Here is a 57,671-nt window from a genome sequence, read left to right on the forward strand (position 1 = left end):
GCGGGGGTTGGTCAAAATTTGTACAGATTGTATGGGGTTCTTCGCCGGCAAGGCCGGCTCCTACAGTTGATGCGTAGGAGCCGGCCTTGCCGGCGAATGGGACTACTGCGCCGCCACACCTTTGAGATACGGCGCCGGCGCCGCGCCCAGGTTGCTCAGCATCCGCTCGCTGTACCAGTCCACGAAATTCACCACGCCAAACTCGTAGGTTTTCGAATACGGCCCCGGCTGGTACGCCGTCGAGTTGATGCCGCGCTGGTTCTCTTCGGCCAGGCGCCGGTCCTGGTCGTTGGTCGCGTCCCACACCTGGCGCATGCGTGCCGGGTCGTAGTCCACGCCCTCAACCGCATCCTTGTGCACCAGCCACTTGGTGGTGACCATGCTCTCCTGGGCACTGATCGGCCATACCGTGAACACGATGATGTGATCACCCATGCAGTGGTTCCACGAATGCGGCAGGTGCAGGATGCGCATCGAGCCCAGGTCGGGGTTCTGGATGCGCCCCATCAGTTTCTGGCAGCCCAGCTTGCCGTCCAGGGTCATCGACAGCGTGCCCTTGAGCAGGGGCATGCGCACGATACGGTTGCGCAGGCCGAAGCTGGCATGCGCATAGGGGATCTTCTCCGCGTCCCACGCCGCAGCGCTGGCCGCCACGTGATCCTTGAACGCCTGGTCGGCGCGCGGGTCGGTGACGTCGTCCCATTCGAGCAGGGTCTTGAGCAGCTCCGGGTGCGAGGCGTTGCAGTGGTAGCACTCGCGATTGTTCTCCAGCACCAGCTTCCAGTTGGCCTTTTCCATCAGGGTGGTCTGCACCGCCACCTTGGTGTTCTCCATGTCGTAGGGCTCCATGTAATGGGCCAGGGTGGTGAGGAAGTCATCGATGGCCGGCGGGTTGTCGGCCAGGCTGACGAAGATGTAGCCACCGGCGGTCTTCACGTTCACCGGCTTGAGACCGTACTGCTGCATGTCGAAGTCGTCGCCCATCTCGGTGCCGGCGAACAGCAGCCGCCCGTCCAGCTCGTAGGTCCACTGGTGGTAGTGGCACACCAGCTTGGCCACCTTGCCCTTGTCGCTGGTACACAGGCGCGAGCCACGGTGGCGGCACACGTTGTGGAAGGCATGCACCTTGCCCTCGGCACCGCGGATCACGATGATCGGGTTCTTGCCGATCTGCAGGGTCAGGTAGTTGCCCTTGGCCGGGATCTCGCAGGTCATGCCTGCAATCAGCCATTCCTTGTGGAAAATCTCCTGCATGTCGATCTGGAACAGCCGCTCATCGGTGTAGAAGGGTTGCGGCAGCGAGAAGGTGCGCTCGCGGGTCTGCAGCATGTCGGCGGTGGCCTTGCGTGCAGCGTCCAGTGGGTCGCCCAGGCTCAAGGTTGCGGTGACGTCCATCGTTCAGGTCCTCATGGCCCGTGCGGGCCGCGAAAGTGGCTAATCGTTCGTGTGGCGACGCAGGGCTCAGACAGCAGGTTGATGTGCGATGGAGTGTGCGTTCGCCCGCGCCGGCAACCATGCCCATGGGCGACATGGCCAGATCCGTTCCCGACGCGCGAGCCCTTGTGGGCGGGGGCTGGTCGCGATAAGTACGCCGATGTCGCGAACAGGAATGTGCGCCGCCTGCACCTTGCGCATCATCGTCGCCATAACAGGCCCCGATCGGCCGCGGAGACGAGCATGTCGAACAACTTCCTCAACCCGGTGACCACTCAGACCTGGGCCAACGGCCGGCATACCGTGCGCTGCGTCAAGGTCATTCAGGAAACCTGGGATGTGCGCACCTTCTGCTTCATGGCCGACCAGCCGATCCTGTTCTTCTTCAAGCCCGGGCAGTTCGTGACCCTGGAGCTGGAAATCGACGGTCAGCCGATCATGCGCTCGTACACCATCTCCAGCTCGCCCTCGGTGCCCTACAGCTTTTCGGTGACCATCAAGCGCGTACCCGGCGGCAAGGTTTCCAACTGGCTGCACGACACCCTGCATGAAGGCCAGGAGCTGGCCGTGCACGGGCCGGTGGGGTTGTTCAACGCGATGGACTTCCCCAGCCCCAGGGTGCTGTACCTGAGCGGCGGGGTGGGCATCACCCCGGTGATGTCCATGGCGCGCTGGTTCTATGACACCAATGCCAATGTCGACATGGTGTTCGTGCACAGCGCGCGTTCGCCCAAGGACATCATCTACCACCGCGAGCTGGAGCACATGGCCTCGCGGATCGACAACTTCAGCCTGCACATCATCTGCGAGAAGCATGGCCTGGGCGAGGCATGGGCCGGTTATCGCGGCTACCTGAACCAGAAGCTGATGGAGCTGATCGCGCCCGATTACCTGGAGCGCGAGATCTTCTGCTGCGGGCCTACGCCCTACATGAACGCGGTCAAGCGCATGCTCGAAGCCAGCGGCTATGACATGCAGCGCTACCATGAGGAGTCGTTCGGCGCCACGCCGCCCGAGGCCAAGGCCGATGCGGTAGAGAACGCCGAGCAGGCCGCCGAGGCCGCCGAAGTGGACGTGGCCGACCAGCACCAGGTGGAGTTCACCGCCAGCGGCAAGAGCATCCGCGTGGCGCCGGGCGAGACGGTGCATGCGGCAGCCGCCAAGCTCGGGCTGATGATCCCCAAGGCCTGCGGCATGGGTATCTGCGGCACCTGCAAGGTGCTCAAGCTGGGTGGCGAGGTGGACATGGAGCACAACGGCGGCATCACCGAGGACGACGAGGCCGAAGGCTATATCCTGTCGTGCTGCAGCGTGCCGCGTGGTGACGTGCGCATCGAGTTCTAGTCGCGCAGCAGCTCGTGGTACAGCGCAGGGCGCCGGTCGGCCAGCACGTGGTTGTGGTCGCTGATCTGCTTGTCCAGTGCCTGGCCCAGCCTGATGTCGGCCAGCAGCAGCTGCTTCTTGCCGACACGCTTGCCGCCCTTGAGCACATAGCCGTCGGCATCGGTGAGGGTCGAACCGCCCACCCAGCCAACCCCGCGCTCCTCGCCACAGCGGTCGCAGGCAATGACGAACAGCCGGTTGACCGAGGCGCTGGCCTGAACCCGGATGACCTCGGCCGGGCGCTGGAAGCCGGGCCGGGAGGTGTCCGGCCAGTTCACCGGTGCGCACAGCAGCTGGGCACCGCGCAGCGCCGCCAGGCGCACCCATTCGGGAAACTCCAGGTCGTAGCAGATCATCATGCCGATGCGCCCCAGGTGGGTGTCCACCACCGGCGGCGGCTCGCTGCCGGGGGTGAAGATCTGCGTTTCGCGGTCCCACAGGTGGGCCTTGCGGTAGAAGGTGCGTCGGCCGTCGGGCTCGATCAGCACCGAGCTGTTGGCCACCTGGCCGTCGGGCAGGCGCTCGCAGAAGCCGCCCACCACGATGATCTGGTACTTGGCGGCCTGCCGGGCCCAGGCCTCGAGGGTCGGCCCGTCACGGGGCTCGGATAGCGCGTGGGCCTCTTCGCGGTCGTAGAACGCGTAGCCGCTCTGCGCCAGCTCGGGCAGTACCAGCAGTTGCGCGCCGCGCTCGGCGGCCTCGGCGATGGCCACCCGGGTACGGTCGAGGTTGTAGCTTGGATTGGCAATGGTCGGCGCCAGCTGGTAGCACCCGACACGCACGGTTTGCGGGGATGGGGTCATGGCTGCGGCGCCTTGCGCTCGGCGACCGGGGGCGGCGGGGTGCCGGGCAGGTGGCGCATCAGGAGCCAGTACAGCAGGGCCGAAACGATGAAGCCGGGAACGAAGGCCAGGTCGGCGCCGGACAACGCCACCGCCACCGGCCCTTGCACGCCGGCCAGCGACACGAAGGGCAGCATCGCCAGCAGCCCCCCCAGGTAGGCCAGGATGCCGGCCCAGGCCCACTGGCCGTATTCGCCCGCCGGGTCGAACATGGCCGGGATCACGTAGTTGCCTTTGCGCAACAGGTAGTAGTCGGTGAGGTTGATTGCGCTCCAGGGCACCAGTACATACAGCATCAGTTGCAGGAACAGGTTGAAGCTGTCGAGGTAGCTGTCGGGCAACGCGATGGCGGTGAGGTACACCACCGCGCCAATGCCGCCCAGGCCCAGGGCGCGCCCGGCCAGCCCCGGCGCCAGCGGGCGAAACGCGGTGATCGCGCTGATGCCGGTCAGCAGCGCGCCGTAGCAGTTGACGGCCATGATGCCCACCAGCGCCGGCACCGCCATCAGGATCGCGAAGGTGCCGAAGCCGGGCAGGAAGCGGTTGCCAAGGTGTTGCAGGCTGCTGATGGCTTCGGGCGCCACCACTGCCGAGGCTACCAGTGCGCCCAGCGACATCAGCCACACCGCAGAGCCTGCGGCGCCCAGATAGGTCCATAGCACCACCTTGCGCGCCGAGGTGCTGGGCGGCAGGTAGCGCGAGTAGTCCGAGACATACACCGAGTAGCTGATCTGGTAGCCGGCGGCGGCCGACAGCTGGATGAGAAAGCCCGACCACGAAAACTGCAGCTGGCGCTGAACAGTGTCGGCCTCCAGCAACAGCAGCGCTGCCAGGGTGAGCAGGCCGAACACGCCGATCAGCAGGTAGGTGAGCCAGCGCTGCACGGTGTGCAGCAGGTCGTGCCCGACCACGGCGATCACCACGGCCACCGCGATCAGCAGTGCGTACCAGAAGGCATCGCTACCCGGCAGCACAGTGGTCAGTGCATCGGTGGCCAGGATCACGTTGAACACGTTGAAGCCGATGTACACGCACACCACCGCCATGAACGGCAGCACGGCGCCTCGCAGGCCGAACTGGGCACGGGACTGGATCATCTGTGGCAGGCCAAGGCGCGGGCCCTGGTTGGCATGCAGGGCCATGCACAGGGTGCCCAGGGCCACCCCGAGCAGGATCGCCAGCACCGCCTGCCAGGCGGCCAGACCCAGGGCGGGCCCGACGAAGCCGGTGACCATGGTGGTGAGTACGAAGTTGCCGGTGAACCAGAAGGGGCCCAGGTGCCAGGCCTTGCCGTGACGCTCGTCGAGGGGCACCGGGTGGATGGTACGGGTTTCTATCTTCAGGCCTGACGTTTCAGGTGCAGGTGCCGCATTGTTCATGGCGTTCCCAGGCATTCGGGCGAAAGTTTCAATGCTGATGAGGTTAGATGAAGCTGCAACTAACGGAACAACGACACACTTTCAGCGAGCGCGCAGGTACTTGCCTTAAAGTGTCTGTAATGTCCGATGTAGAGCCATTCTGATTTGTAAACTGGTATTTATGCCAGTCTGCAATGCGGGGAGGTTATTGCGAAAAGTTATCGTGCGGCGTGAGGTTTTTGATGCCGAAGTTAAAGTGCAGTGAATATTCCTACTTAATATTAGGAATAGTTTGTGAGCAACTTTAGATAAGTCTGACGAGATAGTGTTTTCGACGGCGAGCGGGGGCCGATCGAAAAAAACCGGGCGCCCGGCGCGCACTGCGCCGGGGCCCGGTGGCGACCTACACGCTGAAGCGTGCGACCAGGCCGTTCAGGCCCACCGCCAGGCGAGACAGTTCGGCACTCGCGGCGCTGGTCTGGTGCGCCCCGGTGGCCGACTGCACCGACAGGTCGTTGATGTTCACCAGGTTGCGGTCCACTTCGCGGGCCACCTGGGCCTGCTCTTCGGCGGCGCTGGCGATCACCAGGTTGCGTTCGTTGATTTCGGCCACCGCGGTGGTGATGGTCTCCAGCGACAGGCCGGCGCCGCGGGCGATGCTCAGGGTCGACTCGGCGCGTTCGGTGCTGTGGCGCATCGAGTTCACCGCCTGTTCGGTACCGCCCTGGATGCTGCCGATCATGCGCTCGATTTCGCTGGTCGACTGCTGGGTCCGGTGGGCCAGAGCGCGCACTTCGTCGGCGACCACGGCGAAGCCGCGCCCGGCTTCACCGGCACGCGCCGCCTCGATGGCGGCGTTGAGGGCCAGCAGGTTGGTCTGGTCGGCCAGGCCGCGGATCACATCGAGCACCTTGCCGATGTCACGCGACTCGCCGGCCAGGTTGCCGATCAGCTCGGCAGTACCCTGCACGTCGGCACTCATGCGCTCGATGGCGCTGACGGTCTCCATGACCAGGTCGCGACCGTCGCCGGCCGAGCGGGTGGCCTGCTTGGACGCCTCGGATGTGCTCACCGCGTTGCGTGCCACTTCTTCCACCGCGCTGGTCATCTCGGTGACGGCAGTGGCGGCCTGCTGGATCTCGTTGTTCTGCTGCTGCAGGCCGCGTGCGCTTTCGTCGGTGACTGCATTCAGCTCTTCGGCCGCCGAGGCCAGCTGGGTGGCGGAGCCGGCAATCTGCTGCAGGGTGTCGCGCAGCTTGTGCTGCATCTTGCCCATGGCGTGCAGCAGGCGCGCCGCTTCGTCGGTACCGGTGGTGTTGATCGGTTTGGTCAGGTTGCCATCGGCGATCAGCTCGGCCGCCTGCAGCGCTTCGTCGATCGGCTTGACGATGCTGCGGGTTAGCAGCAGCGCGCACAGCAGGGTCAGTGCGGTGGCGGCCACCAGCAGCACGATCACCAGGGTGAAGGCCGTGTCGTATTGCGTGGCGGCGGTCTGGTTGGTCACACGGGTCTGATCGGTGTTGATCTTGACCAGGCGATCGGTGACTGCGCTGATCTGCTCGGAGTTGTCGAGCAGGTCGTGGTTGATCAGGCTGCGCAGTGCTTCCACATCACCGGCCTGCGACAGGCTTACCATGCGGTTTTCGAGCTGGCGGTACTGGTTGAGCAGCTGCACGTACTGGTTGTACGCGCCCCGTTCCTCGTCGCCTTCGATCAGTGGCTCGTAGGCCCGGCGCGCTTCGTCGATCTGGGCATTGCGCTTGGCCAGCAGTTGCACGGTGTCCTGCAGGGTGGCGGCTTCGCGGTTGAGCAGCAGGCGGTAGGACAACGTGCGCAGGCGCAGGGTGAGTTGGGTGAGCTGGTCGAGGTTGGTGATGCTGGGCACGCTGATCTGTTCGATGGCTTCGCCGGCCTTGCGTATCTGCCCCATCTGGTTGAGGGCAAAGATGCCCAATGCAAGCATCAGGGCGCCGATCAGCGAAAAGCCCAGAAGTGCGCGCGGGGCGATGTTCATGTTACGTAATGACATGGTTTTATCCGGCAGGGAATAGGAATGCGCGCGGTCCATGCGTCGTGGGGCAACTCTTATTGCCTATCGGTCAAAGCAGGGCAGACTTGAGGGGGCATGTAACTAAATGTGAACCACCGGTCATTTTTTTTACCCCGGCATCCGACCAAGCGCTGGAACCGGTTGCCGATCGACGGGTCAATCTGCACCCGGTCGAGGCTCTGGCCCCGATATCCCTGGCGAGTGCGGTGAGATTTCTTTATCGTGTGCGCCCCCTGAAAAACCGTGAGAACGCAATCATGCTGGAAACATCCCTGAGTCAACTGGAGCAACTGGTCAACGACCTGGTGCAGAAGAACCTCGACCTGGCCGAGCGCAACGCGCAGCTGAGCGACGAACTGGCCCAGGCCAAGGACGAGAACGAAAGCCTGCAACTGAGCCTGATGGAGCAGGAAGAGAAGCAAGGTGCAACCGCCGCGCGTATCCAGGCGCTGGTTGAACGTGCCGGTGGCGGCGCCGTTACCGCATGAAGACCACCGCGCAGTCGATCAATGTCGTGTCGATAATGGGCAATGACTATTCGATCAAGGCCCCTGAAGGTCAGGAGCAGACCCTGGCGCAGGCGGTGCAGATGCTCAAGGCCTCCCTGGCCGATACCAAGCGCAAGTACCCGTCGCTGATCGGCGACAAGTTGCTGGTGCTGGCCGCCCTGAACCTGTGCTCGCAGCAGATCGAACTGCAACAGGCACATCAGGAAGCCCTCGACCGTTATCAAGAGCAAGTCAGCGCCACGGTCGACGTCATTGCCCGGACAATCGGCAACAGCTGATTTCCCCCTCGCGTGCATTCCCTCTTTACTGTGCTGGCTCACTGACCCCTGGGGGCAGTGAGCGGCCCGAGTGTGGCTGACTGCTAGCATTGTATTTTCTGTTGTATACAATTGGCCTGGTGTTTGCGGTACACGGCTGGTTTAACTCAGGGGAAATTCATGCAGTTCTGGCGGCGCAGTATCCAGTGGCAATTGATCGCAAGCATGGGCGCGGCCCTGGTGGCGAGCATTCTGATCGTGGTTGGTATCTACACCGTGGCGGTCAATCGACTGACCGAGCGCTACCTGGTGGAGACGGCGCTGCCGGCGAGTATCGAGGCCATGCGCAACGATATCGAGCGTATGTTGGGCCGGCCTCTGACGGCGGCGGCCGACATTGCCAACAACACCCTGTTGCGCGACTGGCTGGCAGCGGGGGAGCCCCCCGAACAGGCCGGTGCGTTCGTCGAGTACCTGGAGTCGGTGCGTGTGCACAACCAGGCGTTCACCGCGCTGTTCGCCGCCACGCGCAGCAATCACTACTACAACCAGGGCGGGCTGGATCGCACCTTGAGCCGCGACAACCCGAAGGACTCGTGGTTCTTCGGGTTCATCGACAGTGGCAAGCCGCGCCTGCTCAATATCGACACGGACATCAGCAGTGGCGACCTGGCGCTGTTCATCGACTTTCGGGTGGAAAAAGCCGGCCAGCTGGTGGGCATTGCCGGGCTGGGCCTGCGCATGACCGAGTTGTCCCAACTGATCCACGACTTCAGTTTCGGTGAGCGCGGCCGGGTGTTCCTGGTGCGCGGCGATGGCCTGATCCAGGTGCACCCGCAGTCCGAGTTCAGCGGCAAGCGCCAGTTGGCCGAGCAGATCGGCGAAGGCGCCGCCCAGCGTGCGTTGACCCCGCACGAGGGCCTGCAGCAGAGCCGCTTCGAGCGCGATGGCGAGACCTACCTGGCCCTGAGCCTGCCGCTGCGCGACCTGAACTGGACCCTGGTGGCCGAGGTGCCCGAGGCGCAGATCTACGCCCAGGTGAACCAGGCCGTGTGGCTCACCAGCCTGATCGGCGCGGCGGTGGCGTTGCTGTCGCTGCTGCTGGTGGTATGGCTGGCGCGCGGCATCGTGCGCCCGCTGCGCCGGGTGACCGGTGCGCTGACCGCGATTGCCCAGGGCGGTGGCGACCTGACCCAGCGCCTGGACGAGTCGCGGGCCGATGAACTGGGCGACCTGGCCCGGGGTTTCAATCGTTTTTTGGACAGCCAGCGCGACCTGATCGGCGAGGTGCTGCGCACCACCGAGCACCTGCGCAGCGCCGTGGGGCAGGTGAGCGCGGTGGTGGAGGACACCGCCGGGCGCTCCCATCGCCAGCAGGAGATGACCGAGATGGTGGCCACTGCCGTGCACCAGATGGGCCTCACCGTGCAGGACATCGCGCAGAATGCCGGCCAGGCCGCGCACGCCTCGCAGACCGCGCGCACCGAAGCGTTGCAGGCGCGCGAGGTGGTGCAGCGCTCGATTGCGCACATCGAAGGCATGTCGGGCGAGATCGGCGTGGCGGCCAGTGCGGTTGGCCAACTGGCACAGGAGGTGGCGTCCATCGACGAGGTGCTGGCGGTGATCCGCAGCATTTCCGAGCAGACCAACCTGCTGGCGTTGAACGCGGCGATCGAGGCGGCGCGGGCCGGGGAGATGGGCCGTGGCTTCGCTGTGGTGGCCGACGAGGTACGTACCCTGGCCCAGCGCACCCAGGTGTCCACCGACGAGGTGCAGCAGATGATCCAGCGCCTCAAGCAGGGGGCGGGCAGCGCGGTGGCGTCGATGCAGGCGGGGCAGGCGGCGACCGGCACCGGCGTGGCGTCGAGCCAGCAGACCGGAGCGTCGTTGACCACCATTACCGGGCAGGTGGAACACATCACCGACATGAACCTGCAGGTGGCCACGGCCACCGAGGAGCAGTCGGCGGTGACCGAGGAGATCAACCGCAACGTGCAGGGGATTTCCGACCTGGCGCGCCAGACGGTGGCGCAGGTGGAGGCGTGTCGGGTGGATTGCCAGGCGTTGCGCGGGCTGGCTGATGACCTGGCGCGGCAGATGGGTGGGTTCAGGCTCTAGATCAGAATGATTGCTTCGCCGGCAAGGCCGGCTCCTACAGGTTGGCGGTGTCTGTAGGAGCCGGCCTTGCCGGCGAAGGGGCCATCAGCGACCCAGCGTTACCGCACGAATATCCGCCGCCAGCTCGCGCACCCGTGCCTCGTCGGTATCCCACGAGCACATGAACCGTGCGCCGCCGCTGCCGATGAAGGTGTAGAACCGCCAGCCCTTGGCGCGCAGCGCTTCCAGTGCCGGCTCCGGCATCTGCAGAAACACCCCGTTGGCTTCTACCGGGAACATCAACTGCACCGCCGGGATGTCCGCCACCAGCCCGCTGAGCAACTGCGCGCAGTGGTTGGCGTGCTGCGCATGGCGCAGCCACGCACCGTCTTCGAGCAACCCCACCCACGGCGCCGACAGAAAGCGCATCTTCGACGCCAGCTGCCCGGCCTGCTTGCAGCGGTAGTCGAAGTCTTCGGCCAGCTTGCGGTTGAAGAACAGGATCGCCTCGCCCACCGCCATGCCGTTCTTGGTGCCGCCAAAGCACAGCACGTCGATGCCGGCCTTCCAGGTCAGTTCGGCCGGCGAGCAGCCCAGGAACGCGCAGGCATTGCTGAAGCGCGCGCCGTCCATGTGCAGGTTCAGGCCCAGCTCCTTGCAGGTGGCGCTGATCGCCTTGAGCTCTTCGGGCCGATACACGCTGCCCACTTCGGTGGCCTGGGTGATGGTTACCACGCGTGGCTTGGGGTAGTGGATGTCTTGGCGCTTGAGCGCCACTTCGCGGATGGACTCGGGCGTGAGCTTGCCGTTTTCGCTGCGGGCGGTGAGCAGCTTGGAGCCGTTGGAGAAGAACTCCGGCGCGCCGCATTCGTCGGTCTCGACGTGGGCGGTCTCGGAGCAGATCACGCTGTGGTAGCTCTGGCACAGGGACGACAGGGCCAGGGAGTTGGCGGCGGTGCCGTTGAAGGCGAAGAACACCTCGCAGTCGGTCTCGAACAGTTTGCGAAAGTGGTCGGAGGCCTTGGCGGTCCACTGGTCGTCGCCGTAGGCGCGTTCGTGGCCCTGGTTGGCCTTGTCCATCGCCGCCCAGGCTTCGGGGCAGATGCCGGAATAGTTGTCGCTGGCAAATTGCTGGCTTTGTTCTGTCATTGCACTGTCCTGTGGTCGACGCAGGCAAGCACTCTAAACCAACTATCAAATCGCCGACTACAAGGGCCATGTCGTAAACGCACCTTTGCGTGGCGTGCGCAGGCATCTGGACGGCCCGCGCCAGCCCTACCATCGCAGCCAAAGGGCGCTGTCCATGCCACTGCCGGGAGAGATGCGATGTTCACCAAGCACGACCAGATCCAGGGTTACGACGATGCACTGCTGGCGGCGATCAACGCCGAGGAACAGCGCCAGGAAGACCACATCGAACTGATCGCCTCGGAAAACTACACCAGCAAGCGCGTGATGCAGGCCCAGGGCAGCGGCCTGACCAACAAGTACGCCGAAGGCTACCCGGGCAAGCGCTACTACGGCGGCTGCGAGCACGTGGACAAGGTCGAGCAACTGGCCATCGATCGTGCCAGGCAGCTGTTCGGCGCCGACTATGCCAACGTCCAGCCGCACTCCGGCAGCCAGGCCAACGCCGCGGTGTACCTGGCCCTGCTGCAGGCCGGCGACACCGTGCTGGGCATGAGCCTGGCCCACGGCGGCCACCTCACCCACGGTGCCAAGGTCAGTTTCAGCGGCAAGCTGTACAACGCCGTGCAATACGGCATCGATACCCGCACCGGCCTGATCGACTACGACGAGGTCGAGCGCCTGGCCGTCGAGCACCAGCCGAAGATGATCATTGCCGGTTTTTCGGCCTACAGCAAAACCCTCGATTTCCCACGCTTTCGCCAGATCGCCGACAAGGTCGGCGCCTACCTGTTCGTCGACATGGCCCACGTCGCCGGGCTGGTCGCGGCGGGCCTGTATCCCAACCCGCTGCCCTATGCCGACGTGGTCACCACCACCACCCACAAGACCCTGCGTGGCCCGCGTGGCGGGCTGATCCTGGCCAGGGCCAACGAAGCGCTGGAAAAGAAACTCAACGCCGCGGTGTTCCCCGGCGGGCAGGGCGGCCCGCTGATGCATGTGATCGCGGCCAAGGCGGTGTGCTTCAAGGAGGCCCTGGAGCCCGGCTTCAAGGCTTACCAGCAACAGGTGATCGACAACGCCCGGGCGATGGCTGCGGTGTTCATCGAGCGTGGTTTCGACGTGGTGTCCGGTGGCACCGACAACCACCTGTTCCTGGTCAGCCTGATCCGCCAGGGCCTGACCGGCAAGGACGCCGATGCCGCCCTGGGGCGCGCCCACATCACCGTCAACAAGAACGCCGTGCCCAACGACCCGCAGTCGCCGTTCGTCACCTCGGGCCTGCGCATCGGCACCCCGGCCGTCACCAGCCGTGGCTTCAAGGTGGCCCAGTGCACGGAGCTGGCCGGCTGGATCTGCGACATCCTCGACCACCTGGGCGATGCCGATGTCGAGGCCGACGTGGCCAGGAGCGTGTCGGCACTGTGTGCGGATTTTCCGGTTTACCGCTGAGTGGAGTAACAGACCATGCAACGCTATTCGGGCTTCGGCCTTTTCAAGCACTCGCTCAGCCACCACGAGAACTGGCAGCGCATGTGGCGCACGCCCACCCCGAAGAAGGTCTACGACGTGGTCATCGTCGGCGGCGGCGGGCACGGCCTGGCCACCGCCTACTACCTGGCCAAGGTGCACGGCATCACCAATGTGGCGGTGGTCGAGAAGGGCTGGCTGGGCGGCGGCAACACCGCGCGCAACACCACCATCGTGCGCTCCAACTACCTGTGGGACGAGTCGGCGCACCTCTATGAGCACGCGATGAAGCTCTGGGAGGGGTTGTCCCAGGACATCAACTACAACGTCATGTTCTCCCAGCGCGGGGTCTACAACCTGTGCCACACGCTGCAGGACATGCGCGACTCCGAGCGCCGGGTCAGCGCCAACCGGCTCAACGGCGTGGACGGCGAACTGCTGAACAGCAAGCAGGTGGCCGACGAGATTCCGCACCTGGACTGCTCCAGGAACACCCGTTATCCGGTTCTCGGCGCCACCGTGCAGCGCCGCGGCGGCGTGGCGCGTCACGATGCCGTGGCCTGGGGCTATGCGCGTGCCGCCGATGCCCTGGGCGTGGACCTGATCCAGCAGACCGAGGTGATCGGCTTTCGCAAGGAAAACGGCGCGGTGGTCGGCGTCGAGACCAACAAGGGCTTCATCGGTGCGCGGCGCGTGGGCGTGGTCACCGCCGGCAACTCCGGGCACATGGCCAGGCTGGCCGGCTTTCGCCTGCCCATCGAGTCGCACCCGCTGCAGGCACTGGTGTCCGAGCCGCTCAAGCCGATCATCGACAGCGTGATCATGTCCAACGCGGTGCACGGCTACATCAGCCAGTCGGACAAGGGCGACCTGGTGATCGGCGCCGGCATCGATGGCTGGGTGGGCTACGGCCAGCGCGGTTCGTACCCGGTGATCGAACATACCCTGCAGGCCATCGTCGAGATGTTCCCGATCCTGTCGCGGGTGCGCATGAACCGCCAGTGGGGCGGCATCGTCGACACCACCCCGGACGCCTGCCCGATCATCTCCAAGACCCCGGTGGCGAACATGTTCTTCAACTGCGGCTGGGGCACTGGCGGTTTCAAGGCCACGCCGGGCTCGGGCCACGTGTTCGCCGCGAGCCTGGCCACCGGCGAGATGCATACACTGGCCAAGCCGTTTTCCATCGACCGTTTCCATAACGGCGCCCTGATCGACGAGCACGGCGCTGCCGCTGTCGCCCACTAACAGGAGACACTCCATGTTGCACATCTTCTGTCCCCACTGCGGCGAACTGCGCTCCGAGGAAGAATTCCATGCCGCCGGCCAGGCGCACATTCCGCGCCCGCTGGACCCGAATGCCTGCACCGACGAGCAGTGGGGCGACTACCTGTTCTTTCGTGACAACCCGCGCGGCCTGCACCACGAGCTGTGGATCCATGCCGCGGGCTGCCGCCAGTACTTCAACGCCACCCGCGACACCGTGACCTACGAGATTCTCGAAACCTATCCGATTGGTGCCAGGCCCCAGGCGCGCGCCCAGGAAAACGTCCCGCAGCTGGCTGTCACCGGCCAGGGAGAAAAGGTATGAGCCAGCGCTATCGTCTGCCCAACGGCGGTCGTATCGACCGCAGCCAGGTCCTCGACTTCACCTTCAACGGCCAGCGCTACCAGGGCTACCAGGGCGACACCCTGGCCGCCGCGCTGCTGGCCAATGGCGTCGACATCGTGGGGCGCAGCTTCAAGTACTCGCGCCCACGCGGCATCATCGCCGCCGGCAGCGAAGAGCCCAACGCGATCCTGCAGATCGGTGCCAGCGAGGCCACCCAGATACCCAACGTGCGCGCTACCCAGCAGGCGCTGTACGCCGGCCTGGTGGCCACCAGCACCAACGGCTGGCCCAGCGTGAACACCGACGTGATGGGCATCCTCGGCAAGGTCGGCGGCAAGCTGATGCCGCCGGGGTTCTACTACAAGACGTTCATGTACCCGCAGTCGTTCTGGATGACCTACGAGAAGTACATCCGCAAGGCCGCGGGCCTGGGCCGTTCGCCGCTGGAAAACGACCCGGACAGCTACGACTACATGAACCACCACTGCGATGTGCTGGTGGTGGGCGCAGGCCCCGCCGGGCTGGCTGCGGCACTGGCGGCCGGGCGCAGCGGGGCGCGGGTGATCCTGGCCGACGAGCAGGAGGAGTTCGGCGGCAGCCTGCTCGATACCCGCGAAACCCTCGACGGCCAGCCCGCCGCCGAGTGGGTGGCCAAGGTGATCGACGAGCTGCAGGGCATGCCCGAGGTCACCTTGCTGGCGCGGGCCACGGTCAACGGCTACCACGACCACAACTTCCTCACGATCCACCAGCGCCTCACCGATCACCTGGGCGACCGCGCACCCATCGGCCAGGTGCGCCAGCGCATGCACCGTGTGCGCGCCGGGCGTGTGGTGCTGGCCACCGGTGCCCACGAGCGGCCGCTGGTGTACGGCAACAACGATGTGCCGGGCAACATGCTCGCCGGCGCGGTATCTACCTACGTGCGCCGTTATGGCGTGGCGCCGGGGCGCAAGCTGGTGCTGTCGACCAACAACGATCACGCCTATCGCGTGGCGCTGGACTGGCACGACGCCGGGCTCAAGGTGGTCGCGGTCGCCGATGCGCGGCACAACCCGCGGGGCTCGCTGGTGGAGGAGGCACGTGCCAAGGGCATTCGCATCCTCACCTCCAGCGCGGTGATCGAGGCGCGCGGCAGCAAGCATGTGACGGCAGCGCGGGTGGCAGCCATCGACGTGGCCGCACACCAGGTCACCAGCCCCGGCGAATGGCTGGACTGCGACCTGGTGGCGACATCGGGCGGCTACAGCCCGGTGGTGCACCTGGCTTCGCACCTGGGCGGCAAGCCGCTGTGGCGCGACGACATTCTCGGCTTCGTGCCCGGCGACGCGCCGCAGAAGCGCGTGTGCGTGGGGGGCGTCAATGGCGTGTTCGCCCTGGGCGATGCGCTGGCCGACGGTTTCGAAGGCGGCGTGCGTGCGGCCACCGAGGTCGGTTTCAAGGCAGTGGAGGGCGTCCTGCCCAAGGTGCTGGTGCGTCCGGAGGAGCCCACCGTGGCGCTGTTCCAGGTGCCCCATGACCGCAACACTGCGCGGGCACCCAAGCAGTTCGTCGACCAGCAGAACGATGTGACTGCGGCCGCCATCGAACTGGCCACCCGCGAAGGCTTCGAGTCGGTGGAGCACGTCAAGCGCTACACCGCGCTGGGGTTCGGCACCGACCAGGGCAAGCTGGGCAACATCAACGGGCTGGCGATCGCCGCACGCTCGCTGGGCATCGGCATTGCGCAGATGGGCACCACCATGTTTCGCCCCAACTACACGCCGGTGACCTTCGGCGCGGTGGCCGGGCGCCATTGCGGCCACCTGTTCGAGCCGGTGCGCTTCACCGCGCTGCATGCCTGGCATGTGAAGAACGGCGCCGAGTTCGAGGACGTCGGCCAGTGGAAGCGCCCGTGGTATTTCCCCCGCGGCGGCGAAGACCTGCAGGCGGCGGTGGCCCGTGAATGCAAGGCGGTGCGCGACAGCGTCGGCCTGCTGGATGCCTCGACCCTGGGCAAGATCGACATCCAGGGCCCGGACGCCCGTGAGTTCCTCAACCGCATCTACACCAACGCCTGGACCAAGCTCGACGTGGGCAAGGCGCGCTACGGCCTGATGTGCAAGGAAGACGGCATGGTCTTCGACGATGGCGTGACCGCGTGCCTGGGCGACAACCACTTCCTGATGACCACCACCACCGGCGGCGCGGCGCGGGTGCTGCAATGGCTGGAGATCTACCAGCAGACCGAATGGCCGGAGCTGAAGGTGTACTTCACCTCCGTCACCGACCACTGGGCCACGCTGACCCTGTCGGGGCCCAACAGCCGCAAGCTGCTGGCTGAAGTGACCGACATCGACCTGGACAGGGACGCCTTCCCGTTCATGAGCTGGAAGGAGGGCCTGGTGGGCGGGGTGCCGGCGCGGGTGTTCCGCATCTCGTTCACCGGCGAGCTGTCGTATGAAGTGAACGTGCAGGCCAATTACGCGATGGGCGTGCTGGAGCAGATCGTCGCCGCCGGCAAGCCGTACAACCTCACCCCCTATGGCACCGAGACCATGCACGTGCTGCGCGCCGAGAAGGGTTTCATCATTGTCGGCCAGGACACCGACGGCTCGATGACCCCGGACGACCTGAACATGGGTTGGTGCGTGGGGCGCACCAAGCCGTTCTCGTGGATCGGCTGGCGCGGCATGAACCGGGAAGACTGCGTGCGCGAGAACCGCAAGCAGCTGGTGGGGCTCAAGCCGGTGGACCCGAGCCAGTGGTTGCCCGAGGGCGCGCAGCTGGTGCTGGACCCCAAACAGCCGATTCCGATGGACATGGTGGGGCACGTGACCTCGAGCTACGCGAGCAACTCGCTGGGCTATTCGTTTGCCATGGGGGTGGTCAAGGGCGGGCTCAAACGCATGGGCGAGCGGGTGTTTTCGCCGCAGGCCGATGGCAGCGTGATCGAGGCCGAGATCTGCGCCTCGGTGTTCTTTGATCCGAAGGGTGAGCGGCAGAACATCTGATGGTTGCAGGAGCAGCCTTGCTGGCGAAGCGACCACCGCGCATCGGGTTGCAACCGGGTCGCGGGCTTCGCCGGCAAGGCCGGCTCCTACAAAGAGATCACAGCACTACTGAATTCAAGGCAGGTATGTAATGAGCGCAATCAACGTCTACCCGCAACGCCCCGAGACTGATGCCAGGGCCGAATCACCCCTGCATCACGCCGACCTGCCCAGCCTGGTCGGCAAGGGCCGCAAGAACCCCGGCGTGACCCTGCGCGAGAAGAAGTTCCTCGGCCACCTGACCCTGCGCGGCAACGCTCACGACCCGGCTTTCGTCAGCGGCGTGCAACATGCGCTGGGCCTGGAACTGCCGGTCGCACTCACCGTGGTCGCCAGCGGCGAGACCTCGCTGCAGTGGATGGGCCCCGACGAGTGGCTGCTGATCGTGCCCGGTGGCGAGGAGCTGGCCGCCGAGCAGAAGCTGCGCGAAGCCCTCGACGGGCAACACATCCAGGTGGTCAACGTCAGCGGCGGACAGACCCTGCTCGAACTGAGCGGGCCCAGGGTGCGCGAGGTGCTGATGAAGTCCACCAGCTACGACGTGCACCCCAACAACTTCCCGGTGGGCAAGGCGGTGGGCACGGTGTTCGCCAAGTCGCAGCTGGTGATCCGGCGCACCGGCGAGGACACCTGGGAGCTGCTGGTCCGGCGCAGCTTCAGTGACTACTGGTGGCTGTGGCTGCAGGATGCCTGCGCCGAACATGGCCTGAGCATCGCCTCATGAGCCGTGCGCCGGACACCTGGATCCTTACCGCCGACTGCCCCAGCCTGCTGGGTACGGTGGACGCGGTGACGCGCTACCTGTACGAGCAGCAGTGCTACGTCACCGAGCATCATTCGTTCGATGACCGGCTGTCGGCGCGGTTCTTCATACGGGTGGAGTTTCGCCAGCCCGAGGCATTCGACGAGCAGGCCTTTCGCGCAGGCCTGGCCGCCCGTGGCGAAGCGTTCGGCATGACCTTCGAGCTGACTGCGCCCAGGCACCGGCCCAAGGTGGTGATCATGGTGTCCAAGGCCGATCATTGCCTCAACGACCTGCTGTACCGCCAGCGCATCGGCCAGTTGGCGATGGACGTGGTGGCGGTGATTTCCAACCACCCGGACCTGGAGCCGCTGGCGCACTGGCACCGCATCCCCTATTACCACTTTGCCCTCGACCCGCAGGACAAGCCGGCGCAGGAGCGCAAGGTGCTGCAGGTGATCGAGGCGTCCGGCGCCGAGCTGGTGATCCTTGCGCGCTACATGCAGGTGCTGTCGCCGGAGCTGTGCCGACGCCTGGATGGCTGGGCGATCAACATCCATCACTCGCTGCTGCCGGGGTTCAAGGGCGCCAAGCCGTATCACCAGGCCTACAACAAGGGCGTGAAGCTGGTGGGGGCCACGGCGCATTACATCAACAACGACCTGGACGAGGGCCCGATCATTGCCCAGGGCGTGGAAGCCGTGGATCACAGCCACTACCCTGAAGACCTGATTGCCCGCGGGCGCGATATCGAATGCCTGACGTTGGCGCGGGCGGTGGGGTATCACATCGAGCGGCGGGTGTTTTTGAACGCCAATCGCACGGTGGTGCTGTAGCGGGCGTATCGCGGGTCAAGCCCGCTCCGACAGGGACTGTGGGAGCGGGCTTGACCCGCGATGAGGCCCGAAAGACGGACAGAACATTCAGCGCGACATAACAACAATCGAGCGAGGTGAAAGCATGTCTGGCAATCGTGGTGTGGTGTACCTGGGCGCAGGCAAGGTCGAGGTGCAAACAATCCCCTATCCCAAAATGCAGGACCCACGTGGGCGCAAGATCGAACACGGCGTGATCCTGCGGGTGGTCTCCACCAATATCTGCGGCTCCGACCAGCACATGGTGCGCGGTCGTACCACCGCCCAGACCGGCCTGGTGCTGGGGCACGAAATCACCGGCGAGGTCATCGAGAAAGGCCGTGACGTCGAGAACCTGCAACTGGGCGACCTGGTCTCGGTGCCGTTCAACGTGGCCTGCGGGCGCTGCCGCTCGTGCAAGGAACAACACACCGGCGTGTGCCTGAGCGTCAACCCGGCCCGCGCCGGCGGCGCCTACGGCTATGTCGACATGGGCGACTGGACCGGCGGGCAGGCCGAGTATGTGCTGGTGCCCTACGCCGACTTCAACCTGCTCAAGCTGCCCGACCGCGACAAGGCCATGGAGAAGATCCGCGACCTGACCTGCCTCTCCGACATCCTGCCCACCGGCTACCACGGTGCGGTCACCGCAGGTGTCGGCCCCGGCAGCACGGTGTACGTGGCCGGTGCCGGCCCGGTCGGCCTGGCCGCTGCCGCCTCGGCGCGGCTGCTGGGTGCGGCGGTGGTGATCATCGGTGATGTGAACCCGGTACGTCTGGCCCATGCCAAGGCCCAGGGCTTCGAGGTCGCCGACCTGTCCCAGGACACCCCGCTGCACGAACAGATCGCCAACCTGCTGGGCGAGCCGGAGGTGGACTGCGCGGTCGATGCGGTGGGCTTCGAGGCCCGTGGCCACGGGCATGCCGGGGCCCAGCACGAAGCGCCGGCCACGGTGCTCAACTCGCTGATGGGGGTGGTGCGGGTCGCCGGCAAGATCGGCATCCCCGGCCTGTACGTGACCGAAGACCCGGGCGCGGTGGATGCCGCAGCCAAGATGGGCAGCCTGAGCATCCGTTTCGGCCTGGGCTGGGCCAAGTCCCACAGCTTCCACACCGGGCAGACCCCGGTGATGAAGTACAACCGCGCCCTGATGCAGGCCATCATGTGGGACCGCATCAACATCGCCGAGGTGGTCGGCGTGCAGGTCATCAGCCTGGATCAGGCGCCCGAGGGCTACGGCGAGTTCGATGCCGGCGTGCCGAAGAAATTCGTGATCGACCCGCACACGCTGTTCAGCGCAGCGTAAGACCAATGTCTACCCGGTTTCAGGCCCCTGAAGCCGGGCTGACAGACAAATTGTCGCAGTAGCCCGCAATTTTTTGTTACCCTTAAACGTACTAACTGGTTAACAAGCAAGCTACCTAAATGCGCCGACTATGCTCGGGATTGGGTCGGCCAACTGTTGACGGTGGTTTTTCACTACGTTTAGGACGGTAATCACATGAACGAACAGGCAGGTGCTCCGGGCACCGCAAAGTGGCTGCTGGGAGGTCTGGGCATCCTGATCGCCCTGATCGGCCTGGTGCTGGCAGGGGGCGGTGCGTACCTGAGCAGCCTCGGTGGTAGCTGGTACTTCCTTCTGATGGGCCTGGCGATGCTGGTCAGCGGTGTGCTGATCGCGCGGCGCAAGCCGTTGGGCGCCTGGCTGTACGCGGTGGCCCTGGTACTCACCGCGATCTGGGCGGTGTGGGATGCCGGCCTGGACTTCTGGCCGCTGGTCTCGCGGGTACTGACCTTTGCCGTGATCGGCCTGGTCATCGCGCTGGTGTTCCCGAGCCTGCAACGCGCCGACGGTCGTGCGGCCGGGCGTGGCGCGTTCGCGGTGGCCGGTGTGCTGGCCGTTGGCGTGGTCGCCACCCTGGGCTACATGTTCGTACCCACCCACGTGGTCACCGCCAGCAGCGAGCCTGCGGTGCAGCCGGTCAAGCCGGGCACCGAGCAGAAGGACTGGGCGCACTGGGGCAACACCACCGCCGGCAACCGCTTTGCCGCGCTGGACCAGATCAACAAGGGCAACGTCGACAAGCTGCAGGTGGCTTGGACCTTCCATACCGGTGACGTGCCGCAAAGCACCGGCGCCGGTGCCGAAGACCAGAACACGCCGCTGCAGATCGGCGACACCCTGTATTCCTGCACCGCCTACGGCAAGGTCTTCGCCCTGGACGTGGACACCGGCAAGCAGCGCTGGATGTTCGACCCCAAGGGCAGCGCGCCGAACTGGCAGCGTTGCCGTGGCCTGGGCTACTCCGAAACCCCGCTGGCCGCCGACGCCGGCCCGCAGGCCTGCGCCAAGCGCCTGTTCCTGCCCACCGGCGATGCCCGCCTGATCGCGATCAACGCCGAAAACGGCGAAGCATGTGCCGACTTTGGCGATAACGGCGTGGTCGACCTGAACGTCGACATGGGCGAGATCAAGCCGGGCTATTACCAGCAGACCTCCACCCCGCTGGTGGCCGGTGATGTGGTGATCGTCGGTGGCCGCGTGGCCGACAACTTCTCCACCGGCGAACCGCCGGGCGTGGTGCGTGCCTATGACGTGCGTACCGGCGAGCTGGCCTGGGCCTGGGACCCGGGCAACCCGAACATCACCAAGCGTCCGCCCGAAGGCCAGACCTACACCCGTGGCACGCCCAACGTGTGGTCGGCGATGTCCTATGACGCCAAGCTGGGCCTGGTGTACCTGCCGACCGGCAACGCCACCCCGGACTTCTTCGCCGGCACCCGTACCGAACTGGACGACAAGTACAGCTCCTCGATCGTGGCGCTGGACGTGAAGAACGGTCAGGTGCGCTGGCACTTCCAGACCACCCACCACGACCTGTGGGACTTCGACCTGCCGGCCCAGCCGCTGCTGTACGACATCCCGGATGACAAGGGTGGCGTGCAACCGGCGCTGGCCCAGGTGACCAAGCAGGGCGAGATCTTCGTGATCAACCGTGAAACCGGCGTGCCGATTGCCAAGGTCGAAGAGAAGCCGGTGCCCCAGGGCAACGTGCCGGGCGAGCGTTATTCGCCGACCCAGCCGTTCTCGGTAGAGATGCCGTCGATCGGCAACCAGACCCTGAAAGAGTCGGACATGTGGGGCGCGACCCCGTTCGACCAACTGCTGTGCCGCATCTCGTTCAAGGGCATGCGCCACGAGGGTGTGTACACCCCGCCAGGGCTGGACCCGGCGTTGCAGTTCCCCGGGTCGCTGGGTGGCATGAACTGGGGTAGCGTGTCGGTCGACCCGACCAGCAACTACATGTTCGTCAACGACATGCGTCTGGGCCTGGCCAACTACATGATCCCGCGTGCAGACATTCCCAAAGGTGCCAGCGGCATCGAGATGGGTGTGGTGCCGCAGGACGGTACGCCGTATGGCGCGATGCGCCAGCGCTTCCTGTCCGCGGCCGGTATTCCGTGCCAGAGGCCGCCGTTCGGCACCATGTCGGCCATCGACCTGAAGACCAGGAAACTGATGTGGCAGGTGCCGGTCGGTACCGTGCAGGACACCGGGCCGCTGGGCATCCGCATGCACCTGCCGATCCCGATCGGCATGCCGACCCTGGGCGCTTCGCTGTCGACCCAGTCGGGCCTGCTGTTCTTTGCCGGCACCCAGGACTTCTACCTGCGTGCGTTCGACTCGGGCAACGGCAACGAGATCTGGAAGGCGCGTCTGCCGGTGGGCAGCCAGTCGGGGCCGATGACCTACGTGTCGCCCAAGACCGGCAAGCAATACATCCTGATCAGTGCTGGCGGTGCGCGTCAGTCGCCGGATCGGGGTGATTACGTGATTGCGTACGCCTTGCCCTAGGGCGGGTTGCCATTCTGTTGCAGGAGCCAGCCTTGCTGGCGAAAGCGGCCACCGCGTACCCCTGGATATCGCGGTGCTGCTTTCGCCGGCAAGGCCGGCTCCTACAGGCGATGACGGCGGAACATTCGCCGCAGATACGGGTCGAAACCTCGCTTTCCTACGAGGTCCGCCCCATGAAACGTTTCGCACTGCTCTCCCTGCTGGCACTCGCCACCACCTCGGCTCTGGCCTTCAATCTCAACGATGCCGCCAACGCCGTATCTGCCATGCAAGGCAACAAACAGCAGGACGCTGCCGTTCAAGCCCCGGCCCCCTCGGCCAACCTGCTCAATACCCTGGGCGACCAACTCGATATCACCCCCGAACAGGCCATCGGTGGCACCGGCGCGCTGCTGGGCCTGGCCAGGCATCAGCTCAGCAGCAGCGACTACTCGCAACTGAGCAAGGCCGTGCCCGGCCTTGACCTGCTGTCCGGCGACAATGCCCTGGGCGGCCTCAGCGGCCTGGGCGAGCTGCTCGGCAAGAGCGGCAATTCCTCGGCCCTGAGCAACGCACTGGGCAACGTCAAGGACACCGACGACCTGAACAACGCCTTCGGCGCCCTGGGCATGAACACCGGCATGATCGCCCAGTTCGCCCCGCTGATCCTGCAGTACCTGGGCCAGCAGGGCGTGGCTGGTTCGCTGCTGCAGAGCCTGGGCGGCATCTGGGGCACCCCGGCCGCCGTGCCTTCGGTGTAAGCCGGCGGTTTGCCGAGGCGGGGCGGTGTGGTATACGTCCCGCCCCGTTCAAGCAAGGAAGTGCGACCCCGATGTTCATGGATGCCCTGAAGATGTCCCTGCCGGCCGATGCCGTGCTGGGTTTTCTGTTCTACATGGCCGGCGCCGCCGTGCTGTTCGCGCTCTATGCGTTCATCTATACCCGCCTGACCCCCTACAACGAATTTGCCCTGATCCGCGAAGGCAACAGCGCTGCCGCCATCGCCCTGGGCGGTGCGCTGCTGGGTTTCGCCATCCCCGTGTCCGGGGCCATCTCCCATTCGATCTCGCTGCTCGACTTCCTGCTGTGGTCGGTGATCGCCGGCGCCGTGCAGTTGCTCGCGTTCGTGGTGGTCAGCGTGGTGGTCAAGGGCATGGACGAGCGTATCCGCCGTCAGGAAAACGCGGCCGCCATCCTGCTGGCCGCCGTGGCCATCGGCATCGGCATGCTCAATGCCGCGTGCATGACCCCAGCGGCCTGACAGCGGAGCACAGCCATGAAACGCAGCACGAGCATTCGGCTGATTGCCCTGGGCAGCCTGCCGCTGGCGCTGGCCGCCTGTGACAGTGATCGCAGCGCCACCCGCGTGGTCAGCGAGGTCAAGCGTTACCAGGACGTCGACAGCTGCGCCCTGGCCGGTGTAAGCCGTTCGGTGTGCGACAACGCCTGGAACGTCGCCCGCCAGCACCACGATGCCAACGCCCCACGCTTCACCCGCCTGGAAGACTGCCTGGCCAGCTTCGAGCAGTGCGAGCCAGGTCAGGGCGCGAGCTTTCACATGCCGCGCATGCAAGGCTTCGCCCTGACCACCGAGCGCCAGGTGTATGACGACGGGCTGAACCAGACCTCCAGCACCACCTCGTCGGCCGTGTATGGCGGCGGCGGTGGCCGCTACGACTACGTCAATGTCGAGCCGCGCTACCTGTCGGAGGCGATCTACCACGAGCGTGAAGGGCGCGAAGGGTTCAGGGCCAGCTCGCTGACCGACCAGGTCAACAGCGGCAACCAGTATGCCGGGCTGGTCGAGGACCACACGCCGTCCAGCCGTTTCAACGGCGGGGCTGGTGCCGATGCCCATGCGTCGGTGCTGCCGGCGCGCTTCATGGCCTCGGCACGGCCCTGGACGGTGGGCAGCCACCCCGGCTTCGCGGCCCATGTACCAGGCCGTGGCGGCTTCGGTTTCGGTTCCTGAGGGCGGGCGATGAAACGTATTGCCTGCACCCCGCGCGCGGACTGGAAAGCCACCGCCGAACACTACGGCTTCAGGTTCCACACCTTCGGCGACGAGCCGTACTGGGACGAGTCGGCGTGCTACCAGTTCACCCTGCGCCAGATCGAGGACGACCTCGAAGAACCCACCCGCCAGTTGCACGAGCTGTGCATGGACCTGGTGGCGCGGGCAGTGGACAGCGAAGAACTGCTCGACCGCCTGGCCATCCCGCGTGACTACCGCGACCTGATCCGCCGCTCATGGCGCGACGGGCACCCGCATTTCTACGGGCGCATGGACCTGAGCTACGACGGCCATGGCCCGGCCAAGCTGCTGGAAGCCAACTACGACACACCCACCTCGCTGTACGAGGCCGGCTTCTTCCAGTACCTGTGGCTTGAGCAGCAGATGCAGCGCGGCGTACTGCCGGCCGATGCCGACCAGTTCAACAGCCTTGAAGAGAAACTCGGCCAGGTGTTCGGCGCCAACACCTTTGCCACGCCGTTCTACTTTGCCTCGGTCAGGGACTCGCTGGAGGATCGTGGCACGGTGCAGTACCTGTGCGACATTGCCACCGCTGCCGAGCTCGATACACGCCTGATCGATGTGGAAGACATCGGCCTGAACCCGGCCGGGCGTTTCATCGACCGCAGTGGGGCGCCGATCCCCAGCCTGTTCAAGCTCTACCCGTGGGAAGACATGTTCCACGACCGCTACGGCCCGGCGATTGCCGGCAGCGGCACGCTGTTCGTCGAGCCGCCCTGGAAGGCGCTGCTGTCGAACAAGGGCATGCTGGCGCTGCTGTGGGAGCAGCACGAAGGGCACCCGAACCTGCTGCCCGCATTCATCGACGCCACGCCCGAACGGCCGCTGGCGCCGGGGTGGGTGCGCAAGCCGTTCTTCTCGCGGGAGGGGGCGAATGTGGAGATTCATACCCCTGACGGGCAGCGGGTGAAGGAGGAGGGGCCGTATGGCAGTGGCCCCCACGTGATCCAGCAGTTTCATGCCTTGCCACGGTTTGCCGGCAGCCACACGGTGATCGGCAGCTGGGTGGTTGGCGATCAGCCGGCAGGCATCGGCATTCGCGAGGACAACTCGCTGATCACCAAGGACAGCAGCCGCTTCGTGCCCCACGCGATCATCGGCTAGCGGCGCAGCTCCTGGCGCAGTTGCTCGATGCGCGCGTCCTTGTCGTGCCACAGCTGGTTGACCCAGTCCTGTACGCTGCGCCGGAATTGCGGGTCGTTCTCGTAGTCGCCGCGCCACAGGGCCGGGTCCAGTGCGCGTACCTGGATGTCCACGATCACCCGCGGCACTGCACCGCTGACCAGGTCCCAGAACCCCGGCGCGGTGTCGCCGGGGTACACCAGGGTCACGTCGAGCAGGGCGTCGAGCTGTTCGCCCAGCGCGGCGAGCACGAACGCCACGCCGCCGGCCTTGGGCTTGAGCAGGTGGCGGAACGGCGAGCCCTGGGCATCGCGCTTGGCCGGGGTGAAGCGGGTGCCTTCGAGGTAGTTGACCACGGTCACCGGCTGGCGCTTGAACAGCTCGCAGGCGGCCTTGGTGATCTCCAGGTCCTGGCCCTTGAGGTGCGGGTGGCGTTCGAGGAAGGCCTTGCTGTAGCGCTTCATGAACGGGTAGTCCAGCGCCCACCAGGCCAGGCCCAGGAACGGCACCCAGATCAGTTCCTTTTTCAGGAAGAACTTGAAGAACGGAATGCGCCGGTTGAACACCTGGATCAGCGCGGGAATATCCACCCAGCTCTGGTGGTTGCTGACCATCAGGTAGGAGGTGTCCAGGCGCAGGTCGGCGGCGCCGCGCACGTCCCAGCGGGTGGGGATGCACAGGGCGAAGATCAGCTTTTCGATCTCGGCCCAGGTCTCGGCGATCCACATCACCGCCCACGAGGCGTAGTCGCGGTAGCGGCCGGGCAGTACCAGCTTGAGCAGGGCGAAGACCAGCAACGGGCCGATCAGCACCAGGGTGTTGAGCAAGAGCAGCAGGGTCACAAGACTGCCGGTAAGCAGGCGGCGCATAAGAAAACTCTGATTTTCGGTTAGGCGGTCGGCCATGATAAGCAGGGATTCGGTTCAGGCCAAATTCTGGGCAGCCCACGGCGCGGACAAATGTTTCACATTGTGTTGAATACCCTAAGGCGACGAACCTATGCTGCTGCGGCAGTCTAAACACAGACTTTTCTCAAGGAAGCTGACCCGGTGAAATCCGTACTTGCACTGCTTTCCCTGCTGGCCTTGCCGGTGATGGCCGCCGAGCCGACCCTGTATGGCCGTTATGAATACATTGGCGTGGCGGACCTCGACCAGACGTTCAAGGCCAAGATGGACACCGGCGCGCTGACCGCGTCGCTGTCGGCCAAGGACATCGAGCGCTTCAAGCGCGATGGTGAGGACTGGGTGCGGTTCCGCCTGGCGACCAAGGATGCCGACGGCAAGGTGTATGAACACAAGGTGGCGCGCATCAGCAAGATCAAGAGCCGCGCCGATGAAGACGAGGACGGCGAAGCACCCGACCCGGCCAAGCGTCCGGTGGTGGAGCTGGAGTTGTGCCTGGGCGACGTCAAGCGCACGGTGGAGGTCAACCTGACCGACCGCAGCAGCTTCAACTACCCGCTGCTGATCGGGGCCAAGGCGCTGCGCGAGTTCGGCGCGGCGGTGAACCCGGCGCGCCGGTTCACGGCGGGCAAGCCTGAATGCTGAGTTGAATCCATCGCGGCTCAAGCCCGCTCCCACAAGGGCCGTCGTTCTCCCGTGGGAGCGGGCTTGACCCGCGACAGGGCCTTGTCAGTCGAGGGATAATCCCCTACAAGTGCACCCAAACCTGCCAGGCCTGCACCGCCCATGCCCCACATACTGATTGTCGAAGACGAAGCGGCCATCGCCGACACCCTGATCTTTGCCCTGCAAGGCGACGGTCACAGCACCGAATGGGTGACCCTGGGCAGCGCCGCGCTGGAACAGCAGCGTCAGCGCCCGGCTGACCTGATCATCCTCGATATCGGCCTGCCGGATATCAACGGCTTCGAAACCTGCCGCCAGCTGCGCCGCTTCAGCGAGGTGCCGGTGATGTTCCTCAGCGCCCGCGATGGGGAAATCGACCGCGTGGTGGGCCTGGAGATCGGTGCCGACGACTATGTGGTCAAACCCTTCAGCCCGCGTGAAGTGGCGGCGCGGGTACGCGCCATCCTCAAGCGCATGACCCCGCGCAGCGAACCCGAGGCCCCCGAAACGCCCTTCAGCATCGACTCCCAGCGCCTGCAGATCAGCTATCGCGGTCAATCGCTCACCCTCACCCGGCACGAATTTCGCCTGCTGCAATGCCTGCTCGAACAACCCGAACGGGTGTTCAGCCGCGAACAACTGCTGGATGCCACCGGCGTGCCGGCCGAGGCCGGCTACGAGCGCAACGTCGACAGCCACATCAAGAGCCTGCGCGCCAAGCTGCGCACCGTGCAGGCCGACGCCGAACCTATCCAGACCCACCGCGGCCTGGGCTACAGCTACAGCCCCGGGCACAGCTGATGCGCCTGGGCATCCGCATCTTCCTGGTGTACTTCCTGTTCGTCGGGCTGACCGGCTACTTCATCCTCAACACCGTGCGCGAACAGGTGCGCCCGGGTGTGCGCCAGTCCACCGAGGAAACCCTGGTGGACACCGCCAACCTGCTGGCCGAGATTCTGCGCGACGAGGTCAAGGCCGGCACCCTCGGCCAGGGCCGGCTGCCCGAGCTGCTCAAGGCTTACGGCAAGCGCCAGCCCAGGGCCGATATCTGGGGCCTGGCCAAGAACGAGGTCAACCACCGCATCTACGTCACCGACGCCAACGGCAAGGTGTTGCTCGACTCCAGCGGCGAAGCACTGGGCCAGGACTACTCGCGCTGGAACGACGTGTACCTGACCCTGCGCGGCGAGTACGGCGCCCGCTCCACCCGCAGCGATCCGGACGACCCGGAGTCGTCGGTGATGCACGTGGCGGCGCCGATCATCGATGCCGGCAAGATCATCGGCGTGGTCACCGTGGCCAAGCCGAACAAGTCGTTGCAGCCGTACATCGATCGCTCCGAGCGGCGCCTGTTCAACCTGGGCCTTGGCCTGATCGTGCTGGGCCTGCTGGTGGGTGCCGGGCTGTCGTGGTGGCTGGCGCGCTCGCTACGTCGGCTGACGCGCTATGCACAGGCGGTCAGCGAGGGTGAACGCGTGGCCTTGCCGCATTACCGCGGCGGCGAGCTGGCGCAACTGGCCGGTGCGGTGGAGCGCATGCGCACGCAACTGGAGGGCAGGGCGTATGTGGAGCGCTACGTGCATACCCTGACCCACGAGCTGAAAAGCCCGCTGGCGGCGATTCGCGGGGCCAGCGAGCTGCTGCAGGGGCCGATGAGCGACGAGCAGCGTCAACGCTTTGCCAGCAATATCGAAAGCGAGAGCGCGCGCATGCAGCAGTTGATCGAGCGGCTGCTGGACCTGGCCCAGGTCGAGCAGCGCCAGGGCCTGGAAGACCAGCAGCAGGTGCCGCTGGCGGCGCTGGTGGACGAGGTGCTGCTGGCCCAGAGCGCGCGCATCGAAAGCGCCGGCCTGCAGGTGCGCCAGCGGGTACCGCCCAGCGTGCGGCTGCTGTGCGAGCCGTTTCTGCTGCGCCAGGCCATCGGCAACCTGCTGGAGAACGCCCTGGACTTCACCCCGCCGGGCGGCCTGCTGGTGGTCGACCTGGAGACACGGGGCCCACGGCTGGCGCTGAGCCTGTACAACCAAGGGGCGGCGATCCCGGACTATGCCCTGGGCCGGCTCAGCGAGCGCTTCTACTCGCTGCCGCGCCCGGGCACGGGGCGCAAGAGCACAGGCCTTGGGCTGAACTTCGTCGAGGAAGTGATGCAGCTGCATGGCGGCTCGCTGGAGGTGGCCAACGTCGAGGACGGTGTGCGGGTGCGCCTGTGGCTGCCCAACGAGCGGCTGGGCTGAGCTCCACGCACTCTCCACATAACTCCACACAAGCGCCCAACCCGCTCCATGCACGGCGGGCAGACTGGCTCCATCGAAACCGGAGCCATTGCCCATGAACCGAACCCTGAGCATCAAACTGGGCGCCATCGCCTTTCTGATCGTGTTGCTGCTGATACCCCTGCTGATGATCGGCGGCCTGATCCAGGACCGCCAGCAGCAGCGCGACAGTGTGGTCGAGGACATCGCCCAGAGCTCCAGCTACAGCCAGCAGATCAGCGGGCCGTTGCTGGTGGTGCCGTACCGCAAGATCCAGCGCACCTGGAAAACCGTGGATGGCAGCACCCAGCAGCAGACCAGCACGGTGGCCGGGCATCTGTACTTTCTGCCCGAAACCCTGGAGGTCGACGCCAAGGTCGACACCGAGCTGCGTTCGCGGGGCATCTACCAGGCGCGCCTGTTCCACGCCGACAACCGCATCAGCGGGCAATTCAAGGTGCCGGCGCAGTGGGGCATCACCGAAGACTTCGACGATTACCGCTTCGACCCGGCGTTTCTGGCCGTGGGCATCAGCGATATCCGCGGTATCGAGAAGAGCCTGGAACTGAACGTGAATGGCCAGTCGCTGGCCTTCGCCGCGGGCACGGGGCTGGGCTGGCTGGGCGGCGGTGTGCACGTGACGCTGCCCGACCTCGACGGCCGCGCCGAGACCCGCCTGGACTACGCCTTCGACCTGAGCCTGCAGGGCACCGGGCGCCTGCATGTGCTGCCGGTAGGGCGCAGCACCACGGTGAACATGGCGGCGAACTGGCCGCATCCAAGCTTCATTGGCAACTACCTGCCCATCAGCCGCGAGATCGACGCCCACGGGTTCAGCGCGCGCTGGCAGACCTCGTTCTTCTCCACCAACCTGGAGGATGCGCTGACCCAGTGCGTGGTCAACAACGCCTGCGACGACTTTCACGGGCGCAGTTTCGGCGTGAGCTTCGTCGACCCGGTGGACCAGTACCTCAAGAGCGAGCGGGCGATCAAGTATGCGCTGTTGTTCATTGCGCTGACCTTTGCCGGGTTCTTCCTGTTCGAGATTCTCAAGAACCTCAGCGTGCACCCGATCCAGTACGCGCTGGTGGGTGTGGCCCTGGCGTTCTTCTACCTGCTGTTGCTGTCGTTGTCGGAGCACCTGGGGTTCGGGTTGGCGTATGCGCTGTCGGCGGGCGGCTGCGTGCTGCTGATCGGCTTCTACCTGTGCCACGTGCTGCGCAGCCTGGCGCGCGGGCTGGGGTTTGCGGCGGGCTTGCTGGTGCTGTACGCGATGCTCTACGGGCTGCTGGGCGCCGAGGACTACGCGCTGCTGATGGGCTCGTTGCTGCTGTTCGGCCTGCTTGGGGTGTTCATGGTGCTGACACGCCGCCTGGACTGGTATCAGGTTGGGCAGGGGATCTTGAAATGAGCGGATTGAGAGAGGAACGCACGCTGGGGGCTGTGATGGTGGGGGAAATCAGGTTGATCTGGGCTGCCGAGATCAGCGTCGACTTCATCGCGGGTCAAGCCCGCTCCCACAGGTCCGGTACAAGCCTCAAGGGCAGCAGCAGATCTGTGGGGGTGAGCTTGACCCGTGATGAGGCCCGATCAGGCCACAGAAGGGGCGGTCTTTAGCATCGATTCGCGCTGACTCACCTCGGCATACCAGGCTGCCAGGTTCGGCTGGCGCTCGCGCCAGCCAAGGTCCGGCAGGCGCAGGTCGATGTAGCCCAGCGCGCAGGCCACTCCGATTGCCGCTACGTCGAACACCGAGGCCAGTTCGGCCAGGTGCTCGTCTTCCAGGTGCGCCAGCGCGCGCCGGATCTTGTCCTGCTGGGCGTCGACCCACGGCGTCCAGCGCTTGTCCTCAGGGCGCAGGAAGGTCTCGTAGCGCGCCACCACCGCCGCGTCCATGATCGCATCGGCCAGCGACGCCAGGGTCAGGCGCCGCCAGCGCGCCGGGCCCTCGCGCGGGATCAGCGGGTTGCCCACATGCTGATGGTCGAGAAACTCGACGATCACGCGGCTGTCATGCAGCACCGTGCCGTCCTCCAGGCGCAACGCCGGGATCTTGCCCGCCGGGTTGCCCAGGTTCAGCTCGGCATCGGTCTTGATCGGGCTCAGGTCGACGGGATGCAGGGCTACCCGCTCGGCCTGCCCGGTTTCGTGCAGCAGCACGCGAACCTTGCGCACGAACGGCGAGGCGGCGGCATGGAACAGGGTCATGCTCGGTGTGCTCATGGCGTGGCCTCAGTTGCCTTGCAGGCTGGGTGGCAGGCACACGCCAGTGCCGCCGATGCCGCAGTAGCCATTCGGGTTCTTGGCCAGGTACTGCTGGTGATAGGCCTCGGCGAAGTACACGGTCGGTGCCTGGGCGATCTCGGTGGTGATCTGGCCGAAACCGGCCTTGTTCAGCTCGGCCTGGTAGGCCTGCTTGCTGGCCTCGGCCAGTTCCAGCTGTTCGGGGCTGGTGCAGTAGATGGCCGAACGGTACTGGGTGCCGACGTCGTTGCCTTGGCGCATGCCCTGGGTGGGGTTGTGCAGCTCCCAGAACATGGTCAGCAGGTCCTGGTAGCTGACCTTGGCCTTGTCGAACACCACCAGCACCACTTCGGTGTGGCCGGTCAGGCCCGAGCAGACTTCTTCGTAGGTGGGGTTGGGGGTGAAACCGCCGGCGTAGCCGACCACGGTGCTGACCACACCTTCACGCTGCCAGAAGCGCCGCTCGGCGCCCCAGAAGCAGCCCAGGCCAAAGATCGCGAAATCGACGTCTTCGAAGAACGGGCCCAGCAGCGGTGTGTCTTCGAACACGAAATGCTTCTCGGGCAGCGTCATCGGGGTCTCGCGACCCGGCAGCGCCTGTTCGGCGGCAGGCAGTACGTTTTTGTTCACAAGAATCTCCGAGCGCAGGACCATGGGCGGTTCCTCTTCAAGGCAGGATGTGTAGGGGGTAGACCCGTAGTGTGCCCGAGTGTTTCGCCGCTGTCAGGCGATTGGGCCACGCGGATAGCGCTTGAGTTTTTCGATCAGCTCGCTGCCGGGGATCGGCCGGTCGAACAGGTAGCCCTGGCCGACGTCGCAGCGGTGGCGGCGCAGGAACGCCAGCTGTTCGGCGGTCTCGATGCCTTCGGCCACCACCTTGAGCTTGAGGTTGTGAGCCATGGCCACCACTGCCGAGGTGATTTCCATATCGTCCTGGTTGTCCGGGATCTCGTGGATGAAGCTGCGGTCGATCTTGATGATGTCGATCGGGAATTTCTTCAGGTAGCTGAGCGAGGAGTAGCCGGTGCCGAAGTCGTCCATGGCCAGGGTCAGGCCCAGTTGCTTGAGCTCGTCGAGCTGGCGGTGGGTATCCTCGGTGGCTTCGAGCAGCAGGCCCTCGGTCAGTTCCAGTTCCAGCAGGTGTGGCGGCAGGGCTTCTTCCTTGAGGATGTTGGCGATCGAGCTGACCAGCTCCGGGTCGGAGAACTGCTTGGGCGACAGGTTGATCGCCACCTGCAGGTTGCCCATGCCCTCGGTGCTCAGCAGCTGGCTCATGCGGCAGGCCTGGCGCGCGATCCACTTGCCGATGGGGATGATCAGCCCGGTTTCCTCGGCCACGCTGATGAACTGGTCGGGGCGGATCATGCCCCGCTCCGGGTGGTTCCAGCGTAGCAAGGCCTCCAGGCCGAGCAGGCGGCCGCTGCGCAGGCACAGCTTGGGCTGGTAGAACACGTCCAGTTCGTTCTGGGTCAGGGCGCGGCGCAGGTTGTTTTCCACGAACAGCTTGTAGCTGGCCTCGGCGTTGAGCGCCTCGGTGAACACCTGCACCTGGTGCTTGCCGTTGGCCTTGGCCTTGTGCAGGGCCAGGCCGGCGTTCTTCATCAGGGTCTGCGGGTCGCGCCCGTGCAGCGGCGCACACGCCAGGCCCACCGAGCCGGTCACGCTGATCAGCTGGTTGTCGACGAACATCGGCTTGTCGAGGGTGTTGAGCAACTGCTGGGCCACCTGCTGGCCGGCATCCAGGCTGCTGTCCTCCAGCAGCACGGCGAATTCGTTGCTGGCAAAGCGCGCCAGGCTGCCACCGGGGCTCAGGCTGTTGCGCAGGCGCCGGGCCAGGCTGATCAGCAGCTTGTCGCCGGTCTGGTGCCCGAGGCTGTCGTTGATGCGCTTGAAGTTGTCGATGTCCACCAGCAGCAGGCAGATGGGGCTGTCGCTGTCGCGCTCGAAGCGCTCGTCGAGGCTGCGGATGAACGCCGGGCGGTTGCCCAGGCTGGTGAGGTTGTCGGTGTAGGCCAGGCGTTCGATGCGCTGCTGGGCCAGCTTGCTCTGGGTGATGTCTTCGTAGATGCCGATGTAGTGGGTCAACTCGCGGTTGTCGCCATACACCTTGGAGATCGACAGTTGGCCCCAGTAGGGCTCGAGGTTCTTGCGCCGGCTCTTGAATTCGCCCTGCCAGCTGTTGCCCATGGCCAGGCTCGACGGCGAGTCGAACAGCAGCTCGCTGAGGTTCTCCAGTGCGGTGAGCTCGGACAGGCGGTGGCCATGCACCTCTTCGGGTGTGTACTGGGTGATCTCGGTGAAGCTGGGGTTGACGTATTCCACCACGCCATCGCGGTTGACCAGCAGAAAGGCGTTGGCGCTTTGTTCCACCGCGCGCTGGAACAGGTGCAGGGCGCTGGTGGCGGTGCGCCGGTTGTGGTTGTTGATGACCTGGGCGAACTGGTCGGCCAGCTCGCCGGCAAAGGCGATTTCATCCGATTGCCAGGCCCGGGTCGAGCCGCTGTGTTCCATGCAGAGCACGCCGACCACCTGGCCGTCGATGCGGATGCTGGCATCGAGCATGGCGTGGATACCGCGCTGGCGCAGGCTCTCGGAGATTTCGCGGGTGCGTGGGTCGCGCGCCGCGTTGTGCGCATCGATGGCGCGGCTGGTGTGCAGCGCCTCGAGGTAGTCGGGAAATCGCCCGGCATCGATCGCCTCGGGCAGGCGGTACTCCTGGGTGGCGCGGTAGAACGCCGAGATCGGTTCCAGCTGCTGGCCTTCCAGGTACCAGATGCTGGCGCAGTCGATGCTGTAGATTTCGCAGGCACTGCGGGTGATCAGCTCGGCGGCTTCCTGCAGCGAGTTGTCGGCGCTGTAGCGCTGGCGCGCCAGGCGCAGGATCAGGTCCTGCTGGGCGCGTACCCGCTCCAGGTGCTCGAGCTGTTCCTGCTGCGCCTGCTGGTTGAGCTGCAGGGCGATCTGCAGGCGGTTGTTGCGGGTTTCGAGTTCTGCCGCCGAAAGGTCGGGTGTGTCGTTGGGCTGGGCATCGAGCACCAGCAGATAGCCGCGCAGCAACTGGCGGTTGTGCTGCCGGTAGGCTTCGCCCAGCTCCAGCATATTGAGCGGGCCCAGGCTGGTGTGCAGGGTATAACGCACCAGGTAGTACGGACGCTGCGCCAGTTGCAGCTCGATGGTGTCGTGCAGCTTGTAGCGTGCCTCGGGCTCCATCAGGCTGGCATAGGGCGAGCCGATCAGCGCACACAGGTCGACGGCCGCCTGGCCGAACTGACGCTCGCAGCCCGGGTCGAGGAACAGCATGGCCCAGCTGGCCTCATTCAGCCGCTCGAAACGCAGCATGCCGAGCCGCGAAGGCACCGGCAACTGCGTCACTACCTCGGCCACCGTACGGCTGGCGGCATCAGGTTGGCTTTTCATGGGAAGCTCGCTTCAAGAAGGCTGTTGGCGCGGGCTGGGCGAAGTGCTGCTACGCGTTTGAGCAAGGTTGCATCATGTGCTTGAGGCTGACAAGCAATAGAGTGGCCTGGCTTGATCTGTATCGGCTGACAGGTACAAATTCTTCAGTAATGCCGCGACGGATTGCGTCTGGCGGTGCCGCTCAAGGTGGGACGTTGAGCGGCACGGCATGAATCGCAGGCAAAAAAAGCCCCGCCAGATGGCGGGGTTGAGGTACGAGCGTGGCAGCTCGAAAACAGTGTCCGTGCTCCCCGGCAGGGGAGCACGGCGGGCAGCAGTTACAGCAGCATGGTGCGGATGTCGGTCAGCAGCTCGCCCAGGCGCTTGGTGAAGCGCGCGGCAGCGGCACCGTTGATCACGCGGTGATCGTACGACAGCGACAGCGGCAGCATCAGCTTGGGCTGGAACGCCTTGCCATCCCACACCGGCTGGATGGTGGCCTTGGACACACCCAGGATCGCCACTTCCGGCGCGTTGACGATCGGCGTGAAGCCGGTGCCGCCAATGTGACCGAGGCTGGAGATGGTGAAGCAGGCGCCCTGCATGTCGTCGGCAGAAAGCTTCTTGGTGCGGGCCTTTTCAGCCAGGGCCGCCGCTTCTGCAGCCAGCTGCAGCAGGCTCTTCTGGTCGACGTTCTTGATCACGGGGACCAGCAGGCCGTCTGGCGTATCCACGGCGAAACCGACGTTGACGTACTTCTTGCGAATGATCGCCTTGCCGCTAGGGGCCAGCGACGCGTTGAAGTCCGGCAGTTCCTTGAGCAGGTGCGCACAGGCCTTGAGCAGCAAGGGCAGCACGGTCAGCTTGACGCCGGCTTTCTCGGCCACGGCCTTCTGCGCAACGCGGAAGGCTTCCAGCTCGGTGATGTCGGCGCTGTCGAACTGGGTCACGTGCGGCACGTTCAGCCAGCTGCGGTGCAGGTTGGTGGCGCCAGCCTGCATCAGGCGGGTCATCGGCACTTCTTCGGTTTCACCGAAGCGGCTGAAGTCGACGGCCGGAATCGGCGGGATGCCCGCACCACCGGTCGCGCCGGCAGCCGGTGCTTCCTTGGCCTTCTGCATCATGGCCTTGACGTACACCTGCACGTCTTCCTTGAGCACGCGGCCGTGCGGGCCGCTGGCAGCCACGGCGCTCAGCTCGACGCCGAACTCGCGGGCCAGCTGACGCACGGCAGGGCCGGCGTGAACCTTGGCACCGCTTGGCGCTGGCGCAGCGGCCGGTGCCGGTGCGGCTTCGGCCTTGGCAGCCGGTGCGGCGGCAGGCGCAGCAGCCGGGGCCGCTTCAGCCTTGGCAGCCGGTGCAGCAGCGGCAGGCGCTGCTGGCGCGGCGGCGCCCTGGACCTTGAGCTTGAGGATGAAGTCGCCAGTGCCGACTTCGTCTTCGAGCTTGACGCCGATGCTTTCCACCACGCCGGCAGCCGGCGACGGGATTTCCATAGAGGCCTTGTCGGACTCCAGGGTAATCAGCGACTGGTCGGCTTCGACGCTGTCGCCGACCTTGACCAGCAGCTCGATGATCTTGGCCTTGCCCGACGAGCCGATGTCCGGCACGTGGATGTCCTGCACAGTGGCAGCCGCAGGTGCAGCGGCCGGTGCCGGGGCAGCCTCTGCAGCCGGGGCGGCAGCAGGCTTTTGTTCGGCGGCAGGCGCAGCGTCAGCCGGTGCCTCGGGCGCCGCAGCGGCGCCCTCGACTTCCAGTTCCAGCAGTTCGTCGCCTTCTTTCAGGCGGTCGCCCAGCTTGACCTTCAGGGCCTTGATCACACCGGCCTTGGGGGCCGGGATCTCCATGGATGCCTTGTCCGACTCCAGGGTCAGCAGGCTCTGGTCGGCTTCGATACGGTCGCCGACTTTGACGAACAGCTCGATGATTTCACCTTCACCGCTGCCGATGTCAGGTACGCGAATGAGTTCGCTCACTTAAAAATACTCCTCAGCAGTCCAGTGGGTTGCGCTTGTCCGGGTCGATGCCGAACTTGGTGATGGCATCGGCCACGACCTTCGGTTCGATCTCGCCACGGTCAGCCAGGGCTTCCAGGGCAGCCAGCACCACGAAGTGACGGTCGACTTCGAAGAAGTGACGCAGCTTCTTGCGGCTGTCGCTGCGACCGAAGCCATCGGTACCCAGGACCTTGAATTCCTTGCTCGGTACCCACTGACGAATCTGCTCGGCGAACAGCTTCATGTAGTCGGTAGAGGCGATGACCGGGCCCTTGCGGCCGCCCAGGCACTCCTCGATGTAGGTCTGCTTGGGCTTCTGGCCAGGGTGCAGGCGGTTGCTGCGCTCCACGGCCAGGCCGTCGCGACGCAGTTCGTTGAAGCTGGTGACGCTCCACACGTCGGCACCGACGTTGAACTCTTCACGCAGGATCTTCGCCGCTTCACGCACTTCGCGCAGGATGGTGCCGGAGCCCATCAGCTGGACGTGGTGCGCTGCGTCCTTGGTATCTTCCTCGAGCAGGTACATGCCCTTGATGATGCCTTCCTCGACACCGGCCGGAATGGCAGGCTGCTGGTAGGACTCGTTCATCACGGTGATGTAGTAGAAGACGTCCTGTTGCTCTTCGGTCATCTTCTTCATGCCGTCCTGGATGATCACCGCCAGCTCGTAGCCGTAGGTCGGATCATAGGTGCGGCAGTTCGGGATGGTCGCGGCCAGCATGTGGCTGTGACCGTCTTCGTGCTGCAGGCCTTCACCGTTGAGGGTGGTACGCCCGGCAGTACCGCCGATCAGGAAGCCACGGGTGCGGCTGTCGCCAGCGGCCCAGGCCAGGTCGCCGATACGCTGGAAGCCGAACATCGAGTAGAAGATGTAGAACGGCAGCATCGGCTGGTTGTGGTTCGAGTACGAGGTACCGGCGGCGATGAACGACGACATGGCGCCGGCTTCGTTGATGCCTTCCTCGAGGATCTGGCCCTTCTTGTCCTCGCGGTAGAACATCACCTGGTCCTTGTCGACGGGCTCGTAGAGCTGACCGACGGACGAGTAGATGCCCAGCTGGCGGAACATGCCTTCCATACCGAAGGTACGCGCTTCGTCCGGGATGATTGGGACGATGCGCTGGCCGATTTCCTTGTCCTTGACCAGCTGCGCGAGGATGCGCACGAAGGCCATGGTGGTGGAGATTTCACGGTCGCCCGAGCCGTCCAGGATCGCCTTGAGGGTTTCCAGTGGCGGGGTCGGGATGCTGAAGCTCTTGGCCCGGCGCTGTGGCACGAAACCGCCCAGGGCAGAACGGCGCTCGCTCAGGTAACGGGCTTCGGCGCTGCCTTCTTCAGGCTTGAAGAACGGCAGGTTCTCCAGGTCTTCGTCTTTGACCGGGATGTCGAAACGATCGCGGAAGTGACGCAGGCTGTCGACGTCGACCTTCTTGGTGTTGTGCGCGGTGTTCTTGGCTTCGCCAGCACCGGTGCCGTAACCCTTGATGGTCTTGGCCAGGATGACCGTAGGCTGGTCCTTGTGGTTGACCGCCTGATGGTAGGCTGCATAGACCTTGTACGGGTCGTGGCCACCACGGTTGAGCTTCCAGATCTCGTCGTCGGACAGGTCGGCGACCATGGCCTTGAGTTCCGGGGTGTTGAAGAAGTGCTCACGGACGAACGCGCCGTCCTTGGCCTTGTAGTTCTGGTACTCGCCGTCGATGACTTCGTCCATGCGGCGCTGCAGGATGCCGTCGACGTCCTTGGCCAGCAGTGGGTCCCAGAAACGGCCCCAGACCACCTTGTTGACGTTCCAGCCACCACCACGGAACACGCCTTCGAGTTCCTGGATGATCTTGCCGTTGCCGCGAACCGGGCCGTCGAGGCGCTGCAGGTTGCAGTTGATGACGAAGATCAGGTTGTCCAGCTTCTCGCGGCCTGCCAGGGAGATCGCACCCAGGGATTCCGGCTCGTCGCACTCGCCGTCGCCCATGAAGCACCAGATCTTCTGCTTGCCGGCAGGGATGTAGCCGCGGCTTTCCATGTACTTCATGAAACGTGCCTGGTAGATCGCCTGGATCGGGCCCAGGCCCATCGACACGGTCGGGAACTGCCAGAAGTCAGGCATCAGCCACGGGTGCGGGTAGGACGACAGGCCTTGACCATCGACTTCCTGACGGAAGTTGTTCATCTGGTCTTCGCTGATGCGGCCTTCCATGAAGGCACGGGCGTAGACGCCCGGCGAGGCATGGCCCTGGAAGTAGATCAGGTCGCCGCCGTGCTCGTCGGTCGGGGCCTGGAAGAAGTAGTTGAAGCCGATGTCGTACAGCGTGGCGCTGGAGGCGAAGCTGGAGATGTGGCCGCCCAGGTCCGAGTCTTTCAGGTTGGTGCGCATTACCATGGCCAGCGCGTTCCAGCGGACCAACGAGCGAATGCGGCGTTCCATGAACAGGTCGCCAGGCATGCGTGCTTCGTGGGTGACGGGAATCGTGTTGCGGTATGGCGTGGTGATGGCATACGGCAGCTGGGAGCCACTACGGGTGGCCAGCTCGCCCATACGGGTCATCAGATAGTGAGCGCGGTCTTCGCCTTCTTTGTCGAGAACCGACTCCAGGGCGTCCAGCCATTCCTGGGTTTCGACGGGATCGAGGTCTTGCATGGCTTGCTCCAGGGCGGAAAGGCTTCCAGAATCGGTTGCCTGAGTTTGCGACTGGCCTTTTGGGCAGACGACATGAAATTCTTGGATTACCGGGCGTTGTACCGGCGGCGTGTAGTTTTACTACAAATCGATCCTCATTACATGCGTTGACAGTAAAAAAGCAGTAGTAAAACTACACGGATAAGGCTCGTGGCCCCTGTTCGGGTTGTGGGATAAAACGATACCGGTGGTTAAAAACTGGTCGGCATGCGGTTGTTTGCGATGATTTCTATCAAAGAATTACGTTTTTCAGCTATTTATGACCTTTGTACGACAGTCGAACCGTACGCCGAGTTCCCTTGCCCAAGTGCCACCAACCCTTTCACGCCGATCAAGGATAGACCATGAGCCTGCCCCTGCTGGCCGAACTGCCCGCTGCCCTGCAACCGCTGGTCAGCCGTAATGCCACCTCTTTGCGCAACGCCGTCGCGGCCGTCGACGGGCTGAGCCTGGACGACTGGAACGAGCAGCGCTGGGCCGAGTTCGCCCGCGTGGCGGCAGCCAGCGATTTCGTGCTTGAACAGAGCGTGCGCGACCCGGCGATGCTGCTGGCCCTGGCCGCCAGCGGCGAGCTCGACCGCGCCTTCGCCGCCGGCGAGTTGTGTGCCCAGGTGGCCGGTGCGGCGCAGGCCGCCGGCAGCGAAGACGAACTGGCGCGCAACCTGCGCCGCCAGCGCACCCGCCAGCAGGTGCGCATCATCTGGCGCGACCTGACCCGCCAGGCCGACCTGGTGCAGACCTGCCGCGACCTGTCCGACCTGGCCGATGCCGCCATCGACCAGGCGTATCAATGGCTGTACCCGCGCCTGTGCGCGCAGTTCGGGACCCCCACCGGCAATCGCAGCGGCCTGCCCCAGCAGATGGTGGTGCTGGGCATGGGCAAGCTGGGGGCGGTGGAACTGAACCTGTCGTCGGACATCGACCTGATCTTCGCCTACCCCGAGGGCGGCGAAACCGTGGGCGTGAAGCGCCCGCTGGACAACCAGGAGTTCTTCACCCGGCTGGGCCAGCGCCTGATCAAGGCGCTGGACCCGATCACCGTCGACGGCTTCGTGTTCCGCGTCGACATGCGCCTGCGCCCCTACGGCTCGTCCGGCGCGCTGGTGCTCAGCTTCAATGCACTGGAGCAGTACTACCAGGACCAGGGCCGCGACTGGGAACGCTACGCCATGATCAAGGCCCGTGTGGTGGCCGGCGACCAGCAGGCCGGCGCGCAGCTGCAGGACCTGCTGCGCCCGTTCGTGTACCGGCGCTACCTGGACTTCTCGGCGATCGAGGCACTGCGCACCATGAAGCAGCTGATCCAGCAGGAGGTGCGGCGCAAGGGCATGGCCGAGAACATCAAGCTGGGCGCCGGTGGCATCCGCGAGGTGGAGTTCATCGCCCAGGCGTTCCAGCTGATCCACGGCGGGCGCGACCTGAGCCTGCAGCAGCGACCGTTGCTCAAGGTGCTGGCGACGCTCGAAGGCCAGGGCTACCTGCCGCCGGCGGTGGTGAGCGAGCTGCGCGAGGGCTATGAGTTCCTGCGTTATACCGAACACGCCATCCAGGCCATCGCCGACCGCCAGACCCAGATGCTGCCCGACGACGAACTGGACCGCGCACGTATCGCCTTCATGCTCGGTTTTGCCGACTGGGCGAGCTTCCACGCGCAACTGATGCACTGGCGCGGGCGCATCGACTGGCACTTCCGCCAGGTGATCGCCGACCCCGATGAAGAGGAAGGCGAGGAGGGCGAAGTGGTGGTCGGTGGCGAGTGGCTGCCGCTGTGGGAAGAAGCCCAGGACGAAGAGGCCGCCTGCCGTCAGTTGACCGACGCCGGCTTCGCCGATGCGGCCAGGGCGCTCAAGCAGCTGGCCAGCCTGCGCGCCAGCCCGCAGTTGCGTGCCATGCAGCGCCTGGGCCGCGAACGCCTCGATGCCTTTATACCGCGCCTGCTGGCGCAGGCGGTGGAGCATGCCGACCCGGACCTGGTGCTCGAACGCGTGCTACCGCTGGTGGAGGCCGTGGCGCGGCGCTCGGCCTACCTGGTGCTGCTGACCGAAAACCCCGGTGCGTTGCGCCGCCTGCTGACCCTGTGCGCCGCCAGCCCGTGGATCGCCGAGCAGATCACGCGCTTCCCGCTGCTGCTCGATGAACTGCTCAACGAAGGCCGCCTGTTCAGCCCGCCCCAAGCACCGGAGCTGGCCGCCGAGCTGCGCGAGCGTCTCACGCGCATCCCCGAGGATGACCTTGAACAGCAGATGGAAGCGCTGCGTCACTTCAAGCTGGCCCACAGCCTGCGCGTGGCCGCCTCGGAAATCGCCGGCAACCTGCCGCTGATGAAGGTCAGCGACTACCTGACCTGGCTGGCCGAAGCCATTCTCAACCAGGTGCTGGCCCTGGCCTGGCGCCAGACCGTGGCGCGTCATGGCCAGCCAAAGCGCAGCGATGGCAGCCTGTGCGACCCCGGCTTCATCATCGTCGGCTATGGCAAGGTCGGCGGCATCGAGCTGGGCCACGGCTCGGACCTGGACCTGGTGTTCATCCACGACGGTGACCCCCAGGCCGAGACCGATGGCGCCAAGCCCATCGACAGTGCGCAGTTCTTCACCCGCCTGGGTCAGCGCATCATTCACCTGCTGACCACCCAGACCAACTCCGGCCAGCTGTATGACGTGGACATGCGCCTGCGCCCGTCCGGCGCTTCGGGTTTGCTGGTGAGTTCGCTGGGCGCCTTCGAGCGCTACCAGCGCAACGAGGCCTGGACCTGGGAACACCAGGCACTGGTGCGTGCGCGGGTGCTGGTGGGCTGCCCGCAGGTGGGGGCGGCCTTCGAGGGGGTGCGGGCGCAGGTGCTGGGACAGGCCCGCGACCTGGACAAGCTGCGGGCCGAAGTCAGCGACATGCGCGCCAAGATGCGCGACAACCTCGGCACCCGGGCGACCCAGGCCGGGCTTGGGCCCAACGCCTTCGACAGCGGGGTTGCCTTCGATATCAAGCAGGATGCCGGTGGTATCGTCGATATTGAATTTATGGTGCAATACGCGGCCCTGGCCTGGTCCCACACGCACCCGGCACTGCTGCGCTACACCGACAACATCCGCATTCTCGAAGGGCTGGAGGAGGTCGGGCTGATGCCGGCCAGCGATGCAATTTTGTTGCGTGAAGTGTACAAGGCCTTCCGCTCCGCCGCGCACCGCCAGGCCTTGCAGAAGCAGGCCGGGGTGATCGACGCCGGGCAGTTCGTCGACGAGCGCCGGCAGGTACGGCGCATCTGGGGCGAGCTGGGGTTGACCTGAACGCGGGCTGAACAGCCACCAGGCGATACGGCGCAATGAAGCGGCGGCGACCACGTCCTACACTGAGTGGCGTACACTGGTCGCACCACGCCTGATTATAAAGAGGGGAGGCCAGGCTGTTGGAAAACAGGCTGTAGCCTCCCTGATCGTTTCTGGATAAAGCATGAGAATTTTGATCATTGGGCCCAGTTGGGTGGGCGACATGGTAATGGCGCAGACGCTGTTCCATGTGCTGAAGCAGCGTCACCCCGCGTGCGTGATCGATGTGCTGGCACCCGAATGGAGCCGCCCGATCCTCGAGCGCATGCCCGAAGTGCGCCAGGCCTTGAGCTTCCCGCTCGGCCACGGCGCGCTGGAACTGGCCACGCGCCGGCGCATCGGCAAGTCGCTGGCCGGTCAGTACGACCAGGCGATCCTGCTGCCCAATTCGCTCAAGTCTGCGCTGGTGCCGTTCTTTGCCGGTATCGCGCAGCGCACCGGCTGGCGTGGCGAGCTGCGCTACGGCCTGCTCAACGATGTGCGCACCCTCGACAAGGCGCGCTACCCGCTGATGATCGAGCGCTTCATGGCCCTGGGCTACCCCGCCGGTGCCGAGCTGCCCAAACCCTACCCGCGCCCCAGCCTGCAGATCGAGACCGCCAGCCGCGATGCGGCGCTGGCCAAGTTCGGCCTGAGCCTGGACCGCCCGGTGCTGGCGCTGTGCCCCGGCGCCGAGTTCGGCGAGGCCAAGCGCTGGCCCTCGGAGCATTACGCCAAGGTCGCGGAAATCAAGATTCGCGAAGGCTGGCAGGTGTGGCTGTTCGGCTCCAAAAACGACCATGCGGTGGGTGAATCGATCCGCGAGTGGCTGATCCCGGGCCTGCGTGAAGAGTCGGCGAACCTCAGCGGCGAGACCTCGCTCGCCGAGGCGATCGACCTGCTGTCGTGCAGCGATGCGGTGGTGTCCAACGATTCGGGGCTGATGCACGTGGCTGCAGCGCTCAATCGCCCGCTGGTGGCGGTGTACGGGTCGACCTCGCCGGGCTTCACCCCACCGTTGGCCGACCAGGTCGAGGTGGTGCGCCTGGGGCTGGAATGCAGCCCGTGCTTCGACCGCACCTGCCGCTTCGGCCACTACAATTGCCTGCGTCTGCTGGAACCGGAGGCGGTGGCCTCGGCGTTGCAGCGGCTCAACGGTCCGTCGCTGGTCGACGTCACGGTCGAGGTCGATTAAGTTGCGGGTACTGCTGATCAAGACCTCCTCGCTGGGGGATGTCATCCACGCGCTGCCGGCACTGACCGACGCGGCGCACGCCATTCCCGGCATCCGCTTCGACTGGGTGGTCGAGGAAGGCTTCGCCGAAATCCCCACCTGGCACCCTGCGGTCGATCACGTGATCCCGGTGGCCATCCGTCGCTGGCGCAAGAACCTCTGGCAAACCTTGAAGAACGGCGAATGGCGCCAGTTCAAGAAGCGCCTGCGCGAGCGCAAGTACGACCTGGTGATCGACGCCCAGGGCCTGGTGAAAAGCGCCTGGCTGACCCGCTACGTCAAGGCGCCGGTGGCCGGGCTGGACCGCTACTCGGCACGCGAGGGGCTGGCCAGCCGCTTCTACGACCGGCGCCTGTCGGTGGCCCGCGGGCAGCATGCGGTGGAGCGGGTGCGCCAGCTGTTCGCCCTGGCGCTGGGCTACGACCTGCCCTCGGGGCTGGGTGACTACGGCCTGGATCGCTCGCGCCTGGAAGAGATACCCACCAAGCCCTACGTGGTGTTCCTGCATGGCACCACCTGGGACACCAAGCACTGGCCCGAACTGTACTGGCGCCAGTTGGCCGAACGCCTGGGGCGTACCGGCCTGCATATCTGCCTGCCATGGGGCAACCCGGCCGAAAAGGCCCGCGCCGAGCGCATCGCCCAGGGCCTGAAGAACGCCCAGGTGCTGCCCAGGCTGAACCTGGCCGGGGTCGCCCGGGTGCTGGCTGCCGCCAAGGCCTGCGTGGCCGTCGACACCGGCCTTGGGCACCTGGCGGCGGCACTCGATGTGCCTACCCTGTCGCTGTTCGGCCCTACCAACCCGGGCCTGACCGGGGCCTACGGCAAGGCCCAGGTGCACCTGGGCAGTGACTTCCCCTGCGCCCCGTGCCTGCAGAAGAAGTGCACCTACAAGCCGAGCGCCGACGACCGGCGCCGGTTCGATCTCAAACGCGAGTGGCCGCTGTGCTTCACTCGCCTGAACCCCGAGCGTGTGGCGAGCCAGTTGAGCGCGTTGCTGCGGGCAGAGGATGTGCGTTGATGCAACTGGCCTTTGTGCTCTACAAGTATTTCCCCTTCGGCGGCCTGCAGCGTGACTTCATGCGCATCGCCCTGGAGTGCCAGCGCCGTGGCCACCAGATCCGGGTGTATGCCCTGATCTGGGAGGGCGACGTGCCCGAGGGCTTCGAAGTGCTGGTGGCGCCGGTCAAGGCGCTGTTCAACCATCGGCGCAACGAGAAGCTCACCGACTGGATGCAGGCCGACCTGGCCAGGCGCCCGGTCGACCGCCTGATCGGCTTCAACAAGATGCCGGGGCTGGACGTGTACTACGCCGCCGACGGCTGCTTCGAGGACAAGGCGCAGAACCTGCGCCACTCGCTGTACCGCCGCTGGGGCCGCTACCGCCACTTTGCCGAGTACGAGCGTGCGGTGTTCGGCAAGGACGCCAAGACCCAGATCCTGATGATCTCCGAGGTCCAGCAGCCGCTGTTCGTCAAGCACTACGGCACCCCCGCCGAGCGCTTCCACCTGCTGCCCCCGGGCATCAGCCAGGACCGCCGGGCGCCGGCCAATGCCGCCGAGATCCGCGCCGAGTTTCGCCGCGAGTTCAACCTGGCGGACGACGAGCGCCTGCTGGTGCAGATCGGCTCGGGCTTCAAGACCAAGGGCGTGGACCGCAGCCTCAAGGCGCTGGCCGCCTTGCCCAACAGCCTGCGCAAGCGCACCCGGCTGATGGTCATCGGCCAGGACGACCCCAAGGTGTTCCAGCTGCAGAGCGCGACCCTGGGGCTGACCGAGCAGGTGCAGTTCCACAAGGGCCGCAGCGATATCCCGCGCTTTCTGCTCGGGGCCGACGCACTGATCCACCCGGCCTACAACGAGAACACCGGCACCGTGCTGCTCGAAGCCGTGGTGGCCGGGTTGCCGGTACTGGTTTCGGCAGTGTGCGGCTATGCCCATTACATCGCTGAGGCCGATGCCGGCCTGGTGCTCGACGAGCCGTTCGAGCAGGAGCAACTCAACCGCTACCTGCAACGTATGCTCGAAGACGATGCGGCGCGTGCCGACTGGGGCCGCAACGGCCTGGCATTCGCCGACACCGCCGACCTGTACAGCATGCCGCAGCATGCGGCCGACGTGATCCTGGCGCAGGAGCGCGCATGAAACTGATACTGGCTGAACCCTTCAAGCGCCTGTGGGCCGGGCGCGATGCCTTCGACGCCGTCGAGGCCCTGCAAGGCGAGGTGTACCGCGAGCTGGAAGGCCGGCGCACGCTGCGCACCGAGGTCGAGGGCAACGGTTATTTCGTCAAGATCCACCGCGGCATCGGCTGGGGCGAGATCTTCAAGAACCTGTTCACCGCCAAGCTGCCGGTGCTCGGTGCCGGCCAGGAATGGCAGGCCATCCAGCGCCTGCACCAAGTCGGGGTGCCGACCATGACCGCGGTGGCCTACGGCGAACGCGGCAGCAACCCGGCGACCCAGCATTCGTTCATCGTCACCGAGGAGCTGGCGCCCACCGTCAGCCTCGAGGACTTCAGCCTCGACTGGGTCAGGACGCCGCCGGCGCCGCGTCTCAAGCGCGCGCTGATCGCCGAGGTGGCGCGCATGACCGGCATGATGCACCGCGCCGGGGTCAACCACCGCGACTGCTACATCTGCCACTTTCTGCTGCACACCGACCGCCCGGTAACCCCGGACGACTTCAGGCTGTCGGTGATCGACCTGCACCGGGCCCAGACCCGCGCCAGCATTTCCCGACGCTGGCGCGACAAGGACCTGGCCGCGCTGTACTTCTCGGCGCTGGACATCGGCCTGACCCGACGCGACAAGCTGCGCTTTCTGCGCGGCTACTTCCAGCAGCCGCTGCGCCAGATCCTGGCCGAGCACGCCACCTTGCTGCGCTGGCTGGAGGGCAAGGCAAACAAGCTCTACGAGCGTAAACAACGGTATGGGGACGCGCTCTGATGGCGGGTTGGACACTGGAGCCGGCCTACTCGGCCCTGGCACAGGATTTCGGCAGCATCGATGCGGTGTTCGCGCTCAAGGGCGAACGCCTCACCCACGACCCGCTCAGCGAAGTGATTCGCGTGGAGCGCGGCGGGGTGAACTACTACGTCAAGCGCTACACCGGCGCCGGCAAGGGCCTGCGCCGCTACCTGGGGCGCCCGCGGATCAAGGCCGAGTGGCAGAACCTCAAGCAGTTCGCCAAGTGGGACATCCCCACCGCCGAGGTGGTGGCCTGCGGCCTGGAACGGCGCGGCTTCGCCTTCCACCGGGGCGCCATGATCACGCGCGAGCTGCCGCGCACCGAGGACCTCTCGGCGCTGGCCAAGCGCAACGATCCGCGCCTGGCAGATGCCGGCTGGGTCGACCATGTCAGCCGACAGCTGGCCCGCCACACGCGGGTGATGCACGACCATCACTTCACCCACAACGACCTCAAGTGGCGCAACCTGCTGGTCGATGACAAGGGCATGCTGTTCTTCATCGACTGCCCGACCGGTGCGTTCTGGGTCGGCTTCATGCTGCGCTATCGCATCACCAAGGACCTCGCCTGCCTGGACAAGGTGGCCAAGTATCACCTGTCGGCCACCCAGCGCCTGCGGTTCTACCTGCAATATCGCCGTCGCGATCGCCTGAACGCGTCGGACAAGCGCCGCGTGCGGCACGTCGTGACGTTTTTCGAGGGGCGCGAATGAGTGATTTCCTGGCCAGTGCCGAAGCTGCACTGCTTGAACGCCACGGCCTGAACAGCTTCGAGGCGCTGTGGGCGCTGCAGCTGGACGCCGTGGACGAGCCCAACACCGGGCGCGGCGGCTGGAGCCGCGTGTACCGCCTGGAGCTGGAGGGCAAAGGGTTCTACCTCAAGCGCCAGAGCGACTACCTCACGCGCACCCTGCACAGCCCCTTCGGCGAGCCGACCTTCGCCCGCGAGTTTCGCAACATCAAGCGCTACCAGAAGCTGCAGATCCCGGCCTTGCAGGCGGTGTTCTACGCCGAGCGCCGGGTCGACGGCGAGCGCCGCGCGATCCTGATGACCCGTGCGCTGGATGACTGGAGCGATCTTGACCACCTGCTCGGGCAGTGGCCGCAACTGGCCCTGGAGCAGCGCCAGGGCATCCTGCGCGCCTGTGGCGAACTGGCCCGCACGGTGCACGCGGCGGGGCAGGTGCATGGCTGCTTCTACCCCAAGCACATCTTTTTGCGCGAGCGCAGCGAAGGCTGGCAGGCGCAGTTGATCGACCTGGAGAAAACCCGGCCGCTGCTGCTGGGCCAGCGTGATCGCCTCAAGGACCTGGAGCCGCTGCTGCGTCGTGCTGGCGCATGGAGCGAGAGCGATGTACGGCTGATGCTGGCCGCCTACCTGGAGCAACCGGCCGACAGTACGCTGGTGGATACCTGGCTGCAGCGCCTGCTGCATCGCCGTCGTGAAAAAGAGGCCCGCTGATGCGTTTGTCTGAACTCAAGGACGCCGGGCGCAGCCCGCAACTGCCATTGAGCATTGCCCTGGCCGACGCCGCCGGGCCGGCCGAGCTGCAACTGCTCAGCCTGCTGCGGGTGCTGCCGGGGCAGCGGTATGTCGGTGCCGGGATCTGGCGTGGCAAGCCGGTGCTGGCCAAGCTGCTGGTGGGCAGCAGCGCCGCCCGCCACTTTCAGCGCGAACTGGACGGTGCGCGCCTGCTGGCCAGCCAGGGGCTGACCACGCCGTTGCTGCTGGCCGACGGCCTGCGTGAAGGCGAGGGCGGCTGGCTGCTGTTCGAATTTCTTGAGCACGCCCACAGCCTGGCGGATGCCTGGGCGGCGGTCGAGGGCCTGCCGGTGCTTGCCGATGCCCAGCAGGAAGTGCTGGGCGAAGCCCTGCGCGCCGTGGCGCAGATGCATGCCAAGGGCCTGTGGCAGGCCGACCTGCACCTGGACAACCTGCTGCGCCATGGCGGGGAGCTGTACCTGATCGATGGCGCGGGGGTGAAGGCCGAAACCCCGGGCCAGCCGCTGTCGCGTCAGCAGGTGCTGCAGAACCTGGGGGTGTTCTTTGCGCAGTTGCCCAAGCGCCTGGAGCCCTTCGTCGAGGAACTGCTGGTGCACTACGTGCTGGTCAACGGCGAGCATGCGCTGCCGCTGGAAGCCTTGCAGAAGCAGATCGACAAGGTGCGCAGCTGGCGTCTGAAGGACTACCTGGACAAGGCCGGTCGCGAGTGCACGCTGTTCAGCGTGCAGCGCGGGGCCTCGGGCCTGCGCGCGATCCGTCGATCGGAGGTGGCGGCCATGCTGCCGGTGCTGGAGCAGGCCGACGCGCTGATCGACCAGGGCCACCTGTACAAGACTGGCGGCGCGGCGAGCGTGGCACGGGTCGAGGCGGGCGGTCGCAGCCTGGTGCTCAAGCGCTACAACATCAAGAACACCGCCCACTGGTTCAAGCGCTTCTGGCGCCCCAGCCGGGCCTGGCATTCGTGGATCGAAGGGCATCGCCTGGAGTTCCTCGGCATCGCCACGCCCAGGCCGCTGGCAGTGCTGGAGCAGCGCGTGCTGGGGCTGCGCAGCCGTGCGTACCTGGTGACCGAGTATGCCGACGGGCCAGACCTGATCGAGAGCTTTGCGCCCTACGTCGACAGCGCCGAGGTGCCAGAGGAGCAACTGCAAGCGCTGCAGACCCTGTTGCAGCAGCTGATGGGCGAACGCATCAGCCACGGCGACCTTAAGGGCCACAACCTGTTCTGGCAGGACGGTCAATGGTCGCTGATCGACCTTGATGCGATGTGCCAGCACGCCACCCAGCTCAGTTTCGCCAAGGCCTTCGCCCGTGACCGGGCGCGGTTGTTGCGCAACTGGCCGGCGGACAGTGCGTTGCACCAGCGGCTGGATGAGTGCCTGCCGAAACTGGCTGACTGACCTGCGCCTTCGCCGACAAGGCCGGCTCCTGCAGACGACGTGAAACCTTGCAGGCGCCGGCCTTGCCGACCAAGACTATCGCGCGGCCGGCCAAAAACCTCGCAGGCTGTACCCCACCGGCAGGGCCAGCCCCACCCACGCCAGCACATCCCACGGGCCATCCCCCAGCAGCGCCGCGAACAGCCCCACTGCGCCCAGCAGGGCAATCAGGCCCGGCATGCCGAACACCTTCCAGAACCTCGATTCACGCTTCATCACGTCGCCTGCGTACCCACCACAAATACACGCCGCTGCCGAGCACGATGATCGTCAGCACATCCAGCAGCGCCCATAGAATCTGCATCGGCCGGCCGCCGTAGTCGCCAAAGTGCAGCGGCTGCGACAGGCCCATCGCGTCCATGTACCACGGCCGCTCGCCAATCGCCGTCACCTGCAAGGTGCTGGCATCGATCAGTACCGGGGTCAGCAGGTGAGCGGTCAGGTGGGTGCTGCCCTTCATGAACACCGCATAGTGGTGCTCGCTGGAAAAGCGCGTGCCGGGGAAGGCGATGAAGTCCGGCTGCATGCCCGGCGCCGCCTCGGCGGCAATGTCCAGCAGACGGCTGGCCGGGGCCAGTGCGGTCAGCGGCGGTGCATCGCGGTACGGTGCGATCATCGCGCTGAGGCTGTCGTTGCGCCAGGCGGCGATGACCAGGTCGGACAGCGCGCTGATCACCCCGGTCACGCCCACCACCAGCGCCCAGGTCAGGGTCACGATGCCGATCAGGTTGTGCAGGTCGAGCCAGCGCAGGCGCCGCGATTTGTCGTGGCGTACCGTGGCGAACTTCAGCCTGCGCATGAATGGCGCGTACAGCACCCCCCCGGAGATGATCGCCACCACGAACAGCAGGCCCATGAAGGCCAGCAGCAGCTTGCCCGGCAAGCCGGCGAACATGTCCACATGCAGGCGCAGCATGGTCAGCATGAAGCCGCCGTTGGCCGAGGGCATCTCCACCACCTCGCCAGTACGCCCGTCGAGCATGAAGGTGTGCGACGAGTTGGGCTCGGTACCGGCGGTGGCGGCCATGATCGCGATCACGCCGTTGCTGTCGTCCTCGTCCCAGCCGAAGTACTGCATCACCTCGCCCGGGCGATGGGCCTGGGCCTTGAGCACCAGGGCCTGCAGGTCGAGTCTGGGTGTGTCGGCCGGCATTACCTTGAGCTCGGGCGCATCGCCCAGCAGGTGGTCGATCTCGTGGTGGAAGATCAGCGGCAGCCCGGTCAGTGCCAGCAACAGCAGAAACAGCGTGCACACCAGGCTGCTCCAGGTATGCACCCACGACCAGCGACGTATGGTTTGGCTCTTCATCGTTGGCCCTAGAACGTGTAGTTCACGCTGGCGACCACGTTGCGCTGGTCGCCGTAGTAGCACCAGAACCCGTCGCAGTTGGCCAGGTAGTCCTTGTTGAACAGGTTCTTGGCTTCCACCGCCACGCTCAGCCCCTTCATGCTGCTGTCCAGGCGACCCAGGTCGTAGTGCACGGCAGCGTCGTACACGGTGTAGGAGCCTACATGCGCCACCTCGGTGTTGGCGGTGTTGCCGTAGGTATCGCCGACATAGCGAACCCCGGCGCCCATGCCGAAGCCGTCCAGCGGGCCGGCGTGCCAGGTGTAGTCGGCCCACAGGGTGGCCTGGTTGCGCGGGATCAGCGCCATGCGGTTGCCGACTTCGCCAGGCACGCCCTTGCGGATCTCGGTATCGGTGTAGGTGTAGGAGCCGACCAGTTTGAGGTTGTCGGTGATGGCGCTGGTGGCTTCCAGCTCGATGCCGCGCACCTGCAATTCACCGACACTGCGAGAGATGCTGCCTTCGGTGACCTTCACGTTGCTCTGGCGCAGGTCGTAGGCGGCTGCGGTCAGCAGGGTGTTGCTGCCCACCGGCTGGAACTTGACGCCCACTTCGTACTGGCGGCCTTCGGTGGGCTTGAACGACTGTGCTGCATCAACGTTGGCGCCGGTGGTCGGCTGGAACGACTCGGTGTAGGACAGGTACGGGGTGAGGCCGTTGTCGAACACGTAGCTCAGGCCCACGTTGCCGGTGAAGGCCTTGTCGCGCTGGGTGCTGGTGGCGTCGCCCTTGTTGTGGAAGGTGGTGCCGGTGTGAATCCAGTCCTCACGCCCGCCCAGGGTCAGGCGCCAGTTGTCCAGGGCGATCTGGTCCTGCACGTAGACGCCGGTCTGGCGGGTTTGCTGGCCGTAGTCCTGCAGCGCGAAATAGTTCACGTTGGACATGTCGGCGCCATACACCGGCCGGATCACGCTGATTGGCGGCACGTTGATGCCGCTGATGTTGCCGTTGGCGTCGTAGTTGTACGAGCCGCCATACAGCCACTGGTAGTTGGTGTTGGAGCGCTGATGGTCCAGGCCCAGCAGCAGGGTGTGCTCCAGCGCGCCGGTGCTGAAGTTGGCCTGCAGGTTGTTGTCGACAGCGAACTGGCTGATGTCTTCGTTGACGATCCCGGCCTCGCGGTTGACCGTGCCGTCGGGTTCGACGGTATTGAAGGTGGCCACGTTGACCGCGCGAAACGACAGGTCGCTCTTGGTGTAGCGCAGGTTCTGGCGCAGCTGCCATACGTCGTCGAGGCGGTGCTCGAAGGCGTAGCCCAGGGCGTAGTAGGTGCGGTCGTAGAAGTCCCAGCCCGGCTCACCGAGGTTCTTGTGATGGGAAATCTTCGCCCCGGCAGGCGAGGCCAGCCGGGTGCCCTGCAAGGGCAGGAACTGCCCGGTGATGCCGGTATCGTCGCGGGTGAACTGCGAGATGAAGGTCAGGCTGGTGTCGTCGTCGACGTTCCAGGTCAGGCTGGGGGCGAGGTTGTAGCGCTTGTCGGGAATATGGTCGACCGGTGCGTTGCTGTCGCGTACCACGCCGCTGACGCGGTACAGAAACTGGCCGGCGTCGTCGATCTTGCCGGTGCTGTCGAAGTTGATCTGCCGGTGTTCGTTGCTGCCGACCTGGGCTTCGATCTGGTGCGCGCTTTCGGCCTGCGGGCGTCGGCTGAGCATGTCGAGCATGCCGCCGGGCGGGGTCTGGCCATACACCGAAGAGGCCGGGCCGCGCAGTACGGTGATGCGTTCCAGGTTCCAGGGTTCGACCTTGGGGTTGGCGAACGAACCCTTGGGCAGCGGCAGGCCGTCGAGAAACTGGGTGGGGTCGAAGCCGCGCACGCGCAGCCAGTCGGCGCGCGAGTCCGAGCCATAGCCGCTGCTTTGCACGCCCGCGGTGTAACGCAGCGCGTCGTTGAGGTTGAGCACCTGGCGCTGGTCGAGCTGTTCGCGGGTGATCACCGACATCGAGCGTGGCGCCTCGACGATCGGAGTGTCGGTCTTGGTGCCGGCGGCGGTGCGGGTGGCGACGTAGCCGGTGGCCGGGCCCCAGGCGCTCTCGTAGTCGCCGGCGGCGTTGATGCTGGTTTCCGGCAGGGCCAGGCTGCCTTCGGGGGCGGCGATCAGGCTGTAGGTGCCGGCGCTGCTCTGCTGCAGTTGCAGGCCGGTGCCGCGCAGGGCGGCCTGCAGGGCGCCGAGGCCGTCGTACTGGCCGCTGACCGGCGCCGAGGTGCGTCCGCTGGCCAGGCTCGGGTCCAGGGTCAGGGCAATGCCGGCCTGGCTGGCGATCAGGTTGAGGGTGGTCGACAACGGCCCGGCGGGCAGGCTGTAGCTGCGCGCGGCGCTCGATTCGGCGGCGATGGCGGCGGTGCTGGTCAGGGCCAGGGTCAGCAGGCAATGACGCAACAGCTTTTCAAGGGGACGGGACATGCAGCGGTTCCTCGGCGCAATAGTGCTAACTAGCTTCCATGCCGAGTGAAAAGGGAAAAGTGTCAGGGGGTGGGTAAAAAATAATGTTGAGGCCTTCGCCGGCAACGACCGCTCCTGCAGGAGGGCGTTGCAGGCGAAGGCGTTTTACGGGGTCTCGCCCTTGGCCACGATCGTCACCCACCATGGCGTGCGCTTTTGCACCTGCACCGGCAAGGTCGGCAGCAGCGACTGCAGCGCAAGGTCGGTGTCGTGCAGCGGGAAGCTGCCGGTAATGCGCAACCCGGCCACCTCCGGCGACACCCCCAGGTAGCCGCTGCGGTAACGCCCCAGCTCCTGCACCAGCGCATCCAGGCGCACGTTGTCGACCACCAGCATGCCGTGGGTCCAGGCGTCGGCGCCCAGGGCCAGCGGATCGATGCTGCCCAGCTGGTCGTGACTCATCATCACCTGCTGGCCTTCGCGCACGATCTGCTCGTCGCCGCTGTCCTGCGGCTTGGCTGCCACCGCCGACTGCAACACGCTCAGGCGCGTGCCCTGGTCTTCCAGGCGCACCAGGAAGCGTGTGCCCAGTGCGCGCAGGCGCCCGTCGGCCGTGGCGACGATGAACGGACGGTCATCCTTGTGCCCGGTCTCGATGGAAATCTCGCCTTCGCGCAGCACGATCAGGCGCTGCTGGCCATCGAAGCGAACATCCACCGCCGAATGGGTGTTGAGGCTGAGCAGGGTGCCGTCCTCCAGACGCAGGCTGCGCTGCTCGCCGGTGGCCGTGCGCTGGTCGGCCAGCCAGTAGTCCAGGCTCTGGTGGGTACTCAGCCAGCCGAGCAGGCCGCCCACCAGCACGATGCTGGCCAGCCCGCTGCCCAGCTTGCGCACGCGCTGGCGCAGGCCGGCCCGGGTTTCGCCCAGGGCCTTGCGCGCCGGGCCGGCCGCCGCGGCGAAGCGCTGGTTGAGCATGCCCAGCTGCATCCAGGCCCGCGCATGTTCTTCGTCTGCCGCGTGCCAGCGCTCGAAATCGGCACGCTCCTCGGCGCTGCCCGCATCCAGGCACAGCTGCCATGCGATGGCGGCATCGAGCACCTTGGCCGATACCGGCCTGCTACTGAAGCCGTTCATGTCGGCTCGCCGTACAGCGCCACATAGCACTGGCGCATGCCCTGGGCCAGGTACTGGCGCACCCGCGACACCGACACGCCCAGGCGCTCGGCGATCTCGGCATGGCCCATGCCGTCGAGGCGGTTGTACAGGAACGCGGCGCGCGCCTTGCTCGACAGCTTGCCCAGCAGGCGGTCGATGGCCTTGAGGTCTTCGAGGATCAGGTGCTGTTCTTCCGGTGAGGGCTGCTCGGCTTCGGGGATCAGCATCAGTTCGGCGAGGTATGCCTGCTCCAGTGCCGCCCGGCGAAAGTGGTCGAACAGCAGGCCGCGCGCCACCGCGGCCAGGAACGCCCGCGGCTCGCGTGGTGCGGGCAGTTGCTCGCGCCCGAGCAGGCGCACGAAGGTGTCCTGGCTCAGGTCTTCGGCGCGCTCGGCACAGGCGACGTTGCGCCGCAGCCAGCCCAGCAGCCAGCCGCGATGGTCACGGTACAGCGCACCAACCAGCTCACCGTGTGGGCTTTGCACTGACGACAAGGTGTTCCCCGGAATAGATGCGTTAACTAACGAGAATTATTCGCGATTGTGTCAGAGCCGCTGGCACTGTGCAATTAACGCTCATCGGATGACGTATCCGGGGGCTGGTCAGAAGCCGTGGCTGTGTTGCCGTCGCCGGCGCCAGCCTTGCAGGCGATGCTCCAGCAGCAGCGGGCTGTCGATGTGCTGGCGTCGCGCCTGGCTGAACAGGATCAGTGCCAGTTCGGCAGTGACCTGTGCATCGGCGCTGGCGTGGTGGCGTTCACCGGCCTGCAGGCCGAAGTGTGCGGTCCAGTCGTCGAGCCCGGCGTCGCGCAACACCACGTCGGGGTTGAGCAGCGGGGCCAGCTCGGCCACGTCGATGAACGGGTGCTGCAGGCGGTAGCCCAGGCTGTCCTTCAGGGCGCGGCTGAGCATGCGCTGGTCGAAGCCGGCGTGGAACGCCAGCAGCGGGCTGTCGCCGATGAACGCCATGAGGTCGAGCAGTGCATCGGCCGGCACGCAGCCGGCGGCAATCGCACTGGGCCCCAGGCCATGGATCAGCACGCTGGGGCCCGGCTTGTGGTCATGCCGGTGCAGGGTGCGCTCGAACTGCTGGCTGAAGTCGATGGCGCCGTCCTCGATCACCACCGCGCCAATCGACAGCACCTGGTCGCGGTTCAGGTTCAGGCCGGTGGTTTCCAGGTCCAGCACCACCCAGCGCTGGGCGCGCAGGGTGTGGTCCTGCAGCGGGGCTGGGCCGGGCAGTTGGGCCAGACGCTGCTGCTGGGCGGCGTCCAGTGCGGGTTGGCTGGGGCGCAGCCAGGCGAACAGGCTCATGACAGGTCGCTCATAGTTGGTAGCGCAGGGCCAGGCTGCTTTGCAGACGCTGGGCCTGGCGCAGCGATTCGCGCAGGATGCGCCGGTCCAGGTCGTTGAGGCTGTCGGGGTCGACGCGGTTGGAGTAGGGCAGGTTCTGGCGGGTCTGCAACTGGTGCTGCTGCATGCGGGTCTGCTGGATGAAGTGGTAGGCCTCTTCATAGGCGCCGCCATCGAGCGGGTCGATCACTTCCTTGCCTACCAGCTGGCGCAGGCGCTCCAGGGTGTTGTTGGCGTGCACGCCATTGGCCAGCGCCAGCAGGCGCGCGCCGTCGACGAAGGGCGTGAGGCCCTGCACCTTGAGGTCGAGGGTGGCGGCCTTATCGTTGCCGCTGCGGGTCAGCACGAACTCGCGAAAGCGCCCCACGGGCGGGCGCTGACGCAGGGCGTTGGCGGCCATCATGCGCTGGAACAGGCGGTTGTCGGCGACCTGGTCGAGGATGCCCTGGCGCAGTTGTTCGCACGCCTGTTCGTCACCCCACACCACGCGCAGGTCGAAATAGATGCTCGAGGCCAGCAGGTTCTCGGGGGTGGCTTCGCGGATGAACGCGGCAAAGCGCCGTGCCCACTCGGCCCTCGACAGACACAGCTCGGGGTTGCCGGCCATGATGTTGCCCTTGCACAGGGTGAAGCCGCACTGCGCCAGGCCCTGGTTGATGTGCTGCGCCAGCGGCAGCAGGCGGGCGCGGATCTCGGCAGCCTGGGCCGCGTCGCGTGCCTCGAACAGGATGCCGTTGTCCTGGTCGGTGTGCAGGGTCTGTTCGCGGCGGCCTTCGCTGCCGAAGCACAGCCAGCTGAACGGCACGCCGGGGTCGCCCTTGTCCTGGATCGCCAGTTCGATCACCCGGCACACGGTGTGGTCGTTGAGCAGGGTGATGATGTGGGTGATCTGGGTGGACGATGCGCCATGGGCGAGCATGCGCTCGACCAGCTGGCCGATCTCGCCGCGCAGCGACACCAGGTTCTCGACCCGCGCGGCGTGACGGATGGTGCGCGCCAGGTGTACCAGGTCGACCCGCTGCAGCGAGAACAGGTCGCGCTCGGAGACCACCCCGCACAGGCGTTGGTCCTGCACCAGGCACACATGGGC

46 protein-coding genes and 2 pseudogenes (1 of these 48 running past the window's edge) are annotated in these 57,671 nt (G+C 65.8%); 29 read left to right on the forward strand and 19 right to left on the reverse strand.

Features of this window, described 5'->3' with window-relative positions:
- Window positions 1–102 precede the first annotated feature (102 nt).
- Entirely contained in the window at window positions 103–1,395 is a 1,293-nt protein-coding gene (gbcA, locus tag MF6396_RS15560) for a glycine-betaine demethylase subunit GbcA (protein WP_078480829.1), read from the reverse strand.
- Between the two features lie 282 nt (window positions 1,396–1,677).
- On the opposite strand from gbcA, the gene gbcB reads away from it, so the two are divergent.
- A complete protein-coding gene (gbcB, locus tag MF6396_RS15570) occupies window positions 1,678–2,778 on the forward strand; it encodes a glycine-betaine demethylase subunit GbcB (protein WP_043863626.1) in 1,101 nt (366 codons plus the stop codon).
- Here the strand turns inward: gbcB and MF6396_RS15575 are convergent.
- From MF6396_RS15575 to MF6396_RS29490, 4 genes and pseudogenes are all read right to left on the reverse strand, one after another.
- Complete coding sequence (locus tag MF6396_RS15575) at window positions 2,775–3,620, reverse strand: nitrilase-related carbon-nitrogen hydrolase (protein ID WP_078480831.1); 846 nt, start codon at window positions 3,618–3,620, stop codon at window positions 2,775–2,777. The genes gbcB and MF6396_RS15575 overlap by 4 nt on opposite strands.
- Window positions 3,617–5,038 (reverse strand): purine-cytosine permease family protein, encoded by a 1,422-nt coding sequence (locus tag MF6396_RS15580; RefSeq protein ID WP_078480832.1) that lies wholly within the window; start codon window positions 5,036–5,038, stop codon window positions 3,617–3,619. The genes MF6396_RS15575 and MF6396_RS15580 overlap by 4 nt, the downstream gene beginning before the upstream one ends.
- 382 nt (window positions 5,039–5,420) lie before the next feature.
- Window positions 5,421–6,293 carry a methyl-accepting chemotaxis protein gene (locus MF6396_RS29485; RefSeq protein ID WP_404940729.1) on the reverse strand — a complete coding sequence of 291 codons (873 nt, stop codon included), beginning with the start codon at window positions 6,291–6,293 and terminating at the stop codon, window positions 5,421–5,423.
- Window positions 6,276–7,085 (reverse strand): annotated as a pseudogene (locus MF6396_RS29490) (MCP four helix bundle domain-containing protein); the annotation flags it as partial. The pseudogene MF6396_RS29490 and the gene MF6396_RS29485, both read right to left, overlap by 18 nt.
- A gap of 239 nt (window positions 7,086–7,324) precedes the next feature.
- Between MF6396_RS29490 and MF6396_RS15590 the strand changes: the two are divergent.
- From MF6396_RS15590 to MF6396_RS29500, 4 genes and pseudogenes are all read left to right on the forward strand, one after another.
- Window positions 7,325–7,555, forward strand: coding sequence for a hypothetical protein (locus tag MF6396_RS15590; protein ID WP_043863630.1), 231 nt, complete (start codon window positions 7,325–7,327; stop codon window positions 7,553–7,555).
- Window positions 7,552–7,854, forward strand: a complete 303-nt coding sequence (locus tag MF6396_RS15595; RefSeq protein ID WP_043863631.1) for a cell division protein ZapA — start codon at window positions 7,552–7,554, stop codon at window positions 7,852–7,854. The genes MF6396_RS15590 and MF6396_RS15595 overlap by 4 nt, the downstream gene beginning before the upstream one ends.
- A gap of 204 nt (window positions 7,855–8,058) precedes the next feature.
- Window positions 8,059–9,090 (forward strand): annotated as a pseudogene (locus MF6396_RS29495) (HAMP domain-containing protein); the annotation flags it as partial.
- Between the two features lie 132 nt (window positions 9,091–9,222).
- On the forward strand, window positions 9,223–9,951 hold the full coding sequence (locus MF6396_RS29500) for a methyl-accepting chemotaxis protein (protein ID WP_371917280.1): 729 nt from the start codon (window positions 9,223–9,225) through the stop codon (window positions 9,949–9,951).
- 84 nt (window positions 9,952–10,035) lie between these two features.
- On the opposite strand, the gene MF6396_RS15605 is transcribed toward MF6396_RS29500, so the two are convergent.
- A complete protein-coding gene (locus MF6396_RS15605) occupies window positions 10,036–11,079 on the reverse strand; it encodes a threonine aldolase family protein (protein WP_043863633.1) in 1,044 nt (347 codons plus the stop codon).
- A 177-nt stretch (window positions 11,080–11,256) separates the two neighbouring features.
- Here MF6396_RS15605 and glyA point away from each other — a divergent pair, with 177 nt between their 5' ends.
- From glyA to MF6396_RS15665, 12 genes are all read left to right on the forward strand, one after another.
- Entirely contained in the window at window positions 11,257–12,510 is a 1,254-nt protein-coding gene (glyA, locus tag MF6396_RS15610; protein ID WP_054916001.1) for a serine hydroxymethyltransferase, read from the forward strand.
- A gap of 15 nt (window positions 12,511–12,525) precedes the next feature.
- Complete coding sequence (locus tag MF6396_RS15615) at window positions 12,526–13,776, forward strand: sarcosine oxidase subunit beta family protein (protein WP_078480833.1); 1,251 nt, start codon at window positions 12,526–12,528, stop codon at window positions 13,774–13,776.
- 13 nt (window positions 13,777–13,789) lie between these two features.
- Window positions 13,790–14,119, forward strand: coding sequence for a sarcosine oxidase subunit delta (locus MF6396_RS15620; protein WP_043863636.1), 330 nt, complete (start codon window positions 13,790–13,792; stop codon window positions 14,117–14,119).
- On the forward strand, window positions 14,116–17,133 hold the full coding sequence (locus MF6396_RS15625) for a sarcosine oxidase subunit alpha (protein WP_078480835.1): 3,018 nt from the start codon (window positions 14,116–14,118) through the stop codon (window positions 17,131–17,133). The genes MF6396_RS15620 and MF6396_RS15625 overlap by 4 nt, the downstream gene beginning before the upstream one ends.
- A 130-nt stretch (window positions 17,134–17,263) precedes the next feature.
- On the forward strand, window positions 17,264–17,896 hold the full coding sequence (locus MF6396_RS15630; RefSeq protein ID WP_078480836.1) for a sarcosine oxidase subunit gamma: 633 nt from the start codon (window positions 17,264–17,266) through the stop codon (window positions 17,894–17,896).
- Window positions 17,893–18,750: a formyltetrahydrofolate deformylase gene (purU, locus tag MF6396_RS15635; RefSeq protein ID WP_043863639.1), complete on the forward strand. Its 858-nt coding sequence runs from the start codon at window positions 17,893–17,895 to the stop codon at window positions 18,748–18,750. The genes MF6396_RS15630 and purU overlap by 4 nt, the downstream gene beginning before the upstream one ends.
- 124 nt (window positions 18,751–18,874) lie before the next feature.
- Window positions 18,875–20,074, forward strand: coding sequence for a formaldehyde dehydrogenase, glutathione-independent (fdhA, locus tag MF6396_RS15640; protein WP_043863640.1), 1,200 nt, complete (start codon window positions 18,875–18,877; stop codon window positions 20,072–20,074).
- A 195-nt stretch (window positions 20,075–20,269) separates the two neighbouring features.
- Window positions 20,270–22,624: a glucose/quinate/shikimate family membrane-bound PQQ-dependent dehydrogenase gene (locus tag MF6396_RS15645; RefSeq protein WP_078480837.1), complete on the forward strand. Its 2,355-nt coding sequence runs from the start codon at window positions 20,270–20,272 to the stop codon at window positions 22,622–22,624.
- 173 nt (window positions 22,625–22,797) lie between these two features.
- Window positions 22,798–23,364 carry a DUF2780 domain-containing protein gene (locus MF6396_RS15650; RefSeq protein WP_043863642.1) on the forward strand — a complete coding sequence of 189 codons (567 nt, stop codon included), beginning with the start codon at window positions 22,798–22,800 and terminating at the stop codon, window positions 23,362–23,364.
- Window positions 23,365–23,435: 71 nt separating this feature from the next.
- The gene (locus tag MF6396_RS15655) at window positions 23,436–23,864 is read left to right on the forward strand and encodes a DUF350 domain-containing protein (RefSeq protein WP_043863643.1); all 429 of its coding nucleotides are present in this window, start codon (window positions 23,436–23,438) and stop codon (window positions 23,862–23,864) included.
- 15 nt (window positions 23,865–23,879) lie between these two features.
- Window positions 23,880–24,575: a DUF1190 domain-containing protein gene (locus MF6396_RS15660; RefSeq protein ID WP_054915998.1), complete on the forward strand. Its 696-nt coding sequence runs from the start codon at window positions 23,880–23,882 to the stop codon at window positions 24,573–24,575.
- Between the two features lie 9 nt (window positions 24,576–24,584).
- Window positions 24,585–25,742, forward strand: coding sequence for a glutathionylspermidine synthase family protein (locus tag MF6396_RS15665; RefSeq protein ID WP_078480838.1), 1,158 nt, complete (start codon window positions 24,585–24,587; stop codon window positions 25,740–25,742).
- On the opposite strand, the gene MF6396_RS15670 is transcribed toward MF6396_RS15665, so the two are convergent.
- Complete coding sequence (locus MF6396_RS15670; protein WP_078480839.1) at window positions 25,739–26,629, reverse strand: acyltransferase; 891 nt, start codon at window positions 26,627–26,629, stop codon at window positions 25,739–25,741. The two genes, MF6396_RS15665 and MF6396_RS15670, sit on opposite strands and share 4 nt — an antisense overlap.
- Window positions 26,630–26,809: 180 nt before the next feature.
- Here MF6396_RS15670 and rloA2 point away from each other — a divergent pair, with 180 nt between their 5' ends.
- The 4 genes from rloA2 (at window position 26,810) to creD (ending at window position 30,994) form a co-directional block, all read left to right on the forward strand.
- Window positions 26,810–27,310, forward strand: a complete 501-nt coding sequence (rloA2, locus tag MF6396_RS15675) for a retropepsin-like aspartic peptidase RloA2 (RefSeq protein ID WP_043863647.1) — start codon at window positions 26,810–26,812, stop codon at window positions 27,308–27,310.
- 141 nt (window positions 27,311–27,451) lie between these two features.
- Window positions 27,452–28,132 (forward strand): two-component system response regulator CreB, encoded by a 681-nt coding sequence (gene creB / locus MF6396_RS15680; protein WP_043863648.1) that lies wholly within the window; start codon window positions 27,452–27,454, stop codon window positions 28,130–28,132.
- Entirely contained in the window at window positions 28,132–29,565 is a 1,434-nt protein-coding gene (creC, locus tag MF6396_RS15685; RefSeq protein ID WP_078480841.1) for a two-component system sensor histidine kinase CreC, read from the forward strand. The genes creB and creC overlap by 1 nt, the downstream gene beginning before the upstream one ends.
- 94 nt (window positions 29,566–29,659) lie before the next feature.
- Complete coding sequence (creD, locus tag MF6396_RS15690) at window positions 29,660–30,994, forward strand: cell envelope integrity protein CreD (RefSeq protein ID WP_043863650.1); 1,335 nt, start codon at window positions 29,660–29,662, stop codon at window positions 30,992–30,994.
- 179 nt (window positions 30,995–31,173) lie between these two features.
- Here creD and MF6396_RS15695 read toward each other — a convergent pair whose 3' ends face one another.
- The 5 genes from MF6396_RS15695 to aceE form a co-directional block, all read right to left on the reverse strand.
- Window positions 31,174–31,806 carry a glutathione S-transferase gene (locus MF6396_RS15695; RefSeq protein WP_054915994.1) on the reverse strand — a complete coding sequence of 211 codons (633 nt, stop codon included), beginning with the start codon at window positions 31,804–31,806 and terminating at the stop codon, window positions 31,174–31,176.
- Between the two features lie 9 nt (window positions 31,807–31,815).
- On the reverse strand, window positions 31,816–32,481 hold the full coding sequence (gene msrA / locus MF6396_RS15700; RefSeq protein ID WP_078480842.1) for a peptide-methionine (S)-S-oxide reductase MsrA: 666 nt from the start codon (window positions 32,479–32,481) through the stop codon (window positions 31,816–31,818).
- 69 nt (window positions 32,482–32,550) lie between these two features.
- Window positions 32,551–35,244, reverse strand: a complete 2,694-nt coding sequence (locus MF6396_RS15705) for a sensor domain-containing phosphodiesterase (RefSeq protein WP_078480844.1) — start codon at window positions 35,242–35,244, stop codon at window positions 32,551–32,553.
- A gap of 317 nt (window positions 35,245–35,561) precedes the next feature.
- The gene (gene aceF, locus MF6396_RS15710) at window positions 35,562–37,199 is read right to left on the reverse strand and encodes a dihydrolipoyllysine-residue acetyltransferase (protein ID WP_058541811.1); all 1,638 of its coding nucleotides are present in this window, start codon (window positions 37,197–37,199) and stop codon (window positions 35,562–35,564) included.
- Window positions 37,200–37,212: 13 nt separating this feature from the next.
- Window positions 37,213–39,858 (reverse strand): pyruvate dehydrogenase (acetyl-transferring), homodimeric type, encoded by a 2,646-nt coding sequence (aceE, locus tag MF6396_RS15715; protein ID WP_043863655.1) that lies wholly within the window; start codon window positions 39,856–39,858, stop codon window positions 37,213–37,215.
- A 383-nt stretch (window positions 39,859–40,241) separates the two neighbouring features.
- Here aceE and glnE point away from each other — a divergent pair, with 383 nt between their 5' ends.
- The 8 genes from glnE (at window position 40,242) to MF6396_RS15755 (ending at window position 50,303) form a co-directional block, all read left to right on the forward strand.
- Window positions 40,242–43,178, forward strand: coding sequence for a bifunctional [glutamate--ammonia ligase]-adenylyl-L-tyrosine phosphorylase/[glutamate--ammonia-ligase] adenylyltransferase (gene glnE, locus MF6396_RS15720; RefSeq protein ID WP_078480845.1), 2,937 nt, complete (start codon window positions 40,242–40,244; stop codon window positions 43,176–43,178).
- 163 nt (window positions 43,179–43,341) lie between these two features.
- Window positions 43,342–44,391, forward strand: coding sequence for a lipopolysaccharide heptosyltransferase II (gene waaF / locus MF6396_RS15725; protein WP_078480846.1), 1,050 nt, complete (start codon window positions 43,342–43,344; stop codon window positions 44,389–44,391).
- A gap of 1 nt (window position 44,392) precedes the next feature.
- Entirely contained in the window at window positions 44,393–45,451 is a 1,059-nt protein-coding gene (waaC, locus tag MF6396_RS15730; RefSeq protein WP_078480848.1) for a lipopolysaccharide heptosyltransferase I, read from the forward strand.
- Window positions 45,451–46,575: a glycosyltransferase family 4 protein gene (locus MF6396_RS15735; RefSeq protein ID WP_078480849.1), complete on the forward strand. Its 1,125-nt coding sequence runs from the start codon at window positions 45,451–45,453 to the stop codon at window positions 46,573–46,575. Before waaC ends, MF6396_RS15735 begins: the two co-directional genes overlap by 1 nt.
- Complete coding sequence (gene rfaP / locus MF6396_RS15740; RefSeq protein ID WP_043863660.1) at window positions 46,572–47,378, forward strand: lipopolysaccharide core heptose(I) kinase RfaP; 807 nt, start codon at window positions 46,572–46,574, stop codon at window positions 47,376–47,378. The genes MF6396_RS15735 and rfaP overlap by 4 nt, the downstream gene beginning before the upstream one ends.
- Window positions 47,378–48,112, forward strand: a complete 735-nt coding sequence (locus MF6396_RS15745) for a lipopolysaccharide kinase InaA family protein (protein ID WP_078480851.1) — start codon at window positions 47,378–47,380, stop codon at window positions 48,110–48,112. The genes rfaP and MF6396_RS15745 overlap by 1 nt, the downstream gene beginning before the upstream one ends.
- Window positions 48,109–48,861, forward strand: coding sequence for a lipopolysaccharide kinase InaA family protein (locus MF6396_RS15750; RefSeq protein ID WP_054915989.1), 753 nt, complete (start codon window positions 48,109–48,111; stop codon window positions 48,859–48,861). The genes MF6396_RS15745 and MF6396_RS15750 overlap by 4 nt, the downstream gene beginning before the upstream one ends.
- The gene (locus tag MF6396_RS15755) at window positions 48,861–50,303 is read left to right on the forward strand and encodes a lipopolysaccharide kinase InaA family protein (protein ID WP_043863663.1); all 1,443 of its coding nucleotides are present in this window, start codon (window positions 48,861–48,863) and stop codon (window positions 50,301–50,303) included. Before MF6396_RS15750 ends, MF6396_RS15755 begins: the two co-directional genes overlap by 1 nt.
- Window positions 50,304–50,378: 75 nt before the next feature.
- Here MF6396_RS15755 and MF6396_RS15760 read toward each other — a convergent pair whose 3' ends face one another.
- The 7 genes from MF6396_RS15760 to MF6396_RS15790 all read right to left on the reverse strand — a co-directional run.
- A complete protein-coding gene (locus MF6396_RS15760; protein WP_043863664.1) occupies window positions 50,379–50,558 on the reverse strand; it encodes a hypothetical protein in 180 nt (59 codons plus the stop codon).
- Window positions 50,548–51,651, reverse strand: a complete 1,104-nt coding sequence (locus tag MF6396_RS15765) for a PepSY-associated TM helix domain-containing protein (RefSeq protein ID WP_078480853.1) — start codon at window positions 51,649–51,651, stop codon at window positions 50,548–50,550. Before MF6396_RS15765 ends, MF6396_RS15760 begins: the two co-directional genes overlap by 11 nt.
- 8 nt (window positions 51,652–51,659) lie before the next feature.
- Window positions 51,660–54,095: a TonB-dependent siderophore receptor gene (locus tag MF6396_RS15770; protein ID WP_078480854.1), complete on the reverse strand. Its 2,436-nt coding sequence runs from the start codon at window positions 54,093–54,095 to the stop codon at window positions 51,660–51,662.
- 144 nt (window positions 54,096–54,239) lie between these two features.
- Window positions 54,240–55,208: a FecR domain-containing protein gene (locus MF6396_RS15775; protein WP_054915985.1), complete on the reverse strand. Its 969-nt coding sequence runs from the start codon at window positions 55,206–55,208 to the stop codon at window positions 54,240–54,242.
- On the reverse strand, window positions 55,205–55,723 hold the full coding sequence (locus MF6396_RS15780; RefSeq protein ID WP_043863668.1) for an RNA polymerase sigma factor: 519 nt from the start codon (window positions 55,721–55,723) through the stop codon (window positions 55,205–55,207). The genes MF6396_RS15775 and MF6396_RS15780 overlap by 4 nt, the downstream gene beginning before the upstream one ends.
- Window positions 55,724–55,831: 108 nt before the next feature.
- Window positions 55,832–56,542 carry a 3'-5' exonuclease gene (locus MF6396_RS15785; protein ID WP_043863669.1) on the reverse strand — a complete coding sequence of 237 codons (711 nt, stop codon included), beginning with the start codon at window positions 56,540–56,542 and terminating at the stop codon, window positions 55,832–55,834.
- Window positions 56,543–56,552: 10 nt separating this feature from the next.
- Window positions 56,553–57,671 carry the 3' portion of a DUF294 nucleotidyltransferase-like domain-containing protein gene (locus MF6396_RS15790; protein ID WP_043863670.1) on the reverse strand. Its footprint extends 816 nt past the window's final position, so 1,119 of the gene's 1,935 nt are visible here — the last part of the coding sequence; the start codon falls outside the window, past its right edge; the stop codon is at window positions 56,553–56,555.

It is taken from the genome of Pseudomonas sp. MF6396 (assembly GCF_002018915.1).
GTDB classification, from domain to species: Bacteria; Pseudomonadota; Gammaproteobacteria; order Pseudomonadales; family Pseudomonadaceae; genus Aquipseudomonas; species Aquipseudomonas palmensis.

Coding starts and splice junctions, on each gene's coding strand:
- gbcA (WP_078480829.1), bottom strand. CDS start 1,395: ATGGACGTCACCGCAACCTTGAGCCTGGGCGACCCACTGGACGCTGCA.
- gbcB (WP_043863626.1), top strand. CDS start 1,678: ATGTCGAACAACTTCCTCAACCCGGTGACCACTCAGACCTGGGCCAAC.
- MF6396_RS15575 (WP_078480831.1), bottom strand. CDS start 3,620: ATGACCCCATCCCCGCAAACCGTGCGTGTCGGGTGCTACCAGCTGGCG.
- MF6396_RS15580 (WP_078480832.1), bottom strand. CDS start 5,038: ATGAACAATGCGGCACCTGCACCTGAAACGTCAGGCCTGAAGATAGAA.
- MF6396_RS29485 (WP_404940729.1), bottom strand. CDS start 6,293: ATGGGCAAGATGCAGCACAAGCTGCGCGACACCCTGCAGCAGATTGCC.
- MF6396_RS15590 (WP_043863630.1), top strand. CDS start 7,325: ATGCTGGAAACATCCCTGAGTCAACTGGAGCAACTGGTCAACGACCTG.
- MF6396_RS15595 (WP_043863631.1), top strand. CDS start 7,552: ATGAAGACCACCGCGCAGTCGATCAATGTCGTGTCGATAATGGGCAAT.
- MF6396_RS29500 (WP_371917280.1), top strand. CDS start 9,223: ATGGTGGCCACTGCCGTGCACCAGATGGGCCTCACCGTGCAGGACATC.
- MF6396_RS15605 (WP_043863633.1), bottom strand. CDS start 11,079: ATGACAGAACAAAGCCAGCAATTTGCCAGCGACAACTATTCCGGCATC.
- glyA (WP_054916001.1), top strand. CDS start 11,257: ATGTTCACCAAGCACGACCAGATCCAGGGTTACGACGATGCACTGCTG.
- MF6396_RS15615 (WP_078480833.1), top strand. CDS start 12,526: ATGCAACGCTATTCGGGCTTCGGCCTTTTCAAGCACTCGCTCAGCCAC.
- MF6396_RS15620 (WP_043863636.1), top strand. CDS start 13,790: ATGTTGCACATCTTCTGTCCCCACTGCGGCGAACTGCGCTCCGAGGAA.
- MF6396_RS15625 (WP_078480835.1), top strand. CDS start 14,116: ATGAGCCAGCGCTATCGTCTGCCCAACGGCGGTCGTATCGACCGCAGC.
- MF6396_RS15630 (WP_078480836.1), top strand. CDS start 17,264: ATGAGCGCAATCAACGTCTACCCGCAACGCCCCGAGACTGATGCCAGG.
- purU (WP_043863639.1), top strand. CDS start 17,893: ATGAGCCGTGCGCCGGACACCTGGATCCTTACCGCCGACTGCCCCAGC.
- fdhA (WP_043863640.1), top strand. CDS start 18,875: ATGTCTGGCAATCGTGGTGTGGTGTACCTGGGCGCAGGCAAGGTCGAG.
- MF6396_RS15645 (WP_078480837.1), top strand. CDS start 20,270: ATGAACGAACAGGCAGGTGCTCCGGGCACCGCAAAGTGGCTGCTGGGA.
- MF6396_RS15650 (WP_043863642.1), top strand. CDS start 22,798: ATGAAACGTTTCGCACTGCTCTCCCTGCTGGCACTCGCCACCACCTCG.
- MF6396_RS15655 (WP_043863643.1), top strand. CDS start 23,436: ATGTTCATGGATGCCCTGAAGATGTCCCTGCCGGCCGATGCCGTGCTG.
- MF6396_RS15660 (WP_054915998.1), top strand. CDS start 23,880: ATGAAACGCAGCACGAGCATTCGGCTGATTGCCCTGGGCAGCCTGCCG.
- MF6396_RS15665 (WP_078480838.1), top strand. CDS start 24,585: ATGAAACGTATTGCCTGCACCCCGCGCGCGGACTGGAAAGCCACCGCC.
- MF6396_RS15670 (WP_078480839.1), bottom strand. CDS start 26,629: ATGCGCCGCCTGCTTACCGGCAGTCTTGTGACCCTGCTGCTCTTGCTC.
- creB (WP_043863648.1), top strand. CDS start 27,452: ATGCCCCACATACTGATTGTCGAAGACGAAGCGGCCATCGCCGACACC.
- creC (WP_078480841.1), top strand. CDS start 28,132: ATGCGCCTGGGCATCCGCATCTTCCTGGTGTACTTCCTGTTCGTCGGG.
- creD (WP_043863650.1), top strand. CDS start 29,660: ATGAACCGAACCCTGAGCATCAAACTGGGCGCCATCGCCTTTCTGATC.
- MF6396_RS15695 (WP_054915994.1), bottom strand. CDS start 31,806: ATGAGCACACCGAGCATGACCCTGTTCCATGCCGCCGCCTCGCCGTTC.
- msrA (WP_078480842.1), bottom strand. CDS start 32,481: ATGGTCCTGCGCTCGGAGATTCTTGTGAACAAAAACGTACTGCCTGCC.
- MF6396_RS15705 (WP_078480844.1), bottom strand. CDS start 35,244: ATGAAAAGCCAACCTGATGCCGCCAGCCGTACGGTGGCCGAGGTAGTG.
- aceE (WP_043863655.1), bottom strand. CDS start 39,858: ATGCAAGACCTCGATCCCGTCGAAACCCAGGAATGGCTGGACGCCCTG.
- glnE (WP_078480845.1), top strand. CDS start 40,242: ATGAGCCTGCCCCTGCTGGCCGAACTGCCCGCTGCCCTGCAACCGCTG.
- waaF (WP_078480846.1), top strand. CDS start 43,342: ATGAGAATTTTGATCATTGGGCCCAGTTGGGTGGGCGACATGGTAATG.
- MF6396_RS15735 (WP_078480849.1), top strand. CDS start 45,451: ATGCAACTGGCCTTTGTGCTCTACAAGTATTTCCCCTTCGGCGGCCTG.
- rfaP (WP_043863660.1), top strand. CDS start 46,572: ATGAAACTGATACTGGCTGAACCCTTCAAGCGCCTGTGGGCCGGGCGC.
- MF6396_RS15745 (WP_078480851.1), top strand. CDS start 47,378: ATGGCGGGTTGGACACTGGAGCCGGCCTACTCGGCCCTGGCACAGGAT.
- MF6396_RS15750 (WP_054915989.1), top strand. CDS start 48,109: ATGAGTGATTTCCTGGCCAGTGCCGAAGCTGCACTGCTTGAACGCCAC.
- MF6396_RS15755 (WP_043863663.1), top strand. CDS start 48,861: ATGCGTTTGTCTGAACTCAAGGACGCCGGGCGCAGCCCGCAACTGCCA.
- MF6396_RS15760 (WP_043863664.1), bottom strand. CDS start 50,558: ATGAAGCGTGAATCGAGGTTCTGGAAGGTGTTCGGCATGCCGGGCCTG.
- MF6396_RS15765 (WP_078480853.1), bottom strand. CDS start 51,651: ATGAAGAGCCAAACCATACGTCGCTGGTCGTGGGTGCATACCTGGAGC.
- MF6396_RS15770 (WP_078480854.1), bottom strand. CDS start 54,095: ATGTCCCGTCCCCTTGAAAAGCTGTTGCGTCATTGCCTGCTGACCCTG.
- MF6396_RS15775 (WP_054915985.1), bottom strand. CDS start 55,208: ATGAACGGCTTCAGTAGCAGGCCGGTATCGGCCAAGGTGCTCGATGCC.
- MF6396_RS15785 (WP_043863669.1), bottom strand. CDS start 56,542: ATGAGCCTGTTCGCCTGGCTGCGCCCCAGCCAACCCGCACTGGACGCC.